We start from the raw sequence: 55,799 nt of genomic DNA, 5'->3' as shown, positions 1-55,799 counted from the left end.
TCTAAAGTTTCAAGCTGTTACGAGCAGCCTCTATTTCACCCAGGCTTGCCTTGTAAGCCTCTGCCTGCCCTGCGTACGAAAGAACATAAGCCTTATCGGCATCCACCGCCGCGACCAATGTTTGCGAAAGCACGTGGCGTCCGTTCTGCGTAATGGTGCAGGTAGTTTCCAGTGCCTCCAGGCGGCTCAACGTTGCCGGATGGATTTTGTTGCACACGCTTTGATAACCGCCCTGAAAGAAGTCCTTCTGCACGGACTTGCGCATTTCCAGCAGCACACCTTGCAGATTGACCTGATGACCGCTTTCCACTGTCGTCATGGTCAACTCCATGACCATCAACGGCGCACCGCCTTGATCGTTTTTCACCGCGCGCTGCCGGGACACCTGAGGCGTAGCCTGATCCGGCGGGGTCGCTTCGACTTCCCAGCCATCTGGCCAGGTCACGATCGGCGCATCCGCATGAGCACAGGTAGCGCCTGACAACAGGAAAATCAGAACGAACAGCGATTTACAGGATCGGGTCATTGCAATGAATACTCACGGATTGAGCGATAAAGTCTGAGCCTCGTCCGCCTGTCAGGCAATAGCGGGTGGTTTGGGTTTGGTGATGCCTGCGCCCTTGCGTATCATTGGCGTCATTCGTTAGCCCCACTTATTTTCCGGAGGGCCCATGAGCCTGCACGAATTGAACACCTTCCCAGGCGTCACCGCCCAACCTGACACCGCAACGCAGAACTTCGTGTTCAACCACACAATGCTGCGGGTCAAAGACATCACCAAGTCCCTGGATTTTTACACGCGAGTCCTCGGTTTCTCGCTGGTGGAAAAGCGCGACTTCCCGGAAGCCGAGTTCAGCCTGTATTTCCTGGCACTGGTCGACAAGAGCCAGATCCCGGCCGATGCCGCCGCGCGCACCCAATGGATGAAATCGATCCCTGGCATCCTTGAGCTGACCCACAACCACGGCACCGAAAACGATGCGGATTTCGCCTACCACAACGGCAACACCGACCCGCGCGGTTTCGGCCACATTTGCATCTCGGTCCCGGACATCGTCGCTGCGTGCGAACGCTTCGAAGCGCTGGGCTGCGATTTCCAGAAGCGCCTGAACGACGGCCGCATGAAGAGCCTGGCATTCATCAAGGACCCGGATGCTTACTGGGTCGAGATCATCCAGCCAGCGCCACTCTGAAACACACACGCCCTACTGTAGGAGCTGGCTTGCCAGCGATCCGTCGCAAAGCGGCGGCCATGCAATCACTTAACCAGTGAGATCGCCATCGCCGGCAAGCCGGCTCCTACAGATATCTGCTGCGCATACAAAAAACCCCATGATCACTCATGGGGTTTTGTGTTTTCAGCGTCCGGTTATGCCGGGGCCGATGTCCGGATCAAGTGATCGAATGCACTCAGGGAAGCCTTGGCGCCCTCGCCTACTGCAATCACGATCTGCTTGTACGGCACGGTCGTCACGTCACCGGCAGCGAACACACCCGGCATCGAGGTTTCACCACGGGCATCGACGATGATCTCGCCGCGAGGCGACAACTCGATGGTGCCTTTGAGCCAGTCAGTGTTAGGCAGCAGACCGATCTGCACGAAGATACCTTCAAGATTCACCGTGTTGAACTCACCCGAATCGCGATCCTTGTAGACCAGCCCGGTCACCTTCTGGCCGTCACCCTTCACTTCACTGGTCAGTGCGCTGGTGATGACATCGACGTTGGGCAGGCTGAACAACTTGCGTTGCAACACCGCATCGGCGCGCAGCTTGCTGTCGAATTCCAGCAGCGTGACGTGGCTGACAATACCGGCCAGATCGATCGCCGCTTCAACGCCGGAGTTACCGCCGCCGATCACCGCTACGCGCTTGCCTTTGAACAGCGGACCATCGCAGTGCGGGCAGAAGCACACGCCTTTGGCTTTGTATTCCTGCTCGCCCGGCACACCCATTTCACGCCAGCGGGCGCCGGTGGCAAGGATCAGCGCCTTGGTCTTGAGGGTCGCGCCACTTTCGAAGCGAACCTCGTGCAACTCGCCGGGATTCTTCGCCGGGATCAGCGCGGTGGCCCGTTGCAGGTTCATGATATCGACGTCGTATTGCTTGACGTGCTCTTCGAGCGCGCTGGCCAGTTTCGGCCCTTCGGTCTCCTGCACGGAGATGAAGTTCTCGATGGCCATGGTGTCCAGCACCTGCCCACCAAAACGCTCAGCCGCCACACCGGTGCGAATGCCTTTACGGGCGGCGTAGATCGCTGCCGAAGCACCGGCCGGGCCACCGCCGACCACCAGCACATCAAAGGCTTCTTTGGCGCTGATTTTCTCGGCCTGACGCTCGGCGCCACTGGTGTCGATCTTGGCGAGGATTTCTTCCAGGCCCATGCGGCCCTGGCCGAAAATCTCGCCGTTCAGGTAAATGCTTGGCACGGCCATGATCTTGCGATCATCGACTTCGGCCTGGAACAACGCGCCGTCGATAGCGACGTGACGGATGTTCGGGTTGAGCACGGCCATCAGGTTCAGCGCTTGAACGACGTCCGGGCAGTTCTGGCAGGACAGCGAGAAGTAAGTCTCGAAGCTGAACTGGCCTTTGAGCGAGCGGATCTGTTCGATCACTTCCGCACTGGCTTTCGAAGGGTGGCCACCGACTTGCAGCAGGGCCAGCACCAGCGAGGTAAATTCGTGGCCCATCGGGATGCCGGCGAAACGCAGGTTGATGTCGGCACCGGGGCGGTTGATCGAGAACGATGGTTTACGCGTGTCGTCACCGTTGTCGAGCAAAGTAATTTGGCTTGAAAGACTGGCAACGTCTTTCAGCAGTTCGAGCATTTCCCGGGATTTCGCACCGTCGTCGAGGGATGCAACGATCTCGATCGGCTGGGTGACCCGTTCCAGGTACGATTTCAACTGGGCTTTAAGATTGGCGTCCAACATACGGGCGATTTCCTTTGCTTTTCTTGAGGCGAAAAAAAGCCCGAGCGAATCTCGCCCGGGCTTTTCTATTGGGCGGTGCAGCTTACTGAGTAGGTGCGGAGTTCCGCCCTTTGAAGCGTGTCACAGACTTAGATCTTGCCGACCAGGTCCAGGGACGGAGCCAGAGTGGCCTCGCCTTCTTTCCACTTGGCTGGGCAAACCTGGCCTGGGTGAGCAGCGACGTACTGGGCAGCCTTGATTTTGCGCAGCAGCTCGGAAGCGTCACGGCCAACGCCGCCATCGTTCAGCTCAACGATTTTGATCTGGCCTTCTGGGTTGATCACGAAGGTGCCACGGTCAGCCAGACCAGCTTCTTCGATCAGTACGTCGAAGTTGCGGGAGATAGCGTGGGTCGGGTCGCCGATCATGGTGTACTGGATTTTGCCGATGGCTGGCGAAGTGTTGTGCCAGGCAGCGTGAGCAAAATGGGTGTCAGTGGAAACGCTGTAGATCTCGACGCCCAGTTTCTGGAACGCGTCGTAGTTGTCAGCCAGGTCTTCCAGTTCAGTCGGGCAAACGAAGGTGAAGTCTGCTGGGTAGAAGAACACAACCGACCACTTGCCTTTCAGGTCAGCGTCCGAGACTTTTACGAAGTCGCCGTTTTTGAATGCGTCAGCTTTGAATGGTTTAACTTGGCTGTTGATGATAGGCATCGTTGACTCTCCGTCAGGGGTTAAGAAGTTGATGGAGTGAACTCTACCCACTCGACGGACGGATGGCTCATTGGCAAACCTCATGCTGCTGATTGGTTTTCGCTATTAGCAGACAGTATTAATAGAAGGAAAAGGTATCTAGGGCGCCAACGGCTTTTCCGAAATCCGCGTCATCCCCAGAAACGGACTGGCTTCTACGTAACGCATGGCCGATTTCATATCCTTCCAGCCGACGTAACTCATCAGCGATTTCAAATCCCAACCGCTTTGATGGGCCCACGTGGCAAAACCCCGTCGCAACGAATGGCTGGTGTAGTGCTCGGCCGCAATGCCGGCGCGCTCCAGCGCCTGGCGCAATAACGGGATGATGCTGTTGGCGTGCAAGCCCTCTTCGCTCAAATGGCCCCAGCGGTCGATGCCACGGAACACCGGCCCGCGCACCAATGCGGCCTCGGTCATCCAGTCGATGTATGCCTGCACCGGACACAATCGCTGCAACGCCGGTGTCTGGTAAGTCTTGCCAAGGTTTTCGCGGTCGCTCTTGCTGCGAGGCAGATACAGGGTGATGCCTGAACCGGCACTGGCCTGCACGTGTTCAATCTGCAGGCGGCATAACTCATCGCTGCGGAAACCGCGCCAGAAGCCCAGCAAGATCAGCGCCCTATCGCGCCGGGCTCTTAACAGCGCCGGTCGATCGTCTTTTGATTTCGCGGTTTGTGCCTCCTGCTCAAGCCAGGCCACCACTTGCTCCAGATGCTGAAGCTGCAATGGCTCAGCCTGCTTCTCCTGCGCCGGGTGCAGCGCGCGAATGCCTTTGAAGACTTTACGCACCACGGGCGCCTTGGTCGGATCGGCAAACCCCTGGCTGTTGTGCCACTGCGCCAGGGCCGACAACCGCAGCTTTAACGTATTGATCGATAACTCACCCGCATACGCCACCAGATAGCGCGCAACGCTATCAGCCGTGGCCGGTAGAAACCCGCCCCAATCGACTTCGAAATGTTCGATGGCCGCCCGGTAGCTTCGGCGAGTGTTGTCGCGCGTGGCGGCTTGCAGGTAACGATCCAGATCGCTCATGGCGGTGACTCCTGTAGGAGCGAGCTTGCTCGCGATGGACGTAAACGATGACGCTAACTGCCTGAGTGATCGCGGTGCCTGGAGGTTTTTCGCGAGCAGGCTCGCTCCTACAGGAGGGTTGTGTACGGAAATGGAGCTACGAACAATTCAGGATCGCTGTCACACGGGGTAATACCAGTATATCCCGTGTGAATACTTAACGTATTTAATGTTGCCTATTGGCGTGGTACATTGTGTACTTTGGTGGTATGTACCACAGTACGAAATCGTAGGAGAGTTCATGGCACGCGGTGGTGTTAACAAAGCAGTGGTGCAAGCGGCACGCTTGGCAATTCTGGCTCGCGGTGAAAACCCCAGCATCGATGCAGTACGGATCGAAATGGGCAATACCGGCTCGAAAACCACTATTCACCGGTACTTGAAGGAGCTGGATGACGGCGCCGAGCCGGTAGCGCCCTCCTCCGAACCCATCGATGACGAGCTGGCAGGGCTGGTCTCGCGCCTTGCGCAACGGCTCAAAGAGCAGGCGCAGGAACCCATCGATCAGGCACGCGCGCAGTTCGAACAGCAACGAAAAGACCTGGAAAGCCAACTGACAGACGCCCAGGAAGCCAACAGCGAATTGCAGCAACAGTACGAGATTCAAACCCTGGCGCTGACGCAGGAGTCCGACACCCTGCACAACACCCTGTCGATGCTGCAGACCGAGCAAACCCGTAACGCCGGAATGAATCAGGCGCTCGCTGATTTCGAGTTGCGCTTGCAAGACAAGGACGAGCAGATCCGCTCCCTTGAGGAAAAGCACCTGCACGCCCGTGACGCACTGGAGCACTACCGCAACGCCGTCAAAGAGCAGCGCGAGCAGGAACAAAGCCGCCATGAAGGCCAGGTGCAGCAGATTCAGATGGAGTTGCGCCAGGCCCAGCAAAGCGCCCTGGTGCGCCAGGATGAAATCACCCAACTGCACCGCGACAACGAACGCCTGCTGACTGAAAACCGCGGCACATTGCGCGAGTTGAGCCTTTTGCAAGAACAGCTCAAGCACACCCATACCCGCCAGGATCAACTGCTGGAACAGGTCAACCGGATCGACAGCGAACGCACCCTCCTCCAGGAACGCCTGCGCGCAGCACTGCTGGAGAGCCAGTCGCTGAAGCAGAACGTCGAGGAGCAGTCGCAGATGAATAAAGCGCTGGAAATTGAACTACTGAAGACTCAGGCGAGCCTCGATGAAAGCGTGCGCCTGGCAGCGGTCATTGCGACAGCGCCAGACGCAGCCAAGGCCGATTAACCCGCGACCGGTGTACGCATGGTGACGAACTCTTCGGCGGCCGTCGGGTGCACGCCGATGGTTTCGTCGAAGTCACGCTTGGTAGCGCCCGCCTTCAAGGCAATCGCCAGACCTTGCACGATCTCGCCGGCATCCGGCCCGACCATGTGGCAACCCAACACCTTGTCGGTTTTGCCGTCCACCACGAGCTTCATCAGCGTGCGCTCCTGACATTCGGTCAGAGTCAGCTTCATCGGGCGGAAACGGCTTTCGAAAATCACCACGTCATGGCCGGCCTCGCGAGCCTCTTCTTCCGTGAGGCCGACTGTGCCGATGTTCGGCAAGCTGAACACGGCCGTCGGGATCATCTTGTAATCCACCGGGCGATACTGCTCAGGCTTGAACAAGCGACGCGCAATGGCCATGCCTTCAGCCAGCGCAACCGGCGTGAGCTGAACCCGGCCGATCACATCGCCCAGCGCGAGGATCGACGGTTCGGCGGTCTGGTATTGCTCATCGACCTCGACGAAGCCTTTCTTGTCGAGTTTGACCCCGGTGTTTTCCAGCCCCAGGTTATCCAGCATCGGACGCCGGCCGGTGGCGTAGAACACGCAATCCGCCTCCAGTTCGCGACCGTCCTTGAGCGTAGCCTTCAAGCTACCGTCAGCGAGCTTTTCAATGCGCTCGATGTCGGCATTGAATTGCAGGTTCATGCCACGCTTGGTCAGTTCTTCCTGCAAGTGCTTGCGCACCGCGCCGTCAAAACCGCGCAGGAACATATCCCCGCGATACAGCAACGTGGTTTCGGCGCCCAGGCCGTGGAAAATACCGGCGAACTCAACGGCGATGTAACCGCCACCGACAACCAGCACACGTTTTGGCAGCTCTTTGAGGAAGAATGCCTGGTTAGAGCTGATCGCATGTTCATGCCCCGGAATCTCCGGAATCTGCGGCCAGCCGCCCGTGGCGATCAGGATGTTCTTTGCAGTAAAACGCTCGCCATTAATCTCGACCGTATTAGGATCGACGATCTTCGCGTGGCCTTCATGCAAGGTCACACCGCTGTTGACCAGCAGGTTGCGATAGATACCGTTCAGGCGATTGATCTCGCGATCCTTGTTGGCAATCAGCGTTGCCCAATCAAACTGTGCTTCGCCCGGCGTCCAGCCAAAGCCCGAAGACTGCTCGAAGTCTTCGGCGAAGTGCGCACCGTAGACCAGCAACTTCTTCGGCACGCAGCCGACGTTCACGCACGTACCGCCCAGATAGCGACTCTCGGCCACGGCCACTTTCGCGCCAAACCCGGCCGCGAATCGCGCAGCCCGCACACCGCCGGAACCGGCACCAATCACATAAAGGTCAAAATCGTAGGCCATTTTCAATCTCCTCGGCAGGCAAACAGCATACCCGCAGACGTCCGTTGGGCAAGCGCTGCAAACGATATGGGGCCGGAAAATGAAAAAGCCACCCGAAGGTGGCTTTTAAGAAACAAGCAGGTCAAACGCTATCAGTAAGCCTTGCCAGTCTTGTAGAAGTTCTCGAAGCAGAAGTTGGTTGCTTCGATGTAGCCTTCAGCGCCACCGCAGTCGAAACGCTTGCCTTTGAATTTGTAGGCAATGACGCAACCGTTTTGCGCCTGCTTCATCAGGGCGTCGGTGATCTGGATCTCGCCGCCCTTGCCTGGCTCGGTTTGCTTGATCAGGTCGAAGATGTCCGGGGTCAGGATATAACGACCGATGATCGCCAGGTTCGACGGAGCGTCTTCCGGGGCTGGTTTCTCGACCATGTTGCGAACGCGGTAGAGGTCATCACCGATCAGGTCACCGGCAATTACGCCGTACTTGTTGGTTTCCTGCGGATCGACTTCCTGGATCGCAATGATCGAGCAGCGGTATTGTTTGTACAGCTTGACCATCTGCGTCAGTACGCCGTCACCGTCGAGGTTGACGCACAAGTCATCCGCCAACACCACGGCGAAAGGTTCGTCGCCGATCAGCGGACGACCGGTCAGGATGGCATGACCCAGGCCTTTCATTTCGGTCTGGCGAGTGTAGGAGAAAGAGCACTCGTCGAGCAGTTTGCGGATACCGACCAGGTATTTCTCTTTGTCGGTGCCCTTGATCTGGTTTTCCAGCTCGTAGCTGATGTCGAAGTGGTCTTCCAGGGCGCGCTTGCCACGACCGGTAACGATGGAGATTTCGGTCAAACCGGCATCCAGAGCTTCTTCGACGCCGTACTGGATCAGTGGCTTGTTTACCACCGGCAGCATTTCTTTGGGCATGGCTTTAGTCGCTGGCAGGAAGCGAGTACCGTAACCGGCTGCTGGGAACAAGCATTTCTTGATCATAAAAGTCCTTGAAAGGGCTGTGTGTACGAGTTTCGGCGCAGTCTAATCAGGCGGCGTGCACCTTACAATGCCCCGCACTGGCTAACCGATGCCAACATAGAGAAATATTCTTGCGGATAGTTCCGCAGAACGTCGCGATGCCTCTTATAGATAGCAGATTTTCGGGGCTGCACAGGCGACAACCGAGCATGCAATCGCACCCACCCTACACCCATCAACACCGGTTGCGTGCGTTTGGCGTTATCATTGCGCAATTGAACCAGCCAACGAGGCAGATAGATGTCGGTAGCAAAAAGTGTCAACGGGTTCCTGATCAATCAAGAGAAAGACGGCCAGTGGTGGGTAGCCAGCGTCAGCGGCGAGAATATCGCCGGGCCATTCCCGACTGAAGCGTTGGCGATTGAAGTGGCGTCTGTATTGGAACTCGAACACCCGGAGCCCAAGCGCCGCGGCAAGGATAAGTCCTGATCTGACGCCGATTTGCATGACCAAGCCCTGCCTCGCGCAGGGCTTTTTTGTGATTGGATGAAACGAAGTGGCCTTTCGCTATAACCTTTTGATTCCGGCGCTGTCACAGGCTTAGCCCATCACCCTGACGACGACCACGACATGAATAGATTTTTGCCTTTGATTGCGATATTGGCCCTGAGTGGCTGCGCCACCTCTGAAAAGACTTACCTGGGCAATGGCGAAACAGGCCTGTCCATCGACTGCTCCGGCGAAGCCAACTCCTGGGCCTCCTGCTATGAAAAAGCCGATGCCTCCTGCGCCGGCACCGGCTATCGAATCGTTGGCACCGACGGAACCCCGTCGACCAAGGAAAGCGACAAGACCCTCGGCGTCGACGTAGGCAACTACAAAAACCGCAGCGTCGTGGTGGTCTGCAAGTAAGGCGCCCTGCCCTACATGTGAATTTCGGCGAACTTGATCCCGAGACCGCGCACGGTCTCGATCAGATCGTCGAGACGACTGAAGGATTCGACTTCATCGTTATCGTCCACCAGAAAATAGCTGCGCCCGGCGCTTTTCTTGAAAAACACGATCCATTCCCCCGGATCAGCCGGATTTTGAATCACATGGGTAGCAGAGATGTGACCCTCTGCGTGCCGTTCCCGTACCTGCTCTCGCTTCATGCTCGACTCCAGAAATGACAATGCCGCCAAAGCGTTGCTTTGACGGCATCGATGCTGACTGTCGCCAGTCTATCAGCCGGAAATGCACGCCGTGGCGGCATCGCGCACATCCATGGGGCGTAATGGCACATTGGAGATGCGCTCATGCAGCTTGATGCTGCTGCCACTGGAACGTTCTTCGATATCAAATACAGCGGCCGGACCCGAGGAGAACTTCTGCGGCACGATGACCCGCACGCCGTCTTTGCCCTGGGGCTCGACTTGCAGGGCACCGCGGCTGCCGGCCAGTTTCTCGGTCAGGCATTGCGCGTACTCATGGGGCTTCTTGCCTGAAATCACGTTCATGGTGGGCAGCGTCTCGTTGATTTCCGAGACACTCGCACAACCACTCATCGCCAACACCAATGGCAAAACCCACGCACCCCACTTCATAAAAAACCTCCGATAAAGCCCCTCCGACAGCACAAATGCTGGTTTTCTCCGAGGCCCACTGCTTTTATCGCTCATAGAATTCCGAATAACTGTTTTTAATTGTCAAAGCGGAGCCCGACGACCGGATAATAACCCGTTCGGGCTGATAAACTGCGCCCATCGCCCATGCTATCGTTTTGATTTTGTAGAAAAAGCCCTTCTGGAGGCGCCTCATGAAATTTATCCACCAGCGCGAGCACCTCAATGAAGACGACATCGTCGTCATCCAGTGCTCGCAAATGTGCAACATCCGCTTGATGAACGACGCCAATTTCCGCAGCTTCAAGAATGGTGGCCGTCACACTTACCATGGTGGTGCATTCGACACCTTCCCGGCCCGAATTACTGCACCAAGCACCGGTTTCTGGAACATCACCATCGACACCGTCAACCGTCGGGCGATCAGCGTGACCCGCAAACCGACCTTGTCCCACTCGATCAAGATCATCCGCCGCTCCACCACGAAACTGAGCTGAGCACCGCCCGACTCGAACACAGGCAGATATGACCGTGACCCAAACAACCAAGTACGTCATCAAATACAAACTCAACGGCGAACGCCGCTTCGAATTTGCCCAGCTTGAAAACGGCACCGAAGCAGAAGCCAAGGCCGCGCTGGACGCCATTCATGGCCAGGGCGAAGACGTCATCAGCGAGATCAGCGTCAGCAAAGCGCTGTAACGGGATTCGGAGCGACAACCGGGATGTCTGCTCCGTCCGTTGAATTCGACCGCAAGCGCCGGAGTGTTCACGACGGCAGCGTTCCCTAGACTGGCCACCTCAACCCTGGGTTAAGGAGTCAGCACATGTTTAACGAGCGTACGCTCGATGCACTCGATTGGAACAGCCTGTACCAGCAACTCGATCAGGATGGCTGCGCCATCATCCGGTCATTGCTGAGTGCCGAAGAGTGTGACGACATCAGCGCGCTCTATGCGAAACCAGAGCCTTTCCGCTCACAGGTCATGATGGCCCGCCACGGCTTTGGCCGCGGCGAGTACAAATACTTTCGCTACCCGCTACCGGATCTTGTCTGCCGAATGCGCAATGCGCTCTACCCGCGACTGGTGCCGATTGCCAATCGCTGGTACGAGCAGATGGACTTGCCGATCCGTTTCCCTCCCGGGCACGAGGCGTTCCTTGAGCGCTGTCATGCCGCCGGTCAGGAGCGCCCAACGCCGTTGTTGCTGCAATATGGGCCACAGGACTACAACTGCCTGCATCAGGACCTGTACGGTGAACACGTTTTTCCGCTGCAAGTGGCGATTCTTCTGTCAGAGCCAGGCGAAGATTTCACCGGTGGCGAGTTTGTACTGACCGAGCAACGGCCACGGATGCAGTCTCGCCCCCAGGTGATTGGACTGAAGAAAGGTGACGGGCTGATCTTTGCCGTCAACCAACGGCCGGTCAAAGGCGTTCGCGGTTTCTACCGGGTCACCTTGCGCCACGGGGTCAGTCGCCTGCACAGCGGAAAGCGGCATACCCTTGGAATCATCTTTCACGATGCGACATGACCTCATGACCCCGAGCACATTCGACCTGTTTGCCGACGCCGAGCCCGAGCAGCTACCTCGGCGCGAGCAGATCGGCGAACAGTCTTGCGTACTGAGAGGCTTTGCCCTGCCCTGGCTGGATCGATTGCTGCCTGCCCTGGAGGCGATTCTGGCCGCCGCGCCGTTCCGGCAAATGGTCACGCCCGGCGGCTTCATCATGTCGGCAGCCATGAGCAGTTGCGGCACCTGGGGCTGGACCACCGACCGCAGCGGTTATCGCTACACCCGCAATGATCCGCAAACCGACGCGCCCTGGCCGGCCATGCCCGCGGTGTTTTTGGCGCTCGCACAAGCGGCGGCGCGCGAAGCCGGTTTTGCTGATTTCGTACCCGATTCGTGCCTGATCAACCGTTATGTCCCCGGCGCCAAAATGTCTTTGCATCAAGACAAGGATGAAGCGTCCTACGCAGCACCGATCGTTTCGGTCTCCCTGGGCTTGCCGGCGATGTTCCTGTTCGGCGGGTTTGAACGCAGCGATAAAAGCCAGCGAGTACCACTGTTGCACGGCGATATCGTGGTCTGGGGCGGCGTTGATCGCTTGCGTTATCACGGTGTCTTGCCGATCAAGGACGGTCAGCACCCGCGAATGGGCGAGCAACGGATCAACCTCACGTTTCGTACCGCAAAATGAATCCCCGAATTTGACCGCAAGCCCCGGAGTGCGACGACTGCGCCGGCTGGTTAATCTGAATCAAACAGGTCAACGGACAAGAAGCCATGACACGCCAATCGACAAGAATCGCCACCGAAAACGATCCGCGCTGGGCCGCCGTCGTCGCACGCGATCCCCGCGCAGACGGGCAGTTTGTGTATGCAGTGAAAACCACCGGCATCTATTGCAGCCCCAGCAGTCTGGCGCGATTGCCCAAGCCGCAGAATGTCGAATTCTTCGACACCGCCGAGCAAGCCCAGGCGGCCGGCTACCGCCCGAGCAAACGCGCGGCGAAGGATCAAAGTGACGTCGCCGCGCAACATGCCGCAACGGTGGCCGCCGCGTGCCGTCAGATCGAGACCGCAGAACATCTGCCGGCACTGAGTGAGTTGGCCGACGTGGCGGGCCTGAGCAGCTTCCACTTTCACCGAGTGTTTAAAGCCGCGACCGGATTGACGCCCAAGGGCTATGCCACGGCCCACCGTTCACGCAAGGTTCGCCAACGCTTGATCGATGGAGGTTCGGTGACCGATGCCTTGTATGACGCCGGTTTCAATTCCAATAGCCGATTTTATGAGGCGGCGGATCAATTGCTGGGGATGAAACCTGGCGATTACCGTGCCGAAGGCCAGAACAACGACATTCGGTTTGCCGTCGGCCAGTGTTCTTTAGGGGCGATTCTGGTGGCGCAAAGCGAACGCGGGGTGTGCGCGATTCTGCTGGGTGATGATCCGCACCAATTGGTGTGCGACCTGCAGGACAAGTTTCGGCGGGCCAACCTGATCGGCGCCGACCACGGGTTCGAGCAGTTGATCGCCCAGGTTGTCGGGTTTATCGAAGCGCCGGCCATCGGCCTGGACTTGCCTCTGGATGTGCGCGGTACGGCGTTTCAGGAGCGCGTCTGGCAAGCCCTGCGAGAGATTCCTGTCGGCAGCACCGCCAGCTACGCCGACATCGCGCAGCGCATCGGCTCGCCGAAAGCGGTGCGCGCCGTGGCCCAGGCCTGCGGCGCGAACAGCCTGGCGGTGGCGATCCCGTGCCACCGCGTGGTGCGCAGTGACGGCAACTTGTCGGGGTATCGTTGGGGCGTGGAGCGCAAGCGGCAGTTGTTGGAGCGCGAAAGCCAATAAATAGAAAGATCGCAGCCTGCGGCAGTCGCAGGCTGCGATTTTTGCTTTCAGCGATTCACATCCACCACCACACGGCCACGCAGCTGACCGGCGAGCAATCGCGGTGCCGCATCGATCGCCTCACTCAAACCGATTTCGTGGCTGATCAGCGGCAGCAAGGCAAAGTCCAGATCCTTGGCCAGACGGTTCCATGCCAATACCCGCTTGGCTTTGGGTTGGGTCACGCTGTTGATTCCGGCCAGGGTCACGCCGCGCAAAATGAACGGGGCGACAGACGCCGGAAAGTCCATACCTTGCGCTAGGCCACACGCGGCGACAGTGCCGTTGGCTTTCGTGCTGGCACAGGCGTTGGCCAGGGTGTGACTGCCGACCGAGTCGATCACAGCCGCCCAACGCTCCTTGGCCAGTGGTTTTCCCGGCTCGGACAATGTCGCGCGGTCGATGATTTCGCTGGCACCCAATTGCTTGAGGTAGTCGTGTTCAGAGGTGCGGCCAGTGGACGCGACCACCCGGTAGCCGAGCTTGTTCAGCAGCGCGATGGCGAAACTGCCTACACCACCGTTGGCACCCGTGACCAGAACGTCACCCTGCTCAGGCGTCACACCGTTATGTTCCAAAGCCAGGATGCTCAGCATCGCCGTGTAACCGGCCGTGCCGATCGCCATTGCCTGGGCAGCGGTGAATTCCCGAGGCAGCGGAATCAGCCAGTCGCCATTCAGGCGCGCCTTCTGCGCCAATCCGCCCCAATGCCCTTCACCGACTCCCCAGCCATTGAGTACGACTTGATCACCGACCTTGTAGTCCGGATGCCCACTGACTTCGACAGTCCCCGCCAGATCAATGCCCGGCACCATCGGGAATTTTCGCACCACCGGGCTGCTGCCGGTGATCGCCAGACCGTCCTTGAAGTTCAGCGTGCTGTACGCCACACGCACTGTCACATCGCCCTCGGGCAGTTGATCGTCATTGATCTCTTGCAGTGTGGCCCGGTAACCGCTGTCGTCTTTGTCGATCAAAATGCCTTGGAACATTGTCGTCTCCTGTCAGATCATTCAGTTGTCGTGCTACTGGAATATCACACTGCAACCTTTTGCCGTACCCGACTTTAAGCCAATCCAGGAATGCCCCATCCTGAAACCCGATGGGTCTTGCGCCTGTCTTTGCTGATACAAGTCCCGTCCTGCAGCCCTGCCCCGTTATGACCCGGAGAACCTTGAAATGAGCCAATGGCCAGATACCCGAATTATCGATTTGCTGGGGATCGAACTGCCGATCATCCAGGCTCCGATGGCTGGCGCAACCGGTTCGGCCATGGTCATCGCCGCGAGCAATGCCGGCGGCCTGGGCTCGATGCCCGCAGCCATGCTGACCACCGAGCAGTTGCGCGAAGAATTGAAGACCATTCGCCAACACACTCAACGCCCGATCAACGTCAACTTCTTTTGCCATCAGCCGCCCCCTGCCGACGAGCAACGTGCCCGGGACTGGAAGAATCTGCTGCAACCCTACTACCGCGAACTCGGCGTGGATTTCGACGCACCGACACCCGTGTCCAATCGCGCGCCGTTCGATAACGCAACCTGTGAAGTGATCGAAGAATGCCGCCCCGAAGTGGTGAGCTTTCACTTCGGCCTGCCGGAAAAATCCCTGCTGGATCGCGTCAAGGCGACCGGGGCGAAAGTGCTGTCTTCGGCAACGACTGTCGAAGAAGCCGTCTGGCTTGAGCAGCATGGCTGTGAAGCGATCATCGCCATGGGTTACGAAGCTGGCGGCCATCGGGGCATGTTTCTCAGCGACGATTTGAGCAGCCAGGTGGGCCTCTTCGCGCTGCTGCCGCAAATTGTCGACGCGGTGAAAGTGCCGGTGATTGCCGCTGGCGGTATTGCCGATGCACGGGGCGTGGCGGCGGCGTTTCTGTTGGGCGCGTCCGCGGTGCAGGTCGGCACGGCGTATTTGTTTACGCCGGAAGCCAAGGTCAGCGCCTCTCATCACAAGGCGTTGCGCACAGCCAAAGAAAGCGAGACCGCCGTCACCAACATTTTCACCGGCCGCCCGGCACGCGGGATTCTCAATCGCGTGATGCGCGAACTCGGACCGATCTGCGATAAAGCACCGGCCTTCCCGTTGGCGGGTGGGGCGTTGATGCCATTGCGGGCAAAGGGCGAAGCGGATTTCAGCAACCTCTGGGCCGGGCAGGCGTTTACGTTGGGGGTCGAGATGACGACAGCAGAATTGACGCGGCGTCTGGCCCAAGACGGCTTGGCGAAACTGTTGCACCGCTAGGCACAAGACCTGAGGGCGAGGCGTTTCGCCGCAATGCAATCGAGATCAACACATTCCGTTTGCAGGCAATTCGCTATATATTCCGCTATATAGCGTTTTAACCCCTCGCTGTCCCTGCCTACAACGGAGCCGTTTCATGACCATTCGTGCCTCACGTTTTGCCCCTACTTGCCTGGCGAGCCTGCTCGCTGTGTTCGCCATTGGCGCAGCCCAGGCGGACGAAGTCCAGGTCGCCGTCGCGGCCAACTTCACCGCGCCGATCCAGGCTATCGCTGCTGATTTCGAGAAAGACACCGGGCACAAACTGGTCACCTCCTTTGGTGCAACCGGCCAGTTCTATACGCAGATCAAGAATGGCGCGCCGTTTGAAGTGTTCCTCTCGGCGGACGACACCACCCCGCAAAAACTGGAAGCCGAAGGCGACATCGTCAAGGGCTCGCGCTTCACCTACGCCGTTGGCACCCTGGCGTTGTGGTCGGCTAAAGAAGGTTACGTCGATGCCAAAGGGGACGTGCTGAAAAAGAACGAATATCAGCATCTCTCCATCGCCAACCCGAAAGCCGCCCCTTATGGCCTGGCTGCCACCCAGGTTTTGGCCAAGCAGGGCCTGACCGACAAGGTCAAGGACAAGATCGTTGAAGGCCAGAACATCACCCAGGCTTATCAGTTTGTCTCAACCGGTAACGCAGAACTGGGCTTTGTTGCCTTGTCGCAGATATACAAAGACGGCAAAGTCACCAGCGGTTCGGCGTGGATCGTTCCAGCCAGCCTGCACGACCCGATCAAACAAGACGCGGTGATCCTCAACAAAGGCAAGGACAACCCGGCTGCCAAGGCGCTGGTTGACTACCTCAAAGGTCCGAAAGCCGCTGCTGTCATCAAATCCTACGGTTACCAACTCTAAATGACCCTGTCGAGTGCCGATTTTTCCGCCATCTGGCTGACCCTGAAACTGGCGTCCCTGACGACGGTTATCCTACTGGTGATCGGCACCCCGATTGCGTTATGGCTTTCGCGCACCCAATCGTGGCTGCGCGGCCCGGTCGGGGCGATTGTCGCCCTGCCCCTGGTGCTGCCGCCCACGGTGATCGGTTTTTATCTGTTGCTGGCGCTGGGCCCTAACGGCTTTATCGGCCACTTCACTCAATCGCTGGGGCTCGGCACCCTGACGTTCAGTTTTGCCGGATTGGTGATCGGCTCGGTGCTCTACTCGATGCCGTTCGTGGTCCAGCCGTTGCAAAACGCTTTTTCTGCCATTGGCACCCGCCCACTGGAAGTGGCTGCGACCTTGCGCGCCAATCCCTGGGACACTTTTTTCAGCGTGATCCTGCCTCTGGCCCGACCGGGGTTCATCACCGCCGCGATTCTCGGTTTCGCCCACACCGTCGGTGAGTTTGGCGTGGTGCTGATGATCGGCGGCAACATCCCCGACAAGACCCGCGTGGTCTCGGTGCAGATCTACGATCACGTCGAAGCCATGGAATACGCCCAGGCCCACTGGCTGGCCGGGGCGATGCTGGTGTTCTCGTTTGCCGTGTTGCTGGCGCTGTACTCCAGCCGTAAAACCAAAGCGGGCTGGAGCTGATCGATGATTCAAACACGTCTGAAACTGAGGTATTCGGGGTTCGCCCTGAATGTGGACTTGCAACTGCCCGGCCGTGGCGTCACCGCGCTTTACGGCCATTCCGGCTCGGGCAAGACCACCTGTTTGCGCTGTATTGCGGGCCTGGAACGGGCCGAACAAGGCTTTATCCAGGTCAACGATGAAGTCTGGCAGGACAGCGACAAGAAGATTTTCGTAGCGCCGCACAAACGCGCGATCGGCTATGTCTTCCAGGAAGCCAGTCTGTTTACGCACCTGTCGGTGTTGGCGAACCTGCAATTCGGCCTCAAGCGAATCCCCAGACACCAACGCCGGGTCGACATGGCGCACGCGACGGAACTGTTGGGCATCGGTCATCTGCTGGACCGCCATCCGCAGCACTTGTCGGGTGGCGAGCGACAGCGTGTCGGCATTGCCCGCGCGCTGCTCACCAGCCCAAAACTGTTGCTGATGGACGAACCGCTGGCGGCGCTGGATTCGCAACGCAAAGGCGAAATCCTGCCCTACCTGCAAAGGCTGCACGATGAGCTGGACATCCCGGTGCTGTACGTCAGCCATTCCCAGGATGAAGTGGCGCGACTGGCCGACCACATCGTCCTGCTCAGCAACGGCAAAGCCCTGGCCAGCGGCCCTATCGGCGAAACGCTGGCCCGGCTCGATTTGCCTTTGGCGTTGGGCGATGACGCCGGCGTGGTGATCGAGGGCCACGTCAGTGCCTATGACGCAGATTATCAGTTGCTGACCTTGCAACTGCCAGGCACCGCTCTGAATATCCGCGTGACGCACACGCCGATGGACCCCGGCCAGGCGTTGCGTTGCAAGGTCCAGGCGCGCGATGTCAGCCTGAGCCTGCACAGCGCCGAGCAAAGCAGCATCCTCAACCGCCTGCCGGTGACCGTGATCAGTGAAATGGGCGCAGACAACGCCGCCCACGTGCTGATCCGCCTGGACGCAGCCGGCACACCGCTGCTGGCGCGAATCACCCGCTACTCCCGGGATCAATTGCAGGTGCATCCCGGCCAACAACTCTGGGCGCAAATCAAAGCGGTGGCGGTGCTGGCGTAAACCCGCTGGCACGACTGCACTGGCAAGCGGTCAATGGCTGTAACGGCCCCTGATTCGTCGCCAAGGACTACCGCCATGCCCGATTCCGCGCTGACTGATGCGCTGCCACCTGACCTGCATTATGTCGATGACACCCAGCCCGGCATCGCCCGCAAGAAACTGCGTGGCAAGTTCTGCTACTTCGACCCGGACGGAAAACGCATCACCGACCCGAAGCAAATCAAACGTATCAATGCCCTCGCCGTCCCCCCGGCCTACACCGACGTTTGGATTTGCGCCGACCCGCGTGGGCATCTGCAAGCCACTGGCCGTGATGCGCGGGGGCGCAAGCAATACCGTTATCACCCGCGCTGGCGCGAAGTGCGCGATGCCGACAAATATTCGCGCCTGCGGGATTTCGGGCTCGCCCTGCCGAAACTGCGCAAACAGCTTGAAACGCTGTTGGCCGCCCCGGGCTTCAGCCGCGACAAGGTCATGGCCACGGTCATTACCTTGCTCGACGCGACATTGATTCGGGTCGGCAACACGCAGTACGCCCGGGACAACCGCTCGTATGGGCTGACCACGCTGCGCAACCGGCACGTCGAGATCAACGGCAGTGCGATCCGGTTTCAGTTCCGGGGCAAGAGCGGCGTCGAGCACCAGATCACCGTGAAAGACCGGCGCCTGGCACGAATCATCAAACGCTGCCAGGAGATTCCCGGGCAGAACCTGTTTCAGTATCTGGATGAAAGCGGTGAGCGGCACGCCGTCAGTTCCTCCGACGTCAACGCCTACCTGCAAACCCTCACCGGTACCGACTTCACCGCCAAGGATTACCGCACCTGGGCTGGTAGCGCGCTGGCGTTGTCAGTGTTGCGCGGTTTGCAGTGGGAACCGGAATCAGACGCCAGGCGGCATGTGGTGGAGATGGTCAAGAACGTCGCCAGGCAACTTGGCAACACCCCGGCAGTTTGTCGCAAGTGCTACATCCACCCGGCGGTGCTTGAGGGTTTCCTGATGGGGGCATTGGCCGAGTTACCGCGCCCGAGAACACGTAAAGGCTTGAAGGCCGAGGAAGTCGGGCTGGCGATGTATTTGGAGAAGATGATCGAGGCGACTCAACCGACGAACTGACCTGTTCATTTTTTGCGCGATCACCAATGGCTTCTATAGTTGTTGTGACACAAATTAGCTTCGAGTGAAGCCATGGAAGACATTTACGTTGTTAAGCGCTGCAACAAGATCATCGTTTATGGCCGCCGAGCTGGGGAAGACCAACATCAGCCACCTGAAGCCGCCTTCTGGTATCGCATCACCGATACGCGGACTAACGGCTACATCGGCGACGGCTACGATCTTGAAGAAAAAGCCCAACGCGCGTGCGATCAACTCAATGCCCGATCGCAAGTGGTGGCCCGACAAGGCTGAAGTCCGGGTCTATACTGAAAAATGGCTGAGGGAACAGCGACCCCATCGGCAGAAAGCTCGCTCCTTGCGGGCTTTTTGCTGCCACTGCCAGGTTTCTTGAACGGAGGTGTTTGCCATGTCCGAAAAAGAGTCCATCACCACCCTGCTCACCCTGCTCGACTCGCGCCAGGTTCGCTTGGCCGCAGCGTGCAAGGAAATCGCCGACTGGGTCGATCATCAAGGCGGGCACCCGACCGCCCTCAGGATTCGTGATCGCCTGAACGACATCGAGAAGGACACGCCGCTGATTCGTAACACGCTGTCTTCGCTCAAACCTGTCGAGCCGCCGCTGCCGCGGTTCAGATGATTCGATCTGGACTCCGGACACGAGCGCACGGCCAGGACGCATGAACGGCGACGATGATCGTCACCGGGTGCGTCCTTGCCTGATCACCCGCTGCTGAATCCCAAACCCGGCCCTGTACCGGGATTTTTTTTGTCCGGTCATTTCACACAGCCTTCACAACTCACGCCTTACTGTAGCCCTACTCCTTTTGAAATATCCCTTGGCCCGCCCGCATGCGGGCCTTCTTTTTGCTCGCCTGCGCTCAACGAACGCCATCACTCGCGTGAGGTCAAACGGTCACACGTCACGAAGGAGGCGTCTGATGGTTACTCACTTCAAAGTTGCCGGGCATCTGGCCTGCGGCCACAAAGGCAGCAAGCTCACCTCAACCACTGAACTGAACCGAGTGAAATGCAGAAGTTGCCGAAACACCGATGCATACAAGGATGCACGCAAGGACCAACGCAACGCGGCACGCCGCGCCGCCCGCAAAGCCAAAGCCACTCACGCTGCCAATGACTGGCGCGCAGCATGGGTCGAGCGACTTACCGCCATGGCCGGGCTGCAACGGTTGCCCCGTGGTTTTAGCGGTCAACCATTCGTTTAACGGACAGGTTCGGCGGTTGAAGCACGTTCACTCGGCCCGGCCGCCGGCCCCATGATTTCTCGCAAAGACATCCGCTTGAACGCTTCGACCAGCGCGCGTCCCTCCTCGGGAGCGCATGAGATGGCCAGGCGCATTGTCGCCTCGCCCAGACTCCAGATCAGAAAGGCAGACGCCTGAACCTGTTGTATATCGCTGCTGGGGTTTACCCGCAGCATCGCATCCGCCAATAACCCGCCGGCAATCCGACACTCCTGCAGTTCCAGCGCCATGAGTTGCTTGTCTGCCTGCATGCCTGACCAGATGTCACGCATCGCCGGTGTCGCCAGGAAGATCTCGTAATACTCGTCCAACAGCTCTGAAAAGGCCTCGCGCAGCCCTTGCGCGTCCTCGACCGCAGCCATGGCGACTTCGATACAACGACGGCTTTCGGCGTTATAGCGCTCGGCCAAGGTGCGAATCACCGAACTCTTGTCTGGAAAATACTGATAAAGCGAGCCGATCGAAATCCCGCACATTTCGGCGATTTCACTCATTTTCACTTGATCGCTGCCCTTGCTCGCAATCAATTGCGTTCCCGCCGCCAGGATTCGCTCCTGGCGTTCGCGGCTGCGCTGCTGCGTGGGATTGCGCCGGACAGGTTCTGAAACGGCTTGCTCGTGGGCTTCGGTGGTTTTCTTCGGCACTGGCGTGCTTCCCGATCAATAACATGACATAGCCTCACCTTAGCACCGCCCGTACGTCGGTTTCACCGGTTCTTCCGGTTGACGATAAAACATGAGCGTTTATCATCTTTTTTAAACATGAGCATCACTCACATTAAACCGATGGAGATGAACGCGATGAAAACCACCCAAGAGACAATTCTGATTCTCGGCGCAACAGGCAAAACCGGGCGACGGATCACTCAACGGCTGAAAGCGGCCGATGTGCCTGTTCGTTTAGGCTCTCGCGGGGCGGATCCGGCGTTCGACTGGGAGGATCGCTCCACCTGGGAAGCGGTGCTTGAGGGAATTCACGCGGTGTACATTTCGTTCCAGCCAGACCTCGCGGTCCCCGGTGCGGTTGAAACTGTGCAGGCATTCACCGATCAGGCCGTTAAAAGCGGCGTCCGCAAACTGGTGCTGTTGTCAGGGCGCGGCGAAGTTGAAGCTGAACAGGCAGAACGCGTCGTTCAAACCAGCGGCGTGGACTGGACCATCCTGCGGGCCAGCTGGTTCTTTCAGAACTTCAGCGAAGCGCACTTTCTTGAGCCAATCCTGCAAGGAGAACTCGCCCTCCCCGTCGGCAACATCGCCGAGCCCTTTGTCGACGTGGAAGACATCGCCGAGATTGCGGTTGAGGCGCTGACCAAACCGGGGCATTCAGGCCAACTCTATGAGCTGACGGGCCCGCGCGCGCTGACCTTTGCAGAGGCTACTGCCGAAATTGCCCACGCGTCCAAACGCGATGTCGGTTTCGTCGCCGTGCCACCCGACGCCTATCGCCAGGCGCTGGAACAGGCCCAACTACCAACAGAGCTGATTGAACTCGTGCTGTACCTCTTCACCACCGTACTCGATGGCCGCAATACACCGGTGGCTGACGGCGTACAGCGTGCACTGGGTCGCCCGGCGCGGGACTTCAGCGACTATGTTCGCCGCACGGCGGCTACGGGTGTCTGGGGTTGAGATCAGCCGAATAGATTATTCGACGATCAGTTCAATAGCGCTGTATGCCATTTCATTTTTGGCGATAAGCGTTTTCCTCAGCTAGGGTTTCTATCGCATCGATTCTGCCCCGACGATGTGGGCAGGCGCCCGATCAAGGAGGAGTAAATGACGACGATCCGTGAGGCGGAAGAAGAATACTGCCGCTGGTCCAGCCCGATCTTGCTGGAGCTCAAAGCAAGAGAACATCAGCTTGATCCGGCAGCTCGTCAGGCATTGCAAAATATATTGCGAGAAAGAAGGCTCGTTGACACCGGCAACCCTTCCGGCGCTGACCGACGCAAGGCGAATCAGCCTGCTGACAAAAGCGGCAAGTGAAAATAGTTGACCGGAAACAAACAAGGGTTTGCATCAGCTTTCGCTGGCAAACCCTTGATTTTATAAATTACGGTAAGAGTCCCACTCAAGCCGGTTCGCAGGTCAGCCTCCACGACTGCTCAAACAACTCCCCAGCGTTTCGGCTTTCAAACTCTTCCTCCAGAAAAACTCTGCTATCGCGAGGAAGTGCGATGAATCTTGAAAAACCGACCATTCCCCCGAAGCTGTTTCTACTGTTCACCTCGCCGCAAAATACCTGGTGCCTGGAGTCAATGTTCCTGAACACCGCGGATTGAGGATCTTTCAGATAATCTCTGACAAGGTTTTTAGCCTGGTACTCCATGTAGTAATTGAAGTACGCATACCTTGACGCGTAGACCACGCTCGCCAGAACGATGCCCGATACCACCAGGTACTTAAGTGCCTTCCATGCCATCCTGGGCCTCGCAAGAAGATGAAGTCGGCGAAGTGATCGTTCGCAGATCACTTCGAGAAATAGCCGGGTAAAAATGAAAAAGGCCTGCGTGAGGTATCTCACGCAAGCCTTTGATATTCATGGTGCCCGAAGCCGGAATCGAACCGGCACGCCCTTACGAGCGGGGGATTTTAAGTCCCATGCGTCTACCAGTTTCGCCATTCGGGCGGTAGCGCGGTCAGGCAGTCTGATGGCTGACAAATGACGATCTGTCAGTTCTGACGCCTGTGCAGCAGAGGACGAAATATATACATCCCGTCCCGGTGAAGCAAGTTTGCAAACGCCCATTTCAAGACTAAATCTTGCAGGACAACGCAAATAAAAAAGCTCCGTAAATCATCGATCTACGGAGCTTGTTTAAAGTGGAGGCCGAGGTCGGAATCGAACCGGCGTAGGTGGATTTGCAATCCACTGCATAACCATTTTGCTACTCGGCCTCAAACATCTGATGTCATGTAGCACAACACCAAACGCGTACAGTCTTGGAGAAGATCTAGATCTAACTCCTTGAAAACATTGAGCTTTTTCAGCGGTCAGTGCTTTCGATGGCGTGAATTATGTACTGATTTCCGAAGGCTGGCAACCCCTTGATTTCAAAAAAAATTTGCCGGGTGCTTTGCATGTTGCGACGCAGGCTCAACGCTTCGCCCGCGCGCGCCAATACGGCTTCAGCATGCTCCCGGCCCGCTTAGTGCCCGCGAATGTAGTACTCCAACTGCCGGATCAAATCGGCCTGCTCGACAATCGCCTCTTTGACCAGGTCGCCAATCGACAACAACCCGATCAGCTCGCCGCTATCTAACACCGGCAGATGCCGCAGGTGGCTGTCGGTCATGACTTCCATACAGCGCTCGATGCTCTGTTGACTGTCGGCTGTCACCACCGGCGCGCTCATGATGTCGCGCACCGGTGTGCCGACCGAGGAGCGTCCTTGCAGAACAACCTTGCGCGCATAGTCGCGCTCGCTGATAACGCCGACCACCTGCCCTGCTTCGATGACCGGCAGCGCGCCTACATTCTTCTCGGCCATCATTTTCAGTGCTTCAAGCACCATCTGGTCTGGCGCGATGCTATGCACGTGCTGGTTTTGCACGACTTTCAGTTTCAGCAGCTGTGCGGCTGTTTTCATGGATGCCTCCGCTATCGTTGCTCATTGCCGATGCTTGACCTCAAGCCAGCCCGACTTCCACCACGCCGCCGTTAAGCCGCACCGGCCAGACCCGCAACCGTTGCTGCGGGTACTCCAGGCAACTGCCGTCTTCAAGGCGGAAATGCTGTTTGTAGATCGGTGAAGCAACCACGAGGTCCCCCTTGATGCTGCCGACCAACCCGCGCCCGATGACGTTCGCCCCGGATTGCGGGTCATGGTTGTCGATGGCGTAGAGGCTTCTGCCCTCCGCGCCCGGCAGGTAGAACAGCGCCACTTGTGCGCCGTCGAGCCACACGACGACGCCGGAGTTAGAGACAAGGTCCTGCTGCTCGCACACGCTTTGCCAGACATCGCTGTCGGCCAGGGAATCGATGCGTTGGGTAGTGGACTGGCTCATCAGGCAATCTCCTCGGTGACAGGGATCAGGTTGAGTTCGGCAGCCATGATCGGGCGCCGTTGGCCGCGTTCCTGGACAAAATGGATGTCCGGGTCCGGGCGTTTGTCGTTGACGAAGGTCCGGAAGCGCTTGAGTTTTTCCGGGTCTTTGAGGGCGTTGGCCCACTCGCATTCGTAGCGGTCGACCACCAGTTGCATCTGCGATTCGAGTTCGGCGCCGAGCCCGAGGCTGTCGTTGATGATCACCTCTTTGAGGAAGTCGAGGCCGCCCTCCAGGCTTTCGCGCCACACCGAGGTGCGTTGCAGTTTGTCGGCGGTGCGGATGTAGAACATCAGGAAACGGTCGATGTAGCGGATCAGCGTGGCATCGTCCAGGTCTGTGGCGAACAGCTCGGCGTGGCGCGGGCGCATGCCGCCGTTACCGGCGATGTAGAGGTTCCAGCCCTTCTCGGTGGCGATCACGCCGACGTCTTTGCTCTGGGCTTCGGCGCACTCACGGGTGCAACCGGACACTGCGAACTTGAGCTTGTGCGGCGAGCGCAATCCCTTGTAGCGGTCCTCGATGGTCAGGGCCATTTGCACGCTGTCCTGCACGCCATAACGGCACCAGGTGCTGCCGACGCACGACTTCACCGTCCGGGTCGATTTGCCGTAGGCGTGCCCGGTTTCGAAACCGGCTTCGATCAGTTCGGCCCAGATGTCCGGCAGTTCATGCAACTGCGCGCCGAACAGGTCGATCCGCTGACCGCCGGTGATTTTGGTGTAGAGGTCGTATTTTTTCGCCACGACACCGATCGCGATCAGTTTGTCGGCCGTGATCTCACCACCGGGAATACGCGGCACCACCGAATAGGTGCCGTTTTTCTGCATGTTGGCCATGAAGGTGTCGTTGGTGTCCTGCAACGGCACCAGCGATGCGTCCATGATCGGCTGGTTCCAGCACGACGCGAGAATCGAGCCCACGGCCGGCTTGCAGACGTCGCAACCGGTGTGGCCACGGCCGTGTTTGGCCAGCAGTTCTTCGAAGGTGATGACCCCTTCTACGCGGACCAACGCATACAGTTCCTGACGGGTATAGGCAAAGTGTTCGCACAGGCTTTTGTCGACGCTGACGCCCCGGGCGATCAACTCATGTTCGAACACTTGCTTGAGCAGACCGGCGCAGCCACCGCAACCGGTGCAGGCTTTGGTCTGAGATTTGAGCAGGCCCAGGTCGGTGCAGCCGCCATCGATGGCCGAGCAGATGGAACCCTTGGTGACGTTGTGGCACGAGCAGACCGTGGCCGATTCGGGCAGCGCGCCCGGGCCCAGGGTCGGCGCGCCTTCGGATGACGGCAGGATCAGGCTGGCGGGCTCCCCCGGCAAGGCAATCGCGTTCTGCATGTATTGCAGCAGCGTGTCGTAATAGCTGTTGTCGCCGACCAGCACCGCGCCGATGACGTGCTTGCCCGAGGCATCCACCACCAGCCGTCGATAGCTGGCCGTGGTTTCGTCGATGAACTGATAACTGCGTGCGCCCGGCGTGTTGCCGTGGGCATCGCCGATGGAGCCGACGTCAACGCCCAACAGTTTGAGTTTGGTCGACATGTCGGCGCCCAGAAACGGCTCGGCCGTGTCGTTGCACAGACGTGCCGCCACACCGCGCGCCATCTGGTAGCCCGGCGCGACCAGGCCGAACAGGCCGCCGTTCCAGGAGGCACATTCGCCGATGGCGTAAATGTCCGGATCGCTGGTCAGGCATTCGTCATTGATCACTACGCCGCCGCGCGGGCCGATCTCCAGCGCGCATTGCCGGGCCAGCGCATCTTGTGCACGGATGCCCGCCGAGAACACGATCAGGTCGGTTTCAAGAAACTCGTCGTTGGCGAAGTTCATGCGGTAGCGATATTCCTCGCCCGCGCTGATCGATTGAGTAGAGCGCGACAGGTGCACACCGACACCGAGTCTTTCGATCTGCGACTTGAGCGCAAGCCCACCCATTGTGTCCAGTTGCACCGGCATCAAGCGCGGGGCGAATTCCACCACATGCGCTTCCAGGCCGAGGCTTTTCAGGGCATTGGCGGCTTCAAGGCCCAACAGGCCACCGCCAACCACGACGCCGCGTCGGGCATTGGCTGCTGCGGCACGGATCGCATCGAGGTCTTCAAGGGTTCGATACACCAGACGCGAATCGCCTTCGGCACCTTCGACTGGCGGCACAAACGGGTAAGAGCCGGTGGCCAACACCAACTTGTCGTAAGGAATGCTGCCTTGCGCGGTAATCACCTGGCGACGGGTGCGGTCGATTTCCAGCACCGGCACACCCAAATGCAGGGTGACGCCCGGCGTCTGGTAAAGCGACGCATCGGACAGCGCCAACGATTCGGCATCACGCCCCGAGAAGTACTCGGACAGATGCACGCGGTCGTAGGCACGCATCGGCTCCTCGCTGAAGACGTGCAGCCGATACTGGTCAAGCGCGCCCCGCTCAATCAACTGCTCGACGCAATGATGTCCGACCATGCCATTGCCGATCACGATCAGCGTTTGCACTTTGTTCAACGCGGCAACATTGGAATTCATAAGAAGCACCCGGCTAAAACGGTTCAAAAAGCAAAAAAAAACGCCTGAAACCTTGCGGTTCCAGGCGTCTTTGCCTGTTCTTTTGCGGTGTTAGCACCAGACGTCTATGCCTGATCCACCGATGTTGCCCATGATTCGATCGTCGTTGACCGAGGGGGCTGCCCACTCGACTGCGTTTATGGTGGGCCTGTCCGGTGTATTGCAGTGTTTGTGCCAGATCGCGAAAACGCTGATTGCGCAGCGTTTTTCAGGCGCGAGCACCGAACAGGCTCCAGACTTTTGCCTTCGCATAGTGCAGACCGAGGCCTCACGGCTTTATAAAAGTGCATTCATGGGCATTACAGGTATTTGAGCCAGGCGATGTCGCGACGCCGGGCCTTCAGCCCGGAGAACCAACGGACCGGGCGATAAAGCGCAATGGCCAACAGGATTGCGGCGATCCAAACCGCGCCTACCGAGTCGAAACCGAAGTACGCGCCCTGATTCAATCCGAACAGCGCTACAGCGATGAGGTACAAAACCTTCAGTGCGTAGAGGTGCAACAGATAGAAGAACATCGGCGCTGATCCAAACACCGTCAAGGGACGCAACCATCGACTCTTCTGCAAGTGCTCAAACCAGAGAAGCAGCAAGCATCCGAGACTCAGGGTCAGCGCAATAAACAGCAGCGACGGCGGGTATTTGGTGATGTTGAAAAAACTCATCAGTGTTTGCACGGACGTATCGCCAACGCTCCATGGCTTCTCGCCATAGCCGTTGAGCAGCCGCAGTGCGACGAAACCGGCCAGCCCCAAAACGCCACAGAGCAGCAACTTGCGCTGGCGCCCCTTGGCCTGCGCCGCTCGCCCGAACCACGGGCCCATGGCGTAACCCAAACCAATGACTCCTATCCACGGCAGCACCGGATAGGACGTGCGCAGCCGAAACCCTTCGGACAGTTCGATCCAGCCGCGATCATGGAGAATCGCCCATGGCACGTGCATCGCCGATTCGATCGGAAAATGCAGGCCGTCCAGCACGTTGTGACCGGCGATGATCGCCAGGCTCAAGAGCAGCAACAACGGACGCGGCAGCCAGACCATCACCGACAGGGCCAGCATGCTCAAGCCGATGGCCCAGATCACCTGCATGTAAATGACGGTCGGCGGAAACTGGAACGTCCAGGCGAAGTTCACCAGGGTGAACTCAAGCACCACCAGAAACAGCCCGCGCTTGAACAAGAAGCTGCAAACGTCGGCCTTGCCGGCGTACTTCTCACCGTACAGCCAGGCCGACAGACCGGTGAGCAGCACGAAGACCGGCGCGCACAAATGAGCGAGCGTGCGACTGAAAAACAGCGCCGGCTCGGTCGTGGTGATGTCCATCGGATCGGACACTTGCCGGTGCAGGAAAAAGGTTTCGCGAACGTGATCGAGCAGCATGAACAGAATTACCATGCCCCTCAATGCATCGATGGAAAGAAGCCGGCCAACTACCGTGCCGGTGGAGCGAGAAGGTGCAAGGGTCATGGATGTTTCGCAACGCAAGGGGTGAATAAACGTGTCCCGCAGGACAGCCTGCCGGGCACCTTATATTGTTACCCTATAACATCTCAAAGCATTTTTTTAGTTTGTGCACATTTAGAAGGAAACCATGTAGGAGCGAGCCTGCTCGCGATGGTCGTTAACGAAAACGCGTGTTGCCTGGGTAAACGCAGCGTCCTTTAAACCATCGCGAGCAGGCTCGCTCCTACAGTGTTAATGTTGAAATGTTTTGTTTCATTAATCAGACACCTGCAAAGGAATGCCTTCAACAATGGACTTCTCACTCAAGCACCTGGCCGCGACAACGTTGATGCTGGCCAGTCTTTCGTCGTTCACCACAGCAGCGCACGCCAACATTACCCCGCAGCAAGGCGCGGCCATCCTCAAGACGTTCAGTGACGCATCGATCACGGATTTCAGGCAGTTCCTGACAAGCGTGGCCAAGAGCGACCTGGCCAAAACCGACGACCTCGGCACGGCAATCTCAGCCTTCCTCGACAACAAGAGCCTTTCCGCCGACCAGCAGAACGAAATCCATCGCCTGCTCGGCCTCTATGCGCGGGTGAAATACGGCAGCGCCGCCACCGAGACGCTGCGTGAACTGGTGGCCATCCCGACCTTCCGCGTGGACGGCGTTGCCCAGCACGACAACCCTGAATTCATCAAGATCGCCGACAAGATCAAGAGCCTGGCCCAGGCCTTCAACCTGACCTTTCGCAACGTCGACAACCGCGTCTATGAAATATCCCTCGAAGGGAGCGGCGATGAAGTGGTGGGCATTCACGCCCACGCCGACGTGGTGCCCGTGACACCGGAAAACTGGGTCCTGAAAGACGGCACCCGCCTCGATCCGTTCAAGGTCACCCTGATTGGCGATCGCATGTATGGCCGTGGCACCGAAGATGACAAAAACGGCATCGTGGTGGCGCTCTACGCCATGAAAGTCATCAAGGAAGAAAAGCTGCCGCTGGCGAGGAATTTCAAACTGCTGGTGGACACCACCGAGGAAACCAGCGGCGACGCCATCCCTTATTACTTCGAACACAACCCCACACCCAACTACAACCTGGCGCTGGATGGCGGCTACCCGGTGGTGATCGCCGAGAAAGGCTACGGCACGGTCATGGCCAACTTCCCCAAGCGCAAGGCTGACGGCAAGGGCGCTGAAATCGTCTCGATGACTGGCGGCCTGGCCACCAACCAGATTCCGTCGGCGTCGGTCGCCACCCTGCTGAGTGACAAACCCGCCGAGCTGGCCGCCAGCCTGCAAAAGGCCGGTACCGAGTACGCCAAGCGCAATGGCGGCGATTTCGAGGTGACGGCCAAGGTCGTCGGCAAAGACGTCACGCTGACAGTCACCGGCGTTTCCGCCCACTCCTCCGAGCCCGAGTCCGGAATCAACCCGGTGGCGAGAATGCTGGTGTTCATCAACAGCCTCGACGGCAAGGTCGCCCTCAAGCACAACCACATCACCGACGCGGCCCGCTACGCTGCCGACAACTGGGGGCTCGATTATCTGGGTGGCAAATTGGCGGTCGGTTTTTCCGATGCGTTCATGGGGCCGTTGACCACCTCCCTGACCTTTGTCGGGATGGATGAAAACACCTTCAAACTCGCGGTCAACCTGCGCGTACCGAAAGGCAAGTCCCCGGAAGTGCTCAAGCGCGAAATCGCCGACAAGCTCGACGCCTGGAGCAAGAAATCCCAGGTTGCGGTGGCCTTCGATTACTCGATCGCCGAACCGATGTACCGCAATCCCGAGGGTGAATGGGTCAAGGCGCTTCTCGCCGTGGCCAGCGAAAACCTGGGCATGGAACACAAATTCGGCACCTCGGCCGGCGCCACTTCTGTCCATGAACTGCCCAATGGCGTGCAATTCGGCCTGGCCAGACCCGAAGTCAAATACACCGGCCACACCGACAACGAGTTCAAGACTGTCGACCAGTTCCTGCTGGACCTGCAAATCGTGACCGAGATGTTCGGGCGCATCGGCCAGCTGCCAAAACTCTAAGCCCTCCCCTTCGGACCCGCTGCTCTGGCGGGTCCGACGCTTACAACGTCCTGACCCACTTTCCTGAAGCAGTCTTTTCACACCTTGCCATCAGCGTTGCTTCCAGAGCAACGATCTCTGAATAAAGTTGCTCTTGCTGCCATTGCTCAATGGAGCGAGCATCGCTCTCGACACCGGAGCGGCTGCGAGCGCCACATCCTGCCGGCTGTCTTACCTCCCCCGCACGCGCACAAGCCCCGACAGAGGGCCTACGGGAGAGTCATGTCTAATAAAAACAAGAGTTAAATTATGACCAGAGACAAAGGCAAACTGTGTGTACTGCTGTTTACCGGGGCTGGCGCCAACCTTGCCCAAGCCGCCGACAGCGGATTCGTCGAACAGTCCACCGCTACCCTGCAAACCCGAAACTATTTTTTCAGCAGAGACTTCTCCGATATCCGAGGCTCGGAAAAATCGATGGCTCAGGAATGGGCCCAAGGGTTCATCCTCAACTTCAAATCCGGCTACACACCCGGGCCGGTAGGATTCGGCCTGGATGCCATCGGCAAATTCGGCATCAAGCTCGACAGCAGCCCGGACCGGGTCAACTCGGGGTTATTGCCGGTCAAGGACGATGGCCATGCCGCTGACAATTATGGTCGTCTCGGGTTGGCGGCGAAGATACGCGTTTCCAAAACCGAGCTGAAGGTCGGTGAACTGCAACCCAACCTGCCGACACTGGTCTTCAGCGACATCCGCTTGCTGCCCCCGGCCTATCAGGGTGCGAGCATTACCAGCAGCGAAATCCCCGGCCTGACGCTGCAAGCCGGACATTTGACCTCCACGACCCTGCGCAATGAAGCCGGCGAGAGCAAACTCCAGGCGTTGCTGGGCAACAAGCCGCAACGGCAAGTGTCGAGTGATGCCTTCAACTACGTGGGCGGCGATTACGCGTTCAACAGTAACCGCACCACCGTGAGTGCCTGGCATTCCCGACTGGAAGATATCTATGAGCAAAACTTCTTCGGTTTGAAACACAGTGTGCCGGTGGGCAGTTGGGTGCTGGGCGCCAATCTTGGTTACTACGACGCCCAGGAAGAAGGTCGCAAACTGGTGGGCAAGGTCGACAACCAGTCCTTCTTCTCGTTGCTATCGGCCAAGCTCGGTGGCCATACGTTTTATGCCGGTTACCAGGGCATGTACGGCGACAGCCCCTTTCCTCGCGTGTTTCTCAATGTCAGCGCCCTTGGCAACGAACTGCCGACCTACGAGTTCGTCTCCACCCATGAGCGCTCCTTTCAACTGCGCTATGACTATGACTTCGCGGCCCTCGGTGTGCCTGGCCTGCTAGCCAGCACACGTTATGTCACCGGCGACAATGTGAAGACGGGGATGGGCTATGAAGGCAAAGATCGGGAGCGTGACCTCGACCTCAGTTACACCTTCCAGGCAGCCCCATTGAAAGGCCTCGGCGTGCGAGTGCGCAACGCGCTGGCACGCTCCAACTACCGCACGGATATCAACGAGAACCGACTGATCATCAGCTACACGTGGACGCTGTTCTGATTTCTAAAAACAAGTGTGGGGGCGAATCACTTCGCCCCCACAGGTTTTACTGTTACCCGGCCTTCAACTGACTTCCACGGTCATCTCGATTTCGACACAGGCACCCAACGGAATCTGTGCCACGCCGAATGCCGAGCGCGCGTGTTTTCCCTTATCCCCGAACACCTCGGCGAGCAGCTCCGAGGCGCCGTTCGTGACCAGATGCTGCTCGGTGAAACCGGACGTTGAATTCACCAGGCTCAGCACTTTGACAATCCGCATGACCCGATTCAGATCGCCAAGATGCGCGTGCAGCGTCGCCAACAAATCGATGGCGGTCATACGTGCGGCCACATAGCCCTCCTCTGTCGTCAGCGTTTCGCCCAGCTTTCCTGCCCAGACTTTACCGTCTTGCTTCGCGATATGGCCGGACAGGTAAACGACGTTGCCACTCTGCGCACTCATAACATAGGCTGCTGCGGGAGCACCGGTGGTGGGCAACTCGATACCGAGGTCTTTCAGGCGGGTATAAACATCATGTTCAATCATGGGTTTTCCTCGAATAGAACGTGCCAACGCCCGGAACTTCCGGGCGCTGGGCAAGTTGAAAAACGGTTGATCCGGTGGTTTAGCCGGGTATCGATTCGCGGCTGAAGGCGTCGACTTCCTGCACCAGGCTCTGCGCTGCCATCATCACCAGAGCACGGCCTTTGTCCGGGTTGGCCAGGGACGGATCCGAACCCATGCGGCCATCCGGATGGCGTGCGCGGAAATCCAGTGCTTCGCGAATCGGCCCCCACGGCGCGATCTGCGGCGAGTACCCGGCGGTTTTGATGGAATCCGGGTAGGCCCATTGGGTCACGGCAATCTCGGACGGCGTGGCATGAATGCCGTGTCCCTCAGGAAACTGCTCCCGCGCCAACTCACCGATTCCCTCCAGATCCCACCAGTTGCACAACTTCAGTGCGAACCCTGCAGGGCGTCGAGCGAAGCTTGCTTCGGCATAGAGCTCCGAGAACGCCGCTTCAATCGATGCGACGTTGCCGCCGTGGCCATTGAGGAAGAGGATTCTTTCAAACCCGTGAGCGGCCAACGAACGCACCCAGTCGCCAATGGCCGCGATGAACGTCGAAGGACGAAGTGAAATGGTCCCGGGGAATCCAAGATGGTGTTGGGCCATGCCGATGTTGAAGGTCGGTGCTATCAGGATGTCTGCCGACTTCTGCGCTTCGCACGCAATGATTTCGGGGCACATCCAGTCGGTCCCCAAAAGACCGGTCGGACCGTGTTGTTCATTGGAGCCGATCGGGATCACGATGGTGCGGCTGCGTTCAAGGAATTGCCCGATCTCGGCCCAGGTCGATAGGTGTAAAAGCATGTGGGTTCTCTCTTTAAAAGGGTTCCTTTCGGAACACGACTGATCAAGTGGGAGGCGGTTGATCAACCCGCGCTGAATTCAGAAACCGGGCGCTCACGCGGTTGCCGTTTGGTGGCAAGGATCACGAACGCTGCACACAGGAAGACGCAGCCCACAACGACGATGCCGAGATTGGCGCTGCCGGTTGCCGTTTTTGCCCAGCCAATCACCGCAGGCCCCCAGAAGCCGCCGGAAAGCCCGATGGTGTTGATCAAGGCAATGCCTCCCGCCGCCGCATCACCCTTGATGTGCTCGGAGGGCATCGCCCATAACACGGTGTAGGCCATGAACATCATGGCGGTCGCCACGGTCAGCAGAACCAGCGACGCCATCAGGTTGCCGTCGGCAAAGGGATACATGAGCAACAGGATGGCGCCAATGCCCGCAGGGACTGCGCAGTGGTAGCGTCGTTCGCCGACCCGGTCGGACCGACGCCCTATCCAGTACATGCCGCATGCCGCCGCGACATAAGGAATTGCGGCATACCAACCCAGCTGCATGGTGTCGTTGACGCCCTGAGCCTTGAGGATTGCCGGCAGCCAGAAACTCATGGCGTAGATCGAGAAGATGATGCAGAAATAGGCTGACGCGAGGATGTAGATTTTCGGGTCGCGCAACACCGCCCGGAACGAATGGGCTCGCCCCGACGATGTACCGAGTTCACTCTCCAGCAGTGTCCTTTCTTCAACACTCAGCCATCGGGCCTCCGAGGGCCGATTGGAGAGTACGAAATAGGTCAGGATGCCAAGGAACACGCAAGGCAGTCCTTCAATCAAAAACATCCATTGCCAGCCGGCCAGGCCACCAACGCCTTCGAACGTGGTGATCAGCCAGGCAGACAGCGGACCGCCGATAATGCCGCCGATGGGGCCGGCAATAAACACGATCGCAATGGCCCGCGCCATGCGCTTCGGGCCGTACCAGCAAGACAGGTAATAGATCATGCCAGGGGCAAAACCGGCTTCGAATACACCCAGCAGAAAACGCATCGCATAAAACATTGGCACGTTGCGCACAAAGAGCATGCAGGCCGATGTGATGCCCCAACACACCAGAATGCGGCTGAAGGTTTTTCGCGCCCCCACCTTCGGCAACATCAGGTTGCTCGGCAACTCAAACAGCACGTACCCCAGAAAGAAAATACCCGCGCCCGCTCCGTAGGCCGCATCGGACAGTCCGAGATCATTTTGCATCTGCAGCTTGGCGAAGCCGACGTTGATCCGGTCCAGATACGCAAAGACGTAGCAAATGAACAGGAGTGGCAACAGCCGCCAATTGAGCTTGCGGTAAAGGGCAGAAACGGCATCACTGCTTGCCGGTGTCAGTAAGGTTGACATGCGAGTCTCCAATTATTCTTGTTGGTCTGCGTTCGTGCCAAAGAATGTTGCACCGGCACCGCAGCCCCAGCAAGAGCAACTAAGTTCGTGTATCGTTGCCCTACAGGCAACACAAACTTTCTGGCCGGAGGGCCCGGGATGCGCGAGATCAACCAACAACGGCTGCGGTATTTTCACGAAGTGCTGGTCCACGGCTCGATTCGTGGCGCGGCGGACAGCATCAATACGTCGCCCTCCGTTATCACGCGCCAGATCAAGCTGCTGGAAGAGGAACTGGGCGCAAAACTGTTCGAGCGCCAGGCACGCGGCGTGCAGCCCACCGAGGCGGCGGCGCACTTGCTGGAGTTCTGGCGCGGTTATCGATCACACCAGGAGAAACTCGAAGACCAGCTTCAAGCGATCAAAGGCCTGCAACAGGGCCAGGTGCGAGTCGTCATCAGTGAGGGCTATGTCGATGCCTTGGTCGACAACGTGCTCGCCCCCTTCTGCAAACAGTACCCCAAGCTCGATGTCCGGCTGGACATTCTTCCCGTCGACGACGTACTGAACGAAGTCGCCGAAAACCGTGCGCACATCGGCCTTGCCTACAATCCTCCGCCGCATTCGCAAATCGATTACCGCGCGACGTCATCGCAGCCAGTGATGCTGCTGGTTCGCCCTGATCATCCGCTGGCAGTGCGAGGGGGAACGGCAACCGTCGAGGACATACTCACCTGCCGACTGGTGCTGACGCCCCCCACCTTCGGTATCGGGCATGCGATCAAGATGCTTGAGTACGCCGAGAAAATCGAAATCCGCCCGGCACTGGTCAGCAACTCCCTCGCCGCGCTCAAGCGACTGGTGGCCTCCGGAGATTTCACCTCGTTGCTCGGCGAATTCGCTGCCTATCGGGAAATCGAACAAGGCAGCCTCGCGGCGGTACTGATCGACCATCCGCTGTTTCTGGGCGTGGAGGCGAAACTGCTGGTGAAGTCCGGCCGACCGCTGGCCGCTCCCGCTCAGGAGTTGCTGAACTGGATGTTGCAGCGCTTGCCGATGTTTGGGTCGGGTGACGGAATCAGATTGGCTTCTCGGTGATCTCAGCGCTGTTTGCTGATAGGCGCAATGAAATCGCTGGAATGAAAAAAGAGGCTGATGCCTCTTTTTCTAATGCCAACCAAAAAAAACGCACAAAAAAAAGCGCCACTCATTGAGTGGCGCTTTTTCTGTATTTGGAGCGGGAAACGAGACTCGAACTCGCGACCCCGACCTTGGCAAGGTCGTGCTCTACCAACTGAGCTATTCCCGCGTCTTGGTGGTGCGCATTCTATAGAATCCAGAAGCTCCGTCAACCCCTTGATTCAAAAAAGTTTTATTTATTTTTCCACATCGGTCTTCAGATGCGGCCAGGCAGCCCGCAGGTATTGAACCATGGACCACAATGTCAGGCCCGCAGAGATCATCAGCAAGGCGTAACCCACCAGGACCCAGAACGTGAAGTCCGACGGATTGGCCAGCAGGATCACCAGCGCCAGCATCTGCGCAGCGGTTTTCCATTTGCCCAGGTTCGACACGGCGACGTGAGCGCGAGCGCCGAGCTCGGCCATCCACTCGCGCAGTGCCGATACCACGATCTCGCGACCGATGATCACGGCAGCCGGCAGCGTGAGCCACAAATTACCGTGTTCCTGCACCAGCAGCACCAATGCCACGGCGACCATCAGCTTGTCGGCCACCGGATCGAGGAACGCCCCGAACGGCGTACTTTGCTCCAGACGACGAGCCAGGTATCCGTCCAGCCAGTCTGTGGCAGCGGCAAACGCGAAGACCGAAGCGGACGCCAGGTAGCTCCATTGGTAAGGCAGGTAGAACAGTAAAATGAAGATCGGGATAAGCAGGACGCGTAGAACGGTAATCAGATTAGGGATATTCATCGGCACAACTGGCTACGAGGTGAGGGGGCATTCTACTCGCTGTGCAGATTTGCATAAATCAACTCTGCGAGCTTTTTACTGATCCCGGGTGCTTTGGCGATCTCTTCGATGCTGGCACGAGACAGCTCCTGCAATCCACCAAAATGTTTCAACAAATCGCGCCGACGGGTCGGACCCACCCCGGCCACACCCTCAAGCGTAGACGTACGGCGCGTTTTGCCACGACGGGCACGGTGTCCGGTAATTGCAAATCGGTGGGCTTCATCGCGGATCTGCTGGATCAAATGCAGCGCCGGAGAATCGCCACGCAAGGTAAATTCATGGGCGGCGTCATTGAGGTACAAGGTTTCGAAACCGGCCTTGCGCGTCGCACCCTTGGCCACGCCCAGCAGAATCAGGTCGGGCACCGCCAGCTCATTGAGCACATCGCGCGCCATGGACAACTGCCCCTTGCCGCCGTCCACCAGCAGAATGTCCGGCAACTTGCCCTCCCCGTCCTTCAGTTTGCTGAAGCGCCGGGTCAGGGCCTGGTGCATTGCGGCGTAGTCATCGCCGGGCGTGACGCCTTCAATGTTGTAGCGACGGTAGTCGGACTTGATCGGACCTTCAGGGCCGAACACCACGCAGGACGCCACGGTCGCTTCGCCGCTGGAGTGACTGATGTCGTAGCACTCGAGGCGCTGCGGCGGCTCATCCAGTTTCAGCACGTCGGCCAGGGCATCGAAACGTGCCGCAACGTGTTGGCGGTTGGCCAGGCGCGCGCCCAGTGCCTGCTCGGCATTGGTCACGGCCAATTGCTGCCAGCGTGCCCGCGTGCCACGAACCCTGTGACTGATGCTCAGTTCACGACCGCGCAGCTCTTCGATGGCCGCGATCAGGGTCGGGAAGTCTTCGTGAACCACGTTGACGATCAGCTCGCTCGGCAAGTCGCGTTCGGGGCTGCTGACGAAGTACTGACCGAGAAACGCGGCCATGACTTCTGAAACGTCTTCCTCAATGCCCACCTGCGGAAAGAAATTCTTGCTCCCCAACACCCGACCACCGCGCACGCTGATCAAATGGACACAGGCACCGCCCGGATTGACGAACGCGGCGATGACGTCGACGTCACCGGTCCCGCCTTCCATGCTCTGTTGATCCTGGACCCGGCGCAGCAACGAGATCTGGTCGCGCAATTCGGCGGCACGTTCGAATTCGAGGTTGATCGCAGCCTCTTCCATGCCGGCGGACAATTCATCGGTCAGCGCATTGCTGCGCCCTTCGAGGAACATCACCGAGTGACGAACGTCCTCGGCGTAAACCTCGGGCTCCACCAGCCCCACGCACGGCGCCTTGCAACGTTTGATCTGGTATTGCAGGCATGGGCGTGTGCGGTTCTTGTAGTAGCTGTCTTCGCACTGGCGAACGAAAAAGGTTTTTTGCAGCAGGCTCAGGCTTTCGCGAATCGCCCCGGCGCTGGGATAAGGGCCGAAATATTTGCCCTTGGCCTTTTTCGCCCCACGATGAATGCTCAGGCGTGGGAACTGACCGTCGGAAAGAAACACGTACGGGTAGGATTTATCGTCGCGCAGCAGAATGTTGTAGGGCGGACGCCATTCCTTGATCAGCGTCTGCTCAAGCAGCAAGGCTTCGGTTTCGTTGGCCGTGATCGTCGTTTCGACCTGGGCGATACGCGCCACCAGCGCAGCGGTCTTGGGCGCGAGGCCGGACTTGCGGAAGTAACTCGACAGACGATTCTTGAGATTCTTGGCCTTGCCGACGTAGAGCAGGCGTGCCTCGCTGTCGAACATGCGATAGACGCCGGGGCGTCCGCTGACCGTCGACAGGAAAGCACTCGGATCGAAGGTGTCAGTCATTTTCAGAGGCTGGCATCAACCATGCCGTGACGAACTGCCAACAGCGTCAATTCGACATCGCTGCTGATCGAAAGCTTTTCGAAAATTCGGTAACGGTAGGTGTTCACGGTTTTGGGCGACAGGCACAGTTTGTCGGAAATGATCTGGACCTTCTGGCAGCCGACAATCATCAGCGCGATCTGGATTTCCCGCTCCGACAGTGCGTCGAAGGGCGAATCGTTGGTCGGCTGAAAGGATTTGATCGCCAGATGCTGGGCAATCTGCGGGCTGATGTAGCGTTGCCCGGCAAACACCAGACGGATGGCCTGGACCATTTCCGGCAACCCGGCGCCCTTGGTCAGGTAGCCCGCGGCCCCGGCCTGCAACAAACGTGTAGGAAACGGATCTTCCTCGCACACGGTGACCGCGACGACCTTGATATCCGGATGACTGCGCAACAATTTGCGCGTGGCTTCAAGACCACCGATACCCGGCATCTTGACGTCCATCAGCACCACATCGGGTTTCAACTCACGCGCCTTGAGCAGGGATTCTTCCCCGGACTCAGCCTGGCCGACTACTTGCAGGCCATCGATGTCAGCCAGCATTCGTGTAATGCCTGTACGAACGAGATCATGGTCATCGACTACTAGCACCCTAATCAAGCAGACACCTCGCGATATGGTCTTATTGAGTTGCCGACACCTTAGCAAAAAGCAACTGGCAGACCTAGCGGCAAGCGTCATATAAAAAGTTTCAATACATCTTGAAAGGCTTGTCTCATGCGTGTTTCAGCGATACGAGGCATCGACATCGCGCTGCATTCTCAGGAAACACTCGTCTTTGCCGACCACTGCCAGGCCCTTTCGCTCGTATAACGCTTTCGCCGGATTATTTTCAAAAACCGTCAGGCGCAATGCCGGGCGTCGTTCCTTGCACGCCATTGCCAATACCTGATCGATCGCCCAGGAACCGGCGCCCTGCCCCCGGAACACTTCGAGCACGTGTAACTCACGGATATACAAGGCCCTTGCATCCCGACTCAGGCTTACATAACCCAGCCGTACATCATCACGGACGATCAGCCAGTTTTCCCGCCCCGCCCAGGCCACATCAAAAGCCTCGTCCTGCCACAGCAGATCGTGCTGAATGTAGTAGCGGAGCATGGTTTTACAGGTCAGTTCACGAGCAAAGTCGAGGTCTTGCGATGTCGCAGGACGTAATTCGAATCCCATCAGGCCTCCGCGACGGCGACGACGCGCCCCGTCCAGCTGTCAGCATTGCGGCGAGCAACGACCAGCAGATTGCCCGTGCCAGGTGCGGCAGCGATCAGCGAACCGTCCGACGCCCAGATGGCGCTGCGTCCTGCCGACTCCCAGCCCCCCGTCGCACCGCCATGGTTGGCCATCAGCACCGCCATCGAATGCCTGACGGCATAGCCTTGCAACAACGCAGTATCGGGGGCGTAACCATTTTCGGTGATCAGCACGCCTGCGGCATACAGGTCGGCGCCCTGTTGCGCCGCTGCGGCCGCATGACTGGCGTGGGAAAAATCGGCGCACACCGCCAAGGCTATCGTATCTCCGCCGATGGTCAGGGGCGAACCGCCAGTGCCCGGTGCAAACGCGACTTCCTCGCCGGGATGCAGATGCTGCTTGCTGTAGACCCCGAGTGAACCATCGGCGCCCAGTACCAGCGCTCCAATCAACACCGGCGAATGCTCCGACAGACGAACAGGCATCCCGACTACGGTCGTTACGCCGACTTCCTGCGCAAAATCGCGCAACGGTTGCAGCACCGAATCCTCCGGTGCAATGGCCAACTCAACCGCCAGCCCGCGCTCGTACCCGGTCAGCGAGAGTTCCGGAAACACCAGCAACTGCACGCCCTGCTCCGCCGCCACCTGCATGAAGCGTTGATGCCACGCAATATTGGCGGCCAGGTCTCCGGCGATGGAGATCGATTGAGCGGCGGCGATGGTCAGCGTCGTCATGGTTCGTCCTTGTGACGTTGTGTTTTTGTTTAAACGGCGAGTGTGTCACAACCGCCGACGCACTCAAGCGATAGAAAACGCCGCCAGCAACCAATAGCAATTTCTGATTGAATCCGTGTACCGGCCTCTAGTAAGCTCGGCGCATCCATCGGAGACAGACCATGTTCAACGCCCTCTCACAGCTTCGTTCCGCCAGCGCCCCGCGCTCGGTTGCGGCTGCCCGGGTGAATGTCGTTTGCGCTTCGGTCAGCTTTTATTTTGGGTATTGGTTTAGCCACTGGCGCGCCTGATACCCACACGGCGCCCACTTTAAACGGGTCGCCACCAGAGAATTCTCAACCCCCGGTCGGCCTCCCGACCGGGGGTTTTGTTTTTTCAGCCCCCACACTTTTTAGCAACAACCAGACATTTTGAGGATTCACGACATGAACTACGCCACTTATTACCGTCACGACAGTTTTACCGCCTGGCGATTTAGCAGCCTCCGCTCGGGACAGCCTGCCGCCTCCGATCGGTCACCCACAGGTGGCAAGCACACACACGCAGCCAATCCGGCCAATTGTCGAACACCCCAGTAGGGCCGAGCGCGCGGGAACGAACCCGCCGCCCGCCCAGGAAGCCTGAACATGAACTCGTCCGTCTCTGCTTTGCCGCTGTCCACCCTGAGCCCTGCCAATGAAGCGCTGACCTTGCGCCTGCCGAGCTCATTGCAACTCAAACAGCAACTGCCGCTCAGCAACGCCCTGACCCGGCAAGTCGCCGCCCACCGCGATGCGGTCCGCGCGATTATCAACGGTGAAGACTCCCGTTTGCTCGTCATCGTCGGTCCTTGCTCGATTCACGATCCGCAGTCCGCCCTCGAATACGCCAGTCACCTCGCCCGCCTCGCCGCCGACGTCAGCGATGAAATGCTGCTGGTGATGCGCGCCTACGTCGAAAAACCCCGTACCACCGTCGGCTGGAAAGGCCTGGCCTACGATCCGCACCTGGACGGCAGCGACGACATGGCCGGTGGCCTGACCCTGTCACGGGAGCTGATGCGCGAAATGCTTCGACTCGGCCTGCCAATTGCCACCGAACTGCTGCAACCGATGGCCGCCGGGTACTTCGACGACCTGCTCAGCTGGGTCGCCATTGGCGCCCGCACCACTGAATCGCAGATCCACCGGGAAATGGCCAGCGGCCTGAACATGCCGGTCGGCTTCAAAAACGGCACCGATGGTGGCGTCGGTGTTGCCAGTGACGCCATGCGCTCGGCCGCTCATCCGCATCGGCATTTCGGTGTCGACAGTCAGGGGCACCCCGCGATCATCCAGACGCCCGGCAACCCTGACACTCACCTGGTATTGCGCGGCGGTCATCGCGGCCCGAACTACGACCGCGCCAGCGTCGCCCAGGTGAACAGCGACCTGACCAAACTGAAGATCCCGGCCCGGATCATGGTCGATTGCAGCCACGCCAACAGCGGCAAAGACCCGCTACGTCAACCGGCGGTGTTCAACGATGTGCTTGAGCAGCGTCTGCAAGGTGATCGCTCGCTGATCGGGATGATGATTGAGAGTCACCTGTTCGAGGGTTGCCAGCCGCTGAGTCCGTCGCTTCAGTACGGTGTATCGGTGACGGATGGTTGCCTTGGCTGGGAGGGGACCGAAACGTTGTTGCGTTCAGCGGCGGAACAGCTGAGAACCGCACGCGGCTGACAGGCAAATGACATTCCGGAGGTAGGTCATTGCAGAACTCTGCGCTACCTCCGATTAAAGGACGTCCGGACATTCGGAAAAGAGCCTCCTGCTGATTCGAATATTCGTACATTCCCTATTCCGTTATCCCCCATTCACAGCGGCTTTTTCATACATCGCGCAAACGTCCGGGTGCTTTAGAGTGGGCCCCGGACACACTCACGAACTCCCGCGAAAAGGTATGAACATGCAACGGAATGCAAGCACCCTCCATCCCATCCTGTTGGTCCACGGCCTGTTTGGTTTCGATCGGATCGGCCCTTTCGAACTGTTCCATGACATCAAGCAAACCCTCAGGAGCGCCGGCGCCAGAGTGTTCATCCCACACCTGTCGGCTACCCATACCAATGAAGCGCGAGGTGACCAGCTTCTGGCACAGATCGAACGGGTGCTGGAAGGGACCGGTGCAGACAAGGTCAACCTGATCGGGCACAGCCAGGGAGCGCTGGCCGCCCGCTATGCCGCAGCGATAGCGCCGCAAATCGTTGCGTCGGTGACCTCGGTTAGCGGGCCCAACCATGGCTCGGAACTGGCGGATTTCCTGCGCAAGGCGCTGACGCCTGGACAGCTGCCGGAACAGGTCGCCGATACGGTGGCCACGTTGTTCGCTGACTTCCTGTCCTTGTTGAGTGGCGACCGCCACCTGCCACAAAACGCGATCGCTGCGCTCAATGCCTTGACCACCGAAGGCGTCAGCGCGTTTAACGAGAAATACCCTCAAGGACTGCCGAAAACCTGGGGCGGCAAGGGCAGCGAGCGGGTCAACGGCGTTCGCTACTATTCCTGGAGCGGAACCCTGCAGGGCAACCTCCTCGATGAAGGGCTCAACGCACTTGACCCACTGAATGGGTGCTCCCGTGCTTTTGCCAGGTACTTCACCATCGAGGCTGAGCAAAACGACGGCATGGTCGGCCGCTTCAGCTCTCATCTGGGCAAGGTGATCCGCTCCGACTATCCGCTGGACCACCTGGACAGCATCAGCCAGACAGTCGGTCGGGTTCGCAAAGACATCGACCCGATTGACCTGTACGTGGAACATGCCGAACGTCTGCGCAAGGCGGGTCTGTGACCCGAGCGGAACTTTGAGGAGAAATAGCCTACTGAATCCGGTAGGCTGAGCACTTTACTGAACATTAGAAGGAGTATTTTTCCATGGCTAAAGCCACTGCCCGTCACATCCTGGTTGCCAGCGAAGACAAGTGCAACGAACTCAAAGCCCAAATCGAGGCTGGCGCCGATTTCGCCGAAGTTGCCAAAGCCAACTCCACTTGCCCGTCCAGCCGTCAGGGCGGTGACCTGGGTTCGTTCGGTCCGGGCCAGATGGTCAAGGAATTCGACACCGTGGTCTTCAGCGCACCGATCAACGTCGTGCAAGGCCCGGTCAAGACCCAGTTCGGCTACCACTTGCTCGAAGTGACCAGCCGTCAGGACTGAGTCATTCGCGTAGTTTCATGCACAACGGCCCGCCTTTTGGTGGGCCGTCGTGTTTCGGGTACGTGATACGACTGGCGAGGGACGCGCCGCTAGCGTACAAATTGCGGTTATCGATCACCCGGCTCTAAGGCTGAAAATGCGACTGGCTTTCCCTGTTTTGTTGTTCACTGCCGTGACCCTGCTACTGGGCGCCGCCGGTGTGAACGCCGCACCGCAACACGCGCTGACCGTCTACGGCGAACCGCCCAAGTACCCGGCCGGCTTCAGTCATTTTGCCTACACCAATCCGCAAGCGCCCAAGGGCGGTACGATGCGTCGCTCGGCGATCGAGATCGGGCATTTCGACCATGTCCTGCCTTATATAGACAAAGGCATCGGCGTGACACAGATCGACGGCTTGATCTATTCGCCGCTGGCCCAGCGTTCGCAGGACGAGCCGTACACCGTGTACGGTCTGGTGGCGCAGAAGATGGAGCGTTCGGATGACGGGTTATCGCTGCGTTTCTACCTCAACCCCAAGGCTCGCTTCGCCGACGGCAAGCCGATCACCGCCGAAGACGTGCGTTACACCTTCGACCTGCTGATGACCCAGGGCAGCTTGCGTTATCGCACCCAGTTCGCCGACGTCAAAGGCGTCGAGGTGGAATCCCCGCTGACGGTGCGTTTCGACTTCAAAAGCAACGAAAACCGTACCCTGCCCCTCGACATCGCAACCTTGCCGGTGTTTCCCGAGCACTGGTGGAAAACCCGCGATTTCGCCAGCGGTGGTGGTTACGAGCCACCACTGGGCAGCGGCCCGTACAGGGTGGGCAAGGTCGACTCCGGGCGCAGCATCACCTTCGAACGCAATCCGGACTGGTGGGGCAAGGACCTGCCGGTCAGCCGTGGGCTGTACAACTTCGATCACTTCAGCATCGAGTACTTCGGCGATACCGATGTCGCACGTCAGGTGTTGCGCGGTGGTGCCTACGACTACAACCGCGAATTCTCCGCCACCGCCTACTCCATCGGTTACGAAAGCCCGGCCCTCAGCGACGGTCGCCTGCAAAAGGCGCACCTGGCCAGAGAAGCGCCGCAATCGGCCCAGGGCTTTGTGTTCAATCTGCAGAACCCGATGTTCCAGGACCGCCGCGTCCGCCAGGCACTGGTGATGCTGTGGGATTTCGAATGGAGCAACCGGCAGATGATGCGCGATATGTATATCCGCCAGCAGAGTTTCTTCTCCAACTCCGCCCTCGCCGCCCGCAGCCTGCCGGATGCTGCCGAACTGGCGATTCTCGAACCGCTGCGCGGGCAGATCCCCGACGAGGTGTTCACCAAAGTCTTCGAAGCGCCGAAAACCGACGGCAGTGGCGTGATCCGCGACAAACAACTGCAAGCACTGGATTTGCTCGAACAGGCCGGCTGGAAACCCGATGGCGATCAATTGGTGAATGCCGAGGGCCAGCCGCTGAGCTTTACCTTCCTGGTCAGTCAGAACGGTATGGACCGTTTGCTGTTGCCTTACAAGCGCACGCTGAAGCAGATCGGCATCGACCTGAACATCCGCCGCATCGACTCCTCCCAATACGTCAATCGCCTGATGTCCCGGGATTACGACATGATCGTCACCGGCTACCCGGTCACCACGTCGCCGGGCAACGAGTTGAATAACTATTTTGGTTCGGCAGCGGCCAACGATCCGGGCTCCAACAACTACATGGTGTTGAAGAACCCGGCGGTCGATACGCTGGTCAACGGTCTGGTCCGCGCCACCACCCAGGCCGACATGTTGCACTACGCCCATGCCCTCGACCGGGTACTGCAATGGAACTATTACTGGATTCCCAACTATTACCCGCCGGGCAGCTCGACCGTGTGGTGGAACCGTTTCGGCATTCCCAGCGTGCAAGCAGCCAATGACGAAGCCATCGAGAGCTGGTGGGAAGTGAGCACCACGCCGCTGACCAACCAACAGATGACCGCCGAACTGATCAAGCGCGGCAAACCCGGAGGGCCGCACTGATGTGGGCTTATATTCTGCGGCGCCTGCTGCTGATCATTCCGACCCTGGTGATCATTCTGCTGGTCAACTTCGTCATCGTTCAGGCCGCGCCAGGCGGCCCGGTCGAACAGGCGATCGCGCACCTGCAAGGCATCGGCGGCGCCAGCGTCGGCGGCGGCTCCGGCGAGGTCATGAGCGGCAGTTCGCGAGCCAGTCGCGGCCTCGACCCGCAACTGATCAAGGAAATCGAAAAACAATACGGCTTCGACAAACCGGCCCATGAACGCCTGTGGTTGATGCTCACCAGTTACGCGCGACTGGACTTCGGCAAAAGCTTTTTCCGCGGCGCCACGGTCACCGACCTGATCCTCGAAAAAATGCCGGTGACCATTTCCCTCGGGCTCTGGGCTACGCTGATCACCTATCTGGTGTCGATCCCGCTGGGCATCCGCAAAGCCGTGCACCACGGCAGCCAATTCGATATCTGGAGCAGCACCGCGATCATCATTGGCTACGCGATGCCGGCGTTCCTGTTTGCGATGTTCCTGATCGTGGTGTTCGCCGGCGGCACGTCGCTGAACTGGTTTCCGGTGCGCGGCCTGGTCTCGGACAATTTCGACTCGCTGTCCACCGTGGGCAAGATCGCCGACTATTTCTGGCACCTGGTGTTGCCGGTCACGGCGCTGGTCATCGGTGGATTTGCCACATTGACGATCCTGACCAAAAACTCCTTCCTCAATGAAATCACCCGTCAGTACGTGGTCACGGCGCGCGCCAAAGGCATGAGCGAACGTCGCGTGCTGTACGGCCACGTGTTCCGCAATGCCATGCTGCTGGTGGTGTCGGGCATACCTCAGGCGTTCATCAGCGTATTTTTCGCCGGCTCGTTGTTGATCGAGGTGATCTTCTCCCTCGATGGCCTGGGCCGCATGAGCTATGAAGCCGCAGTGTCGCGGGATTATCCGGTGGTGTTCGGTTCGCTGTTCATCTTCACGCTGTTCGGCCTCCTGATAAAACTGGTCGGCGACCTGTGCTACACCCTGGTCGACCCGCGTATCGACTTCGCCGCGAGGAATGCCTGATGTTCAAGCTTTCGCCGTTGGCGCGCCGCCGTTTCGACCGATTCAAGAAAAACCGCCGTGGCTGGTGGTCGCTGTGGCTATTTGTCGGCCTGTTTTTGCTGACCCTCGGTGGCGAGCTGATCGCCAACGACAAACCGCTGGTGGTCAGTTATCAGGGCTCGTTGTACTTCCCGGCGTTCAAGCGCTACACCGAGCAGGCGTTCGGCGGGCAACTGCCGTTCCAGGCGGATTACCGCAGTGACTATGTACAGAAGCTGATTAAAAAGGACGGCGGATGGCTGCTGTTTCCGCCGATCCCGTTCAGCGACGACACGCCTAACTACGACCTGAACAAACCGGCACCAAGTCCACCGTCGAATGTGAATTGGCTGGGCACCGACGACCAGGCTCGCGACGTGCTGGCACGGGTGATTTTCGGCGCGCGGGTGTCGATTCTGTTTGCACTGATGCTGACCTTTGTCAGCGCACTGATCGGCATCGCCGCCGGCGCGCTGCAAGGCTATTACGGCGGCTGGGTTGACCTGATCGGCCAGCGTTTGCAGGAGGTCTGGTCGGGTCTGCCGGTGCTGTACCTGCTGATCATTCTGTCGGGGTTTGTCGAGCCGAATTTCTGGTGGCTGCTGGGGATCATGGCGTTGTTTTCCTGGCTGGCACTGGTGGACGTGGTGCGTGCCGAGTTCCTGCGCGGGCGCAACCTCGAATACGTCAAGGCTGCGCGGGCACTGGGTCTGACCGACCGCAAAGTCATCGTGCGGCACATCCTGCCCAACGCGATGAACGCGACGCTGAGCTACCTGCCGTTCATTTTGACCGGGGCTATTTCGACGCTCACCGCGCTGGACTTCCTCGGTTTCGGCATGCCGGCCGGCAGTGCCTCGCTGGGCGAGTTGATCGGTCAGGGCAAGCAGAATCTGCAAGCGCCGTGGCTGGGGCTGACCGCGTTTTTTACCCTGGCGTTGATCCTGTCTTTACTGGTGTTTATCGGCGAGGCGTTGCGAGATGCCTTTGACCCTCGATCCTGACGCGGACTGTTGATATGAGTAACAACCTGATCGAAATCCGTGACCTCTGCGTGGCCTTCAGCGGCCAGACCGTGGTGCGCAACCTGTGTCTGGACATCCGCCCCGGTGAATGCCTGGCGCTGGTGGGTGAGTCGGGTTCCGGCAAATCGGTGACCGCGCACTCGATCCTGCAACTGCTGCCCGAGACCGGCACCGAAACCAGCGGCAGCATCCGCTATCGCGGCAAGGAGTTGCTCGGCGCTTCGTCCAGGGTTTTGCGAGAGTTGCGGGGCAACCGCATCGCCATGATCTTCCAGGAGCCGATGACCTCGCTCAATCCGCTGCACAGCATTGAAAAGCAGATCGGTGAAACCCTGCTGCTGCACAAGGGCCTGACCGGCAAAGCTGCGCAGGCGCGGATTCTGGAGCTGCTGCACCTCGTGGGCATCCAGAAGCCCAAAGAGCGGCTCAAGGCGTATCCGCATCAACTGTCCGGCGGCCAGCGGCAACGGGTGATGATCGCCATGGCGCTGGCCTGCGAGCCGGAGTTGCTGATCGCCGACGAGCCCACTACTGCGCTCGACGTTACGGTGCAGCGCAAGATCCTGATCCTGCTCAAGTCCCTGCAACAGCGGCTCGGCATGTCATTGCTGCTGATCAGCCATGACCTCAATCTGGTGCGCAGCATCGCTCAGCGTGTGTGCGTGATGAAGGCCGGGGAAATCGTCGAACAGGCGCCGTGCGAAACGCTGTTCACCGAGCCGAAACATCCCTACAGCTGCGTACTGCTGAACGCCGAACCGGAAGGCCAGGCGCTGCCCCGTGACGAGCGCGAGAACGTTCTGGAAGTGGACAATCTTTGCGTGCGCTTCCCCCTCGGTGGCGGGCTGTTTCAGCGCAAAACGTACTTGCATGCCGTGGACGGCATCAGCCTGAATGTCCAGCGGGGCAAGACATTGGGCATTGTGGGTGAGTCCGGCTCGGGCAAGTCGACACTGGGCCAGGCGATCCTGCGCCTGCTCGACTCCGAAGGCAGCATTCGCTTTCAGGGCGCGGCGCTGGACGGCCTGACGCAAAAGCAACTGCGGCCATGGCGCAAGAAAATGCAGGTGGTGTTCCAGGACCCTTTCGGCAGCCTCAGCCCACGGATGTCCGTGGCACAAATCATCAGTGAAGGCCTGGAAGTGCACAGCCAGTTGACGGCGGACGAATGCAAGGCCGAAGTGATTCGGGCCTTGCAGGAAGTCGGCCTCGACCCGCAAAGCCGCCATCGCTACCCCCACGAATTCTCCGGCGGCCAGCGCCAACGCATCGCCATCGCCAGGGCGCTGGTGCTGAAGCCCGCGCTGATCCTGCTGGACGAACCGACCTCGGCGCTGGACCGCACCGTGCAGAAACAAGTGGTCGCACTGCTGCGCCAGCTTCAGGAAAAACACGGCCTGACGTATCTGTTTATCAGCCACGACCTGGCGGTGGTGCGCGCCCTGGCCCACGACATGATCGTGATCAAGGACGGCAAAGTGGTGGAAAGCGGCGCCAGCCACGACGTGTTTGATTCACCGCAGCATCCGTACACCAAAGAGCTGTTGGCGGCGGCGCATCTGCAGCAGGCATAAAATCGCGTCGCTGCCTTCGCGGGCAAGCCTCGCTCCTACAGGTGAACGCGATCCCCTGTAGGAGCGAGGCTTGCCCGCGAAGAGGCCGGACCAAGCAATACACAATCAGGATCTGCACTATGAACACCACCGAAAGCCTCAAGGATTACCAGCGCGTTCGTCTGTTGGCGATCCGTTCGCTGTTCGAGATCATCGAGCAGTCCAGTGAAGGCACGGTGATTGTCGATCGCGACGCGAACATCGTCTGGATGAACGAACGTTATGCCCGACGCTTCGGTCTGGATTCGGCGCAAGTGGCCATCGGCAAGGCCTGCGAAAGTGTGATCCCCGGCAGCCTGCTGCGGGAAGTGGTGCGCACCGGCCGACCGATTCTGCTCGACATGCAGGACACCCCCAAAGAACCGTTGGTGGTGATGCGCCTGCCGATCCACGACGACGCCGGCGTGGTGATCGGCGCCATCGGTTTTGCGTTGTTCGATGAGTTGCGCAGCCTGTCCCCGATGCTCAAACGCTACATGAGCATGCAGGAAGAACTGGCCTCCACCCGCTCGCTGCTGCGGGCGCGGCAGACCAAGTACAACTTCGCGCATTTTATCGGCACCAGCGCGGCCAGCCTCGAAGTCAAACGCCGCGCCCGACGCAGTGCCAGTGCTGATTCCCCCGTTTTGCTGCTCGGCGAAACCGGCACCGGCAAAGAACTGCTGGCGCAGGCGATTCATGGCGCATCACCCCGTGCGCACAAGGCTTTCGTCAGCATCAACAGCGCAGCGATTCCCGAGGCGCTGCTTGAGGCCGAATTTTTCGGCACCGCCCCCGGCGCGTTTACCGGCGCCGATCGCAAGGGTCGCGTCGGCAAGTTGCAGATTGCTCAGGGCGGTACGCTGTTTCTCGATGAAATCGGCGACATGCCGCTGCCGCTGCAAAGCAAGCTGCTGCGGGTGTTGCAGGAAAAGGAATTCGAACCGGTCGGGTCCAACGAAGTGATTCAGAGCGATGTGCGGGTGATCGCCGCGACCTCCACCGACCTTGAAGCGGCGATCAAACGCGGCGAGTTTCGCGCCGATTTGTATTACCGCCTCAATGTGCTGCCGATCCAGGTGCCGCCGCTGCGTGATCGTCTCGATGATTTGCCGGCCTTGAGCGAGGCCATTCTTGAAGAACTGCGCAGTCAGCACGAGCTGAACCGCGAAGCGCTGGAGTTGCTGGCCCGACACGCCTGGCCAGGGAACATTCGCGAGTTGCGCAACGTGCTGGAACGGGCGGCATTGCTCAGTGACGATCTGATGCTGAACGCGACCGATATCCGCGCGGCGATTGGTACGTTTACACCGGTGGAGCGTGTGGCGCCTTTAAAGGTTGAGTCGGTGGCACACGAGACGTTCAGTGAGGCACGTGAACGGTTTGACCGGCAGTTGATTGAATCGGCCCTCGCGCAATGCGGTGGAAAAGTGATTGAGGCGGCGGCGCGGCTGGGGCTTGGGCGGTCGACGTTGTACAAGAAGATGGTGGCGTTGGGGATTGCAGAGTCTCAATAAAGAGACATGTATCTCCATTGTTAGACACTCCCTCGGAGCGCTGCGCGCTCATCGCCGGCAAGCCGGCTCCTACAGGAGATCGCATTCACAACACGCACCCTGTAGGAGCCGGCTTGCCGGCGATGAGGCCCTCGACATCACAAAAAATCTCAAAACAGAGACAAATACGCTCATCCGCCTCTGAAAAAACAATAAATATCCTTATATTTCAATATGTTGCCACCTTGGCACAAATCTCGCTAAAGCCCTCCCCCACACCGTTTCACCCCACAAAAATAACAATCCAGGAGACACACCATGAGTGTGATCATTGCCTTGGCAGCCCTCGCGCTGCTGATGCTCGCGGCCTACCGTGGCTACAGCGTTATCCTTTTTGCCCCGATTGCCGCCCTCGGCGCCGTCCTGCTCACCGACCCTTCCGCCGTCGCCCCTGCTTTCACCGGGGTGTTCATGGAGAAAATGGTCGGCTTCATCAAACTGTATTTCCCGGTGTTCCTGCTCGGCGCCGTGTTCGGCAAGCTGATTGAGCTGTCGGGTTTTTCGCGCTCCATCGTTGCGGCGGCGATTCGCCTGCTCGGCACCCGTCAGGCGATGCTGGTGATCGTGCTGGTTTGCGCCCTGCTCACTTACGGCGGCGTGTCGCTGTTTGTGGTGGTGTTTGCGGTCTACCCGTTCGCGGCCGAGATGTTCCGCCAGAGCAATATTCCCAAGCGCCTGATCCCGGCGACCATCGCCCTCGGCGCCTTCTCGTTCACCATGGACGCCCTGCCCGGCACCCCGCAAATCCAGAACATCATCCCCAGCACCTTCTTCAACACCACCGCGTGGGCGGCGCCGTGGCTGGGTTTGATCGGCGCAATCTTCGTGGTCTGCGCCGGCATGGCGTTTCTGCAGCGCCAGCGCAACAAGGCTCAGATTTCGGGCGAAGGCTACGGCACCGACCTGCGCAACGAGCCGGAAACCGCTGCCGATATCAAACTGCCGAATCCATGGATCGCGCTGTCGCCGCTGTTGGCCGTCGGCATCATGAACCTGTTGTTTACCCAGTGGATTCCCCAGTGGTACGGCAAGACCCACAGCCTCGCGCTGCCAGGCATGGCCGCACCGGTAACCACCGATGTCGCCAAACTCACGGCGATCTGGGCAGTTCAGGCTGCCTTGCTGGTCGGCATCATCATGGTGTTGGTGTTCGGCTTCCAGGCGATTCGCGGCAAGTTGGCTGAAGGCAGCAGAAGTGCAGTCAGCGGTTCATTGCTGGCAGCAATGAACACGGCGTCCGAATACGGTTTTGGTGCGGTAATCGCGTCCTTGCCAGGCTTTCTGGTGCTGGCCGACTGGCTCAAAAGCATTCCCAACCCGCTGGTCAACGAAGCGATCACCGTGACTTTGCTGGCCGGTATCACCGGCTCCGCATCGGGAGGCATGAGCATTGCGCTGGCGGCCATGGCCAATGACTTCATCGCTGCGGCCCATGCGGCCAACATTCCCCTGGAAGTGCTGCACCGCGTCGCCGCGATGGCCAGTGGCGGCATGGACACCCTGCCGCACAACGGCGCGGTCATCACCTTGCTGGCGGTGACCGGCCTGACCCACCGCGAAGCCTACAAAGACATTTTCTGTATTACGCTGATCAAGACCCTGGCGGTTTTTGTGGTGATCGGTACTTTCTACGCCACTGGCATTGTGTGAGGTATTCATGACGACTCTTTCAGGCAAGACCGCACTGGTCACCGGTTCCACCAGCGGCATCGGCCTGGGCATCGCCCTCAGCCTGGCCAAGGCTGGCGCCAACCTGATTCTCAACGGTTTCGGCGATGCCTCCACAGTGATTGCCGAGGTTGAACAGTTCGGCGGCAAGGTCGGTCATCACCCCGCCGATGTCAGCGACCCGGCGCAGATTGCCGACATGATCGCCTACGCCGAGCGCGAGTTCGGCGGCGTGGACATTCTGGTCAACAACGCCGGCATTCAGCACGTGGCGTCGGTGGAAGATTTTCCCGTGGAGCGTTGGGATTCGATCATTGCGATCAACCTGTCGTCGGTGTTTCACAGCACCCGTTTGAGCTTGCCGGGCATGCGCGCCAAGGGTTGGGGACGGGTTATCAATATCGCTTCGGTGCATGGCCAGGTCGGTTCGGTGGGCAAGGCGGCTTACGTCGCGGCCAAGCATGGGGTGATCGGTTTGACCAAGGTGGTCGGCCTGGAAACCGCCACGACCAACGTCACCTGCAACGCCATCTGTCCAGGCTGGGTATTGACGCCGTTGGTGCAGAAGCAGATTGACGACCGCATCGCCAAAGGGGTTGATCCGCAGCAGGCGCAGCACGATTTGCTGGCCGAGAAGCAGCCGTCGCTGGAGTTCGTTACGCCGCCTCAGCTGGGTGAACTGGTGCTGTTTTTGTGCAGTGAGGCCGGCAGCCAGGTGCGGGGCGCGGCGTGGAATATAGATGGTGGGTGGTTGGCGCAGTGATTGGGCGATAGACCGCGTTATCGTTCTTCGCGGGCAAGCCTCGCTCCTACAGGTCGTGCGTCGTTCATGAAAACACCGATAACCTGTAGGAGCCGGCTTGCCGGCGATTGGATCTCGAAATAGAAAAAGAAGAGGCAAAAAATGTCCGACATCCTCTGGCAACCTGACGCCAAACGCATCGCCAAGACCCGCATGGACGCCTTCCGGCGCTCCATCAATCAGCGCCACCACCTCGACATTGCCGACTACGCCGCCCTGCACCAATGGTCCATCGATCAACGGGTCGATTTCTGGCAAGCCATCGTCGACTTCTTCGACATCCGTTTCCATACGCAACCGGATGCCGTGCTGATCGAAGGCGATCACATGCCCAGCGCCCAGTGGTTTCCCGGCGCCACCCTGAACTTTGCCGAACACCTGCTGCGCCGTCGTGACGATGCCGTCGCCGTCATTGCGATCGGTGAAAACGGCCAGCGCGAACAATTGACTTGGGCCGAACTGGCCGAGCATGTCGCCGGTTTTCAAAACAGCTTGATCGCCGTCGGTGTCGGCCTTGGCGACCGCGTCGCCGCGTGCATGCCGAACACCTGGCAAACCCTGGTCGCCATGCTCGCCACCACCAGCCTCGGGGCGATCTGGTCCTGTTCGTCGCCGGACTTCGGCACCCAGGGCGTCATCGACCGCTTCGGCCAGATCGAACCGAAAGTGCTGATCACCTGCGCCGGTTACCGTTATGCCGGCAAAGACATCGACCAAAGCGCCAAGGTCAACGAAATCCTTGAACGCCTGCCGTCGCTGCAACAGCTGATCGTGGTGCCTTACGCACGACCCCAGACGCACATCAAAGACTTCCGCACCCACGCAGGCGTGACGCTTTGGGATGCGTTCTACGAACCGGGCGGCGAGCCGGATTTTGTTGCCGTGCCTTTCGCCCATCCGCTGTACATCCTCTATTCCAGCGGCACCACCGGCGTGCCCAAATGCATCATCCACAGCACCGGCGGCGTGCTGTTGCAGCACGTCAAGGAACACGGCCTGCATTGCGACCTCGGGCCCGGCGACCGCTTGTTTTACTACACCACTTGCGGCTGGATGATGTGGAACTGGCTGGTGTCGGCCCTGGCCGTCGGCAGCGCCGTGGTGCTGTACGACGGCTCGCCATTTCATCCCGGCCCGGAGCGCTTGATCGACCTGATCGACGACGAGCGCATCAGCGTGTTCGGCACCAGTCCCAAGTACCTCGCGACCCTGGAAAGCAACGGCGTGAAGCCTCGGCAAAGCCATGATCTCGGCACGCTGAAAACCTTGTTGTGCACCGGTTCTGCGCTATCGCCGCAAAGCTACGACTACGTCTACCGTGACCTCAAGGCCGACCTGTGCCTGGCGTCGATGTCCGGCGGTACCGATATCGTTTCGTGCTTCGTGAATGGCAATCCGCTGCTGGCGGTGCGTCGCGGCGAAATCCAGGGCAAGAGCCTGGGGATGGCGGTCGAAGTCTGGAACGATGCCGGCCGCGCGGTGATTGGCGAAAAAGGTGAACTGGTCTGCACCCGACACTTTCCGGCCATGCCCGTCGGCCTGTGGAACGACCCGACCGGGGAAAAACTGCGCGCGTCTTATTTCAGCCTGTTCCCCGGCGTCTGGGCCCAGGGCGACTACGCCGAACAATTGGCTCACGGCGCGATGATGATTCATGGGCGCTCGGACGCGGTGCTCAACCCCGGCGGCGTGCGCATCGGCACGGCGGAAATTTACCGTCAGGTGGAGAAAGTCCCGCAAGTCACCGACAGCGTGGCCATCGGTCAGCAATGGCAAGACGACGTGCGAGTCGTGCTGTTCGTGCGACTGGTCGAGGGCGTCGAACTGGACGAGGCGCTGCAACAGCAGATCCGCCAGGTCATCCGCGCCAACACCACGCCACGTCACGTACCGGCGAAGATTGTCGCGGTGACGGACATTCCGCGCACCATCAGCGGCAAAGTGGTCGAGTTGGCGGTGAGGAATGTGGTGCATGGCCAGCCGGTGAAAAACACCGACGCGCTGGCCAATCCCGAAGCGCTGGAGCAATTTCGGGATCGACCGGAACTCAACACTTGAAACACACCCCGTTGTAGGAGCCGGCTTGCTGGCGATGGGGCCCTTGGATTTGCATCGATCATGCGGACGTCATCGCCGGCAAGCCGGCTCCTACAGTGGATCGGTGTGAACGTTGAAACTGGCGTTCA

General features: G+C 59.1%; 56 protein-coding genes and 3 tRNA genes. 33 read left to right on the top strand and 26 right to left on the bottom strand.

Translation table 11 applies throughout. The features are described 5' to 3' along the window. Position 1: 1 nt before the first annotated feature. A complete protein-coding gene (locus KGB25_RS16380) occupies positions 2–526 on the bottom strand; it encodes a DUF4946 domain-containing protein (protein ID WP_207284412.1) in 525 nt (174 codons plus the stop codon). A 145-nt stretch (positions 527–671) separates the two neighbouring features. Here KGB25_RS16380 and gloA point away from each other — a divergent pair, with 145 nt between their 5' ends. Next, on the top strand, positions 672–1,193 hold the full coding sequence (gloA, locus tag KGB25_RS16375) for a lactoylglutathione lyase (protein WP_207284413.1): 522 nt from the start codon (positions 672–674) through the stop codon (positions 1,191–1,193). Positions 1,194–1,369: 176 nt separating this feature from the next. On the opposite strand, the gene ahpF is transcribed toward gloA, so the two are convergent. From ahpF to KGB25_RS16360, 3 genes are all read right to left on the bottom strand, one after another. Beyond that, positions 1,370–2,935, bottom strand: coding sequence for an alkyl hydroperoxide reductase subunit F (gene ahpF / locus KGB25_RS16370; protein WP_008036882.1), 1,566 nt, complete (start codon positions 2,933–2,935; stop codon positions 1,370–1,372). 128 nt (positions 2,936–3,063) lie between these two features. Further along, positions 3,064–3,627: an alkyl hydroperoxide reductase subunit C gene (gene ahpC, locus KGB25_RS16365; RefSeq protein ID WP_007975937.1), complete on the bottom strand. Its 564-nt coding sequence runs from the start codon at positions 3,625–3,627 to the stop codon at positions 3,064–3,066. 138 nt (positions 3,628–3,765) lie between these two features. Beyond that, entirely contained in the window at positions 3,766–4,704 is a 939-nt protein-coding gene (locus tag KGB25_RS16360) for a site-specific integrase (RefSeq protein ID WP_192416223.1), read from the bottom strand. Between the two features lie 280 nt (positions 4,705–4,984). Here KGB25_RS16360 and KGB25_RS16355 point away from each other — a divergent pair, with 280 nt between their 5' ends. Continuing rightward, positions 4,985–5,995 carry a DNA-binding protein gene (locus tag KGB25_RS16355; RefSeq protein ID WP_223435793.1) on the top strand — a complete coding sequence of 337 codons (1,011 nt, stop codon included), beginning with the start codon at positions 4,985–4,987 and terminating at the stop codon, positions 5,993–5,995. On the opposite strand, the gene gorA is transcribed toward KGB25_RS16355, so the two are convergent. After that, entirely contained in the window at positions 5,992–7,350 is a 1,359-nt protein-coding gene (gene gorA, locus KGB25_RS16350) for a glutathione-disulfide reductase (protein WP_192227054.1), read from the bottom strand. The genes KGB25_RS16355 and gorA overlap by 4 nt on opposite strands. A 131-nt stretch (positions 7,351–7,481) precedes the next feature. Continuing rightward, positions 7,482–8,321, bottom strand: coding sequence for a UTP--glucose-1-phosphate uridylyltransferase GalU (gene galU / locus KGB25_RS16345; RefSeq protein WP_008036893.1), 840 nt, complete (start codon positions 8,319–8,321; stop codon positions 7,482–7,484). Between the two features lie 279 nt (positions 8,322–8,600). On the opposite strand from galU, the gene KGB25_RS16340 reads away from it, so the two are divergent. Beyond that, positions 8,601–8,789, top strand: a complete 189-nt coding sequence (locus tag KGB25_RS16340) for a hypothetical protein (protein WP_223435790.1) — start codon at positions 8,601–8,603, stop codon at positions 8,787–8,789. Positions 8,790–8,930: 141 nt separating this feature from the next. After that, the gene (locus tag KGB25_RS16335) at positions 8,931–9,212 is read left to right on the top strand and encodes a hypothetical protein (RefSeq protein ID WP_008036896.1); all 282 of its coding nucleotides are present in this window, start codon (positions 8,931–8,933) and stop codon (positions 9,210–9,212) included. Positions 9,213–9,223: 11 nt separating this feature from the next. On the opposite strand, the gene KGB25_RS16330 is transcribed toward KGB25_RS16335, so the two are convergent. After that, positions 9,224–9,454 (bottom strand): hypothetical protein, encoded by a 231-nt coding sequence (locus tag KGB25_RS16330; protein ID WP_008031064.1) that lies wholly within the window; start codon positions 9,452–9,454, stop codon positions 9,224–9,226. Between the two features lie 72 nt (positions 9,455–9,526). Beyond that, positions 9,527–9,886, bottom strand: coding sequence for a hypothetical protein (locus KGB25_RS16325; RefSeq protein WP_008036898.1), 360 nt, complete (start codon positions 9,884–9,886; stop codon positions 9,527–9,529). Positions 9,887–10,098: 212 nt separating this feature from the next. On the opposite strand from KGB25_RS16325, the gene KGB25_RS16320 reads away from it, so the two are divergent. The 5 genes from KGB25_RS16320 to ada all read left to right on the top strand — a co-directional run bounded on the left by KGB25_RS16320 (position 10,099) and on the right by ada (position 13,260). Beyond that, positions 10,099–10,401 (top strand): DUF1883 domain-containing protein, encoded by a 303-nt coding sequence (locus tag KGB25_RS16320; protein WP_008031060.1) that lies wholly within the window; start codon positions 10,099–10,101, stop codon positions 10,399–10,401. Positions 10,402–10,435: 34 nt separating this feature from the next. Next, on the top strand, positions 10,436–10,606 hold the full coding sequence (locus KGB25_RS16315; RefSeq protein WP_162130704.1) for a hypothetical protein: 171 nt from the start codon (positions 10,436–10,438) through the stop codon (positions 10,604–10,606). A 125-nt stretch (positions 10,607–10,731) separates the two neighbouring features. Continuing rightward, complete coding sequence (locus KGB25_RS16310; protein ID WP_223435782.1) at positions 10,732–11,439, top strand: 2OG-Fe(II) oxygenase; 708 nt, start codon at positions 10,732–10,734, stop codon at positions 11,437–11,439. Further along, positions 11,429–12,109 (top strand): DNA oxidative demethylase AlkB, encoded by a 681-nt coding sequence (gene alkB, locus KGB25_RS16305; protein ID WP_223435780.1) that lies wholly within the window; start codon positions 11,429–11,431, stop codon positions 12,107–12,109. The genes KGB25_RS16310 and alkB overlap by 11 nt, the downstream gene beginning before the upstream one ends. Before the next feature lie 86 nt (positions 12,110–12,195). Further along, a complete protein-coding gene (gene ada, locus KGB25_RS16300; RefSeq protein ID WP_223435770.1) occupies positions 12,196–13,260 on the top strand; it encodes a bifunctional DNA-binding transcriptional regulator/O6-methylguanine-DNA methyltransferase Ada in 1,065 nt (354 codons plus the stop codon). Between the two features lie 47 nt (positions 13,261–13,307). Here ada and KGB25_RS16295 read toward each other — a convergent pair whose 3' ends face one another. Next, entirely contained in the window at positions 13,308–14,291 is a 984-nt protein-coding gene (locus tag KGB25_RS16295) for an MDR family oxidoreductase (RefSeq protein ID WP_192227049.1), read from the bottom strand. Positions 14,292–14,478: 187 nt separating this feature from the next. Here KGB25_RS16295 and KGB25_RS16290 point away from each other — a divergent pair, with 187 nt between their 5' ends. From KGB25_RS16290 to KGB25_RS16255, 8 genes are all read left to right on the top strand, one after another. Continuing rightward, on the top strand, positions 14,479–15,543 hold the full coding sequence (locus KGB25_RS16290) for an NAD(P)H-dependent flavin oxidoreductase (protein WP_223435762.1): 1,065 nt from the start codon (positions 14,479–14,481) through the stop codon (positions 15,541–15,543). A 136-nt stretch (positions 15,544–15,679) separates the two neighbouring features. Next, positions 15,680–16,447 (top strand): molybdate ABC transporter substrate-binding protein, encoded by a 768-nt coding sequence (modA, locus tag KGB25_RS16285; protein ID WP_008031048.1) that lies wholly within the window; start codon positions 15,680–15,682, stop codon positions 16,445–16,447. Further along, complete coding sequence (gene modB / locus KGB25_RS16280) at positions 16,448–17,128, top strand: molybdate ABC transporter permease subunit (protein WP_192227047.1); 681 nt, start codon at positions 16,448–16,450, stop codon at positions 17,126–17,128. It abuts the gene before it with no gap. A 3-nt stretch (positions 17,129–17,131) separates the two neighbouring features. Then, entirely contained in the window at positions 17,132–18,211 is a 1,080-nt protein-coding gene (modC, locus tag KGB25_RS16275; protein ID WP_223435760.1) for a molybdenum ABC transporter ATP-binding protein, read from the top strand. A gap of 75 nt (positions 18,212–18,286) precedes the next feature. Continuing rightward, a complete protein-coding gene (locus KGB25_RS16270; protein WP_223435758.1) occupies positions 18,287–19,327 on the top strand; it encodes a DNA topoisomerase IB in 1,041 nt (346 codons plus the stop codon). A 72-nt stretch (positions 19,328–19,399) separates the two neighbouring features. Then, positions 19,400–19,621, top strand: coding sequence for a hypothetical protein (locus tag KGB25_RS16265; protein WP_008031042.1), 222 nt, complete (start codon positions 19,400–19,402; stop codon positions 19,619–19,621). 115 nt (positions 19,622–19,736) lie between these two features. Then, positions 19,737–19,967 carry a hypothetical protein gene (locus tag KGB25_RS16260; RefSeq protein ID WP_008031039.1) on the top strand — a complete coding sequence of 77 codons (231 nt, stop codon included), beginning with the start codon at positions 19,737–19,739 and terminating at the stop codon, positions 19,965–19,967. A 301-nt stretch (positions 19,968–20,268) separates the two neighbouring features. Then, positions 20,269–20,553, top strand: coding sequence for a hypothetical protein (locus KGB25_RS16255; protein WP_008031038.1), 285 nt, complete (start codon positions 20,269–20,271; stop codon positions 20,551–20,553). Here the strand turns inward: KGB25_RS16255 and KGB25_RS16250 are convergent. Next, complete coding sequence (locus KGB25_RS16250) at positions 20,550–21,236, bottom strand: TetR family transcriptional regulator (protein ID WP_223435756.1); 687 nt, start codon at positions 21,234–21,236, stop codon at positions 20,550–20,552. The genes KGB25_RS16255 and KGB25_RS16250 overlap by 4 nt on opposite strands. Before the next feature lie 156 nt (positions 21,237–21,392). Here KGB25_RS16250 and KGB25_RS16245 point away from each other — a divergent pair, with 156 nt between their 5' ends. Beyond that, a complete protein-coding gene (locus KGB25_RS16245) occupies positions 21,393–22,220 on the top strand; it encodes an NAD(P)H-binding protein (protein WP_207284425.1) in 828 nt (275 codons plus the stop codon). A gap of 147 nt (positions 22,221–22,367) precedes the next feature. Beyond that, positions 22,368–22,577: a hypothetical protein gene (locus KGB25_RS16240; protein WP_008031035.1), complete on the top strand. Its 210-nt coding sequence runs from the start codon at positions 22,368–22,370 to the stop codon at positions 22,575–22,577. Between the two features lie 85 nt (positions 22,578–22,662). On the opposite strand, the gene KGB25_RS16235 is transcribed toward KGB25_RS16240, so the two are convergent. From KGB25_RS16235 to KGB25_RS16205, 7 genes are all read right to left on the bottom strand, one after another. Next, a complete protein-coding gene (locus tag KGB25_RS16235; RefSeq protein WP_223435747.1) occupies positions 22,663–23,013 on the bottom strand; it encodes a hypothetical protein in 351 nt (116 codons plus the stop codon). A gap of 120 nt (positions 23,014–23,133) precedes the next feature. Then, positions 23,134–23,220: transfer RNA gene (locus tag KGB25_RS16230), tRNA-Leu, on the bottom strand. A gap of 195 nt (positions 23,221–23,415) precedes the next feature. Further along, a tRNA-Cys gene (locus tag KGB25_RS16225) sits at positions 23,416–23,489 on the bottom strand. Between the two features lie 251 nt (positions 23,490–23,740). Then, entirely contained in the window at positions 23,741–24,181 is a 441-nt protein-coding gene (locus tag KGB25_RS16220; RefSeq protein ID WP_008029579.1) for a CBS domain-containing protein, read from the bottom strand. 40 nt (positions 24,182–24,221) lie between these two features. Then, the gene (nirD, locus tag KGB25_RS16215) at positions 24,222–24,599 is read right to left on the bottom strand and encodes a nitrite reductase small subunit NirD (protein WP_223435746.1); all 378 of its coding nucleotides are present in this window, start codon (positions 24,597–24,599) and stop codon (positions 24,222–24,224) included. Beyond that, entirely contained in the window at positions 24,599–27,160 is a 2,562-nt protein-coding gene (gene nirB / locus KGB25_RS16210; protein WP_223435744.1) for a nitrite reductase large subunit NirB, read from the bottom strand. The genes nirD and nirB overlap by 1 nt, the downstream gene beginning before the upstream one ends. A gap of 338 nt (positions 27,161–27,498) precedes the next feature. Then, positions 27,499–28,668 (bottom strand): DUF1624 domain-containing protein, encoded by a 1,170-nt coding sequence (locus KGB25_RS16205; protein ID WP_223435737.1) that lies wholly within the window; start codon positions 28,666–28,668, stop codon positions 27,499–27,501. Between the two features lie 286 nt (positions 28,669–28,954). Between KGB25_RS16205 and KGB25_RS16200 the strand changes: the two genes are divergently transcribed. Then, positions 28,955–30,694, top strand: a complete 1,740-nt coding sequence (locus KGB25_RS16200) for a dipeptidase (RefSeq protein ID WP_223435735.1) — start codon at positions 28,955–28,957, stop codon at positions 30,692–30,694. Between the two features lie 288 nt (positions 30,695–30,982). Then, positions 30,983–32,239 (top strand): OprD family porin, encoded by a 1,257-nt coding sequence (locus KGB25_RS16195; RefSeq protein ID WP_223435733.1) that lies wholly within the window; start codon positions 30,983–30,985, stop codon positions 32,237–32,239. 63 nt (positions 32,240–32,302) lie between these two features. On the opposite strand, the gene KGB25_RS16190 is transcribed toward KGB25_RS16195, so the two are convergent. From KGB25_RS16190 to KGB25_RS16180, 3 genes are all read right to left on the bottom strand, one after another. Then, positions 32,303–32,767 (bottom strand): RidA family protein, encoded by a 465-nt coding sequence (locus KGB25_RS16190; RefSeq protein WP_223435726.1) that lies wholly within the window; start codon positions 32,765–32,767, stop codon positions 32,303–32,305. A gap of 79 nt (positions 32,768–32,846) precedes the next feature. Then, positions 32,847–33,596 (bottom strand): creatininase family protein, encoded by a 750-nt coding sequence (locus tag KGB25_RS16185; protein ID WP_223435724.1) that lies wholly within the window; start codon positions 33,594–33,596, stop codon positions 32,847–32,849. 62 nt (positions 33,597–33,658) lie between these two features. Then, positions 33,659–34,972, bottom strand: a complete 1,314-nt coding sequence (locus tag KGB25_RS16180; RefSeq protein ID WP_008037095.1) for an MFS transporter — start codon at positions 34,970–34,972, stop codon at positions 33,659–33,661. A 138-nt stretch (positions 34,973–35,110) separates the two neighbouring features. Between KGB25_RS16180 and KGB25_RS16175 the strand changes: the two genes are divergently transcribed. Continuing rightward, the gene (locus KGB25_RS16175; protein WP_008037096.1) at positions 35,111–36,049 is read left to right on the top strand and encodes a LysR family transcriptional regulator; all 939 of its coding nucleotides are present in this window, start codon (positions 35,111–35,113) and stop codon (positions 36,047–36,049) included. Positions 36,050–36,184: 135 nt separating this feature from the next. Here KGB25_RS16175 and KGB25_RS16170 read toward each other — a convergent pair. The 6 genes from KGB25_RS16170 to KGB25_RS16145 form a co-directional block, all read right to left on the bottom strand. Beyond that, a tRNA-Gly gene (locus KGB25_RS16170) sits at positions 36,185–36,260 on the bottom strand. Between the two features lie 67 nt (positions 36,261–36,327). Next, a complete protein-coding gene (gene pgsA, locus KGB25_RS16165; protein WP_008029556.1) occupies positions 36,328–36,885 on the bottom strand; it encodes a CDP-diacylglycerol--glycerol-3-phosphate 3-phosphatidyltransferase in 558 nt (185 codons plus the stop codon). A gap of 32 nt (positions 36,886–36,917) precedes the next feature. Then, positions 36,918–38,741: an excinuclease ABC subunit UvrC gene (gene uvrC, locus KGB25_RS16160; RefSeq protein ID WP_008029554.1), complete on the bottom strand. Its 1,824-nt coding sequence runs from the start codon at positions 38,739–38,741 to the stop codon at positions 36,918–36,920. 2 nt (positions 38,742–38,743) lie between these two features. Then, positions 38,744–39,385 (bottom strand): UvrY/SirA/GacA family response regulator transcription factor, encoded by a 642-nt coding sequence (uvrY, locus tag KGB25_RS16155; protein WP_223435722.1) that lies wholly within the window; start codon positions 39,383–39,385, stop codon positions 38,744–38,746. 126 nt (positions 39,386–39,511) lie between these two features. Next, entirely contained in the window at positions 39,512–39,955 is a 444-nt protein-coding gene (locus KGB25_RS16150) for a GNAT family N-acetyltransferase (protein ID WP_223435713.1), read from the bottom strand. Beyond that, positions 39,955–40,713: a carbon-nitrogen hydrolase family protein gene (locus KGB25_RS16145; RefSeq protein WP_223435711.1), complete on the bottom strand. Its 759-nt coding sequence runs from the start codon at positions 40,711–40,713 to the stop codon at positions 39,955–39,957. The genes KGB25_RS16150 and KGB25_RS16145 overlap by 1 nt, the downstream gene beginning before the upstream one ends. A gap of 626 nt (positions 40,714–41,339) precedes the next feature. Between KGB25_RS16145 and KGB25_RS16140 the strand changes: the two genes are divergently transcribed. From KGB25_RS16140 to KGB25_RS16090, 11 genes are all read left to right on the top strand, one after another. Beyond that, positions 41,340–42,413 carry a 3-deoxy-7-phosphoheptulonate synthase gene (locus KGB25_RS16140; protein ID WP_223435708.1) on the top strand — a complete coding sequence of 358 codons (1,074 nt, stop codon included), beginning with the start codon at positions 41,340–41,342 and terminating at the stop codon, positions 42,411–42,413. Between the two features lie 226 nt (positions 42,414–42,639). Continuing rightward, positions 42,640–43,521, top strand: a complete 882-nt coding sequence (locus tag KGB25_RS16135) for an esterase/lipase family protein (RefSeq protein WP_223435702.1) — start codon at positions 42,640–42,642, stop codon at positions 43,519–43,521. 83 nt (positions 43,522–43,604) lie between these two features. Next, positions 43,605–43,886, top strand: coding sequence for a peptidylprolyl isomerase (locus tag KGB25_RS16130; RefSeq protein ID WP_008029538.1), 282 nt, complete (start codon positions 43,605–43,607; stop codon positions 43,884–43,886). A 136-nt stretch (positions 43,887–44,022) separates the two neighbouring features. Then, positions 44,023–45,891 carry an extracellular solute-binding protein gene (locus KGB25_RS16125; protein WP_223435695.1) on the top strand — a complete coding sequence of 623 codons (1,869 nt, stop codon included), beginning with the start codon at positions 44,023–44,025 and terminating at the stop codon, positions 45,889–45,891. Then, on the top strand, positions 45,891–46,952 hold the full coding sequence (locus KGB25_RS16120) for a microcin C ABC transporter permease YejB (protein WP_008029533.1): 1,062 nt from the start codon (positions 45,891–45,893) through the stop codon (positions 46,950–46,952). Before KGB25_RS16125 ends, KGB25_RS16120 begins: the two co-directional genes overlap by 1 nt. After that, positions 46,952–47,974 carry an ABC transporter permease gene (locus tag KGB25_RS16115; protein WP_008037110.1) on the top strand — a complete coding sequence of 341 codons (1,023 nt, stop codon included), beginning with the start codon at positions 46,952–46,954 and terminating at the stop codon, positions 47,972–47,974. The genes KGB25_RS16120 and KGB25_RS16115 overlap by 1 nt, the downstream gene beginning before the upstream one ends. 14 nt (positions 47,975–47,988) lie before the next feature. Further along, complete coding sequence (locus KGB25_RS16110; protein WP_223435693.1) at positions 47,989–49,569, top strand: ABC transporter ATP-binding protein; 1,581 nt, start codon at positions 47,989–47,991, stop codon at positions 49,567–49,569. A gap of 119 nt (positions 49,570–49,688) precedes the next feature. Further along, the gene (locus tag KGB25_RS16105) at positions 49,689–51,104 is read left to right on the top strand and encodes a sigma-54 interaction domain-containing protein (RefSeq protein ID WP_008033794.1); all 1,416 of its coding nucleotides are present in this window, start codon (positions 49,689–49,691) and stop codon (positions 51,102–51,104) included. Positions 51,105–51,401: 297 nt separating this feature from the next. After that, positions 51,402–52,793 (top strand): GntP family permease, encoded by a 1,392-nt coding sequence (locus KGB25_RS16100; RefSeq protein ID WP_008037115.1) that lies wholly within the window; start codon positions 51,402–51,404, stop codon positions 52,791–52,793. A gap of 7 nt (positions 52,794–52,800) precedes the next feature. Next, the gene (gene hbdH / locus KGB25_RS16095) at positions 52,801–53,574 is read left to right on the top strand and encodes a 3-hydroxybutyrate dehydrogenase (RefSeq protein WP_008033792.1); all 774 of its coding nucleotides are present in this window, start codon (positions 52,801–52,803) and stop codon (positions 53,572–53,574) included. 141 nt (positions 53,575–53,715) lie between these two features. Continuing rightward, positions 53,716–55,671, top strand: coding sequence for an acetoacetate--CoA ligase (locus KGB25_RS16090; RefSeq protein ID WP_223435690.1), 1,956 nt, complete (start codon positions 53,716–53,718; stop codon positions 55,669–55,671). Positions 55,672–55,799: the final 128 nt, after the last annotated feature.

The sequence above is a fragment of the Pseudomonas sp. BF-RE-21 genome, from assembly GCF_019947305.1.
GTDB lineage: Bacteria > Pseudomonadota > Gammaproteobacteria > Pseudomonadales > Pseudomonadaceae > Aquipseudomonas > Aquipseudomonas migulae.
The sequence above is the reverse complement of the archived record's forward strand: the minus strand, read 5'-3'. Positions and strand labels throughout refer to the sequence as shown.

Coding starts and splice junctions, on each gene's coding strand:
- KGB25_RS16380 (WP_207284412.1), bottom strand. CDS start 526: ATGACCCGATCCTGTAAATCGCTGTTCGTTCTGATTTTCCTGTTGTCA.
- gloA (WP_207284413.1), top strand. CDS start 672: ATGAGCCTGCACGAATTGAACACCTTCCCAGGCGTCACCGCCCAACCT.
- ahpF (WP_008036882.1), bottom strand. CDS start 2,935: ATGTTGGACGCCAATCTTAAAGCCCAGTTGAAATCGTACCTGGAACGG.
- ahpC (WP_007975937.1), bottom strand. CDS start 3,627: ATGCCTATCATCAACAGCCAAGTTAAACCATTCAAAGCTGACGCATTC.
- KGB25_RS16360 (WP_192416223.1), bottom strand. CDS start 4,704: ATGAGCGATCTGGATCGTTACCTGCAAGCCGCCACGCGCGACAACACT.
- KGB25_RS16355 (WP_223435793.1), top strand. CDS start 4,985: ATGGCACGCGGTGGTGTTAACAAAGCAGTGGTGCAAGCGGCACGCTTG.
- gorA (WP_192227054.1), bottom strand. CDS start 7,350: ATGGCCTACGATTTTGACCTTTATGTGATTGGTGCCGGTTCCGGCGGT.
- galU (WP_008036893.1), bottom strand. CDS start 8,321: ATGATCAAGAAATGCTTGTTCCCAGCAGCCGGTTACGGTACTCGCTTC.
- KGB25_RS16340 (WP_223435790.1), top strand. CDS start 8,601: ATGTCGGTAGCAAAAAGTGTCAACGGGTTCCTGATCAATCAAGAGAAA.
- KGB25_RS16335 (WP_008036896.1), top strand. CDS start 8,931: ATGAATAGATTTTTGCCTTTGATTGCGATATTGGCCCTGAGTGGCTGC.
- KGB25_RS16330 (WP_008031064.1), bottom strand. CDS start 9,454: ATGAAGCGAGAGCAGGTACGGGAACGGCACGCAGAGGGTCACATCTCT.
- KGB25_RS16325 (WP_008036898.1), bottom strand. CDS start 9,886: ATGAAGTGGGGTGCGTGGGTTTTGCCATTGGTGTTGGCGATGAGTGGT.
- KGB25_RS16320 (WP_008031060.1), top strand. CDS start 10,099: ATGAAATTTATCCACCAGCGCGAGCACCTCAATGAAGACGACATCGTC.
- KGB25_RS16310 (WP_223435782.1), top strand. CDS start 10,732: ATGTTTAACGAGCGTACGCTCGATGCACTCGATTGGAACAGCCTGTAC.
- alkB (WP_223435780.1), top strand. CDS start 11,429: ATGCGACATGACCTCATGACCCCGAGCACATTCGACCTGTTTGCCGAC.
- ada (WP_223435770.1), top strand. CDS start 12,196: ATGACACGCCAATCGACAAGAATCGCCACCGAAAACGATCCGCGCTGG.
- KGB25_RS16295 (WP_192227049.1), bottom strand. CDS start 14,291: ATGTTCCAAGGCATTTTGATCGACAAAGACGACAGCGGTTACCGGGCC.
- KGB25_RS16290 (WP_223435762.1), top strand. CDS start 14,479: ATGAGCCAATGGCCAGATACCCGAATTATCGATTTGCTGGGGATCGAA.
- modA (WP_008031048.1), top strand. CDS start 15,680: ATGACCATTCGTGCCTCACGTTTTGCCCCTACTTGCCTGGCGAGCCTG.
- modB (WP_192227047.1), top strand. CDS start 16,448: ATGACCCTGTCGAGTGCCGATTTTTCCGCCATCTGGCTGACCCTGAAA.
- modC (WP_223435760.1), top strand. CDS start 17,132: ATGATTCAAACACGTCTGAAACTGAGGTATTCGGGGTTCGCCCTGAAT.
- KGB25_RS16270 (WP_223435758.1), top strand. CDS start 18,287: ATGCCCGATTCCGCGCTGACTGATGCGCTGCCACCTGACCTGCATTAT.
- KGB25_RS16265 (WP_008031042.1), top strand. CDS start 19,400: ATGGAAGACATTTACGTTGTTAAGCGCTGCAACAAGATCATCGTTTAT.
- KGB25_RS16260 (WP_008031039.1), top strand. CDS start 19,737: ATGTCCGAAAAAGAGTCCATCACCACCCTGCTCACCCTGCTCGACTCG.
- KGB25_RS16255 (WP_008031038.1), top strand. CDS start 20,269: ATGGTTACTCACTTCAAAGTTGCCGGGCATCTGGCCTGCGGCCACAAA.
- KGB25_RS16245 (WP_207284425.1), top strand. CDS start 21,393: ATGAAAACCACCCAAGAGACAATTCTGATTCTCGGCGCAACAGGCAAA.
- KGB25_RS16240 (WP_008031035.1), top strand. CDS start 22,368: ATGACGACGATCCGTGAGGCGGAAGAAGAATACTGCCGCTGGTCCAGC.
- KGB25_RS16235 (WP_223435747.1), bottom strand. CDS start 23,013: ATGGCATGGAAGGCACTTAAGTACCTGGTGGTATCGGGCATCGTTCTG.
- KGB25_RS16220 (WP_008029579.1), bottom strand. CDS start 24,181: ATGAAAACAGCCGCACAGCTGCTGAAACTGAAAGTCGTGCAAAACCAG.
- nirD (WP_223435746.1), bottom strand. CDS start 24,599: ATGAGCCAGTCCACTACCCAACGCATCGATTCCCTGGCCGACAGCGAT.
- nirB (WP_223435744.1), bottom strand. CDS start 27,160: ATGAATTCCAATGTTGCCGCGTTGAACAAAGTGCAAACGCTGATCGTG.
- KGB25_RS16205 (WP_223435737.1), bottom strand. CDS start 28,668: ATGACCCTTGCACCTTCTCGCTCCACCGGCACGGTAGTTGGCCGGCTT.
- KGB25_RS16200 (WP_223435735.1), top strand. CDS start 28,955: ATGGACTTCTCACTCAAGCACCTGGCCGCGACAACGTTGATGCTGGCC.
- KGB25_RS16195 (WP_223435733.1), top strand. CDS start 30,983: ATGACCAGAGACAAAGGCAAACTGTGTGTACTGCTGTTTACCGGGGCT.
- KGB25_RS16190 (WP_223435726.1), bottom strand. CDS start 32,767: ATGATTGAACATGATGTTTATACCCGCCTGAAAGACCTCGGTATCGAG.
- KGB25_RS16185 (WP_223435724.1), bottom strand. CDS start 33,596: ATGCTTTTACACCTATCGACCTGGGCCGAGATCGGGCAATTCCTTGAA.
- KGB25_RS16180 (WP_008037095.1), bottom strand. CDS start 34,972: ATGTCAACCTTACTGACACCGGCAAGCAGTGATGCCGTTTCTGCCCTT.
- KGB25_RS16175 (WP_008037096.1), top strand. CDS start 35,111: ATGCGCGAGATCAACCAACAACGGCTGCGGTATTTTCACGAAGTGCTG.
- pgsA (WP_008029556.1), bottom strand. CDS start 36,885: ATGAATATCCCTAATCTGATTACCGTTCTACGCGTCCTGCTTATCCCG.
- uvrC (WP_008029554.1), bottom strand. CDS start 38,741: ATGACTGACACCTTCGATCCGAGTGCTTTCCTGTCGACGGTCAGCGGA.
- KGB25_RS16150 (WP_223435713.1), bottom strand. CDS start 39,955: ATGGGATTCGAATTACGTCCTGCGACATCGCAAGACCTCGACTTTGCT.
- KGB25_RS16145 (WP_223435711.1), bottom strand. CDS start 40,713: ATGACGACGCTGACCATCGCCGCCGCTCAATCGATCTCCATCGCCGGA.
- KGB25_RS16140 (WP_223435708.1), top strand. CDS start 41,340: ATGAACTCGTCCGTCTCTGCTTTGCCGCTGTCCACCCTGAGCCCTGCC.
- KGB25_RS16135 (WP_223435702.1), top strand. CDS start 42,640: ATGCAACGGAATGCAAGCACCCTCCATCCCATCCTGTTGGTCCACGGC.
- KGB25_RS16130 (WP_008029538.1), top strand. CDS start 43,605: ATGGCTAAAGCCACTGCCCGTCACATCCTGGTTGCCAGCGAAGACAAG.
- KGB25_RS16125 (WP_223435695.1), top strand. CDS start 44,023: ATGCGACTGGCTTTCCCTGTTTTGTTGTTCACTGCCGTGACCCTGCTA.
- KGB25_RS16120 (WP_008029533.1), top strand. CDS start 45,891: ATGTGGGCTTATATTCTGCGGCGCCTGCTGCTGATCATTCCGACCCTG.
- KGB25_RS16115 (WP_008037110.1), top strand. CDS start 46,952: ATGTTCAAGCTTTCGCCGTTGGCGCGCCGCCGTTTCGACCGATTCAAG.
- KGB25_RS16110 (WP_223435693.1), top strand. CDS start 47,989: ATGAGTAACAACCTGATCGAAATCCGTGACCTCTGCGTGGCCTTCAGC.
- KGB25_RS16105 (WP_008033794.1), top strand. CDS start 49,689: ATGAACACCACCGAAAGCCTCAAGGATTACCAGCGCGTTCGTCTGTTG.
- KGB25_RS16100 (WP_008037115.1), top strand. CDS start 51,402: ATGAGTGTGATCATTGCCTTGGCAGCCCTCGCGCTGCTGATGCTCGCG.
- hbdH (WP_008033792.1), top strand. CDS start 52,801: ATGACGACTCTTTCAGGCAAGACCGCACTGGTCACCGGTTCCACCAGC.
- KGB25_RS16090 (WP_223435690.1), top strand. CDS start 53,716: ATGTCCGACATCCTCTGGCAACCTGACGCCAAACGCATCGCCAAGACC.